The sequence below is a fragment of the Aeromonas sp. s1(2024) genome, assembly GCF_040908005.1.
Taxonomy (GTDB): domain Bacteria; phylum Pseudomonadota; class Gammaproteobacteria; order Enterobacterales; family Aeromonadaceae; genus Aeromonas; species Aeromonas caviae.
Window position 1 is genome coordinate 91,856 of record NZ_JBFOCW010000047.1, and the last position, 44,321, is coordinate 136,176.

Here is a 44,321-nt window from a genome sequence, read left to right on the forward strand (position 1 = left end):
GTGGCCTGCCCATCGGCGCAGGCCACCCCATGTGCGTGAGGCAGTGCGCCTGCCAGGGGGCACCGATTTGTCGGCGACAACGGGGCTTCTCGATGGTAGATTAATCAAATCAAATAGATAGCATCGATCGGGTTTCTCCTATGCAACGTTGGCCCAGCCTGAAGCAGCTCCAGTATCTGGTCGCTCTGGACGAGCACAAGAATTTCAACCGCGCCGCCAAGGCCTGCCATGTCAGCCAGTCGACCCTGAGTACCGGGATCCAGACCCTGGAGGACATGATGAACCTGCAACTGGTAGAGCGGGATCACAAGAGCTTCATCATGACGCCGGTCGGCATGGAAATCGTGGCGCGGGCGCGCAACCTGCTCTCCGACGCCCGGGATCTGATGGAACTGGGGCAGCAGCAGGGGGGCGTCATGCACGGCACGGTGCGCCTGGGCTGCATCCCCACCATCGCCCCCTTCCTGCTGAGCAAGCTGCTGCAGGTGTGCGGCAAGGCCTATCCGGATCTGGAGCTGCTGCTGCGGGAAGACACCACCACCAATCTGCTCAAGCAGCTGGAGCAGGGGCAGCTCGATCTGCTGATCCTGGCGCTGCCGGTGGAGATCGGCGGCTTCCACAGCAAGACCGTCGGCCAGGATCCCTTCCACATGGTGATGCCCTCCCACATGGCGGCGGGCCTGCACATGCCGTTCGACTACAAGGAGCTGCCCAACCAGAGCATCTTCCTGCTGGAGCGGGAGCACTGCCTGACGGAGCACGCGGTGAGCGCCTGCCGGCTGCGGGACAAGAGCAAGATCAACCCATTCGCCGCCACCAGCCTGCACACCCTGGTGCAGATGGTGGGGGCCGGTCTTGGCACCACCTTCCTGCCCCAGATGGCCATAGATGCGGGCATCCTCGACAACACGGACCTGGTGGCCATTCCCCTGCCCGGGGAGAAACCCTATCGGGAGATAGGCCTGGTGTGGCGTCCCAGCACCACCCGGGTGCAGACCTTCTACAAGATTGCCGAGCTGCTGACGCCGCTCATTACCCCCAAACCGGCGGGGTGATCCGGTGGCAGCCCCCACAGGCGGCCACTCCTCAATGCCGTTGTCATTCAGGTTCCAGGCAGGATCATCGTCTATGATGAACCCCGTGCCCTATCAAGGAGTTGAGATGTTTCGCACCTTGCTGCTGCCCCTGCTGGCCCTGCTTCTCGCCGCCTGCTCCAGCACGCCGGAGCCTCCCCCTCCCGTGCGCCAGAGCGGCGCATTCGACAACTTCTATCAGCAGTGGCGCGGCGTGCCCTATCGCATGGGCGGTACCAGCCGCGCCGGTCTCGACTGCTCCGCCTTCACACAGCTCGCCTACAGCCAGGTGCTGGGCTTCACCCTGCCCCGCACCACGGAATCCCAGGCGAGCCTCGGCCGCCCGGTGGACAGATACCGTCTCCAGCACGGGGACCTGGTCTTCTTCAAGACCGGCTGGCAGCAGTACCACGTCGGGGTCTACACCGGGGCAGGTGAGTTCATCCACGCCTCCACCAGCAAAGGCGTGATCCGCTCGCGCCTCGACAACGTCTACTGGAACAGCCGCTACTGGCAGGCCCGCAGGCTGGTCCAGTAGGTGCGACCCCAAACATGAAAAGGCCCCGAGGGGCCTTTTCATGTTGTTGCCGGGTCAGTGCTTGCGGTGCCAGCGGGGCGAGGTGGCGCGCTCTCCCCAGGGGGTCATGCAGGGCAGCAGGGCCCCCTCGATGACGTCCTCATGGCTCGCCAGCGCCAGGGCAATCTTCTCGTGGAGCAGGCGCAGCAGGTTCTTCTCCTGGCCCGCCAGGGAGTGGCCCGCGGCGAAATACTCCTGCTGATGTTGCAGCGCCAGCTTCTGGGCAAACTCATAGGTGTTGAAACTGTCCGGCATGCGCGCGATCACGTCATCCAGCCGGGCCAGCAGGCTATGCAATTCCCTGGTCATGTGCGGTTCTCCCTCCGAGTTGGTGACCCACAATTACCCCTTATTGGATAGAAGACCAATCCGAATGCCTCAAAAATGGGAGCCCGGACACAGTTCCGGACAACGCTCCCCACTGGCAGCCACCCTCTGCCCTCGCCCGGTTTACAAGTCGGCAACGAATCGCTAGATTTGGACCGACTAATCAGTCGGTCACTTTTCGTGCGGAGCATGCCATGGACACCACCGTCACCCCCGCCTCACCGGACAAGTTCTCCCTCCCCGAGCAACTGCATCGGCTCAGGCAGGCCTGCCAGGCCACCCCCATGCCGGATCTGGCGTCCCGCCGCGCCAGACTTGACGCCCTCAAGCAGGGGCTGCTGCGCCACAAGCAGGCACTGTGTCAGGCCCTGGCCCGGGACTACGGCCAGCGCAGCGACTACGACAGCCTGATCGCCGATGTGCTCCCCTGCGTCATGCAGATCAACTACACCCTGAAACGGCTCAAGGGGTGGATGAAACCGGAGCGCCGTCATTCCGGCCTGCTGCTGGCCCCCGCCAGGGTCGAGGTGCACTATCAGCCCCTCGGCGTGGTCGGCATCATGGTGCCCTGGAATTTCCCGGTGATGCTGAGCCTCGGGCCCCTCATCGGCGCCCTCGCCGCCGGCAACCGCGCCATGATCAAGCTCTCCGAGTTCACCCCTCACACCAACGCCGTGCTGCGCACCCTGCTCGATGAGGCCCTCGGCGGTGACGAGGTGGTGGTCATCGAGGGGGATGCGGGGATCGCGGCCGCTTTCAGCGCCCTCCCCTTCGACCATCTCATCTTCACCGGCTCCACGGCGGTGGGTCGGCTGGTGATGGCCGCCGCCGCCCCCCAGCTCACCCCCCTCACCCTGGAGCTCGGCGGCAAGAGCCCCTGTCTCATCGCCCCCGACATGCCCCTGGCCCTGGCGGTGGAGCGGATGATCTTCGGCAAGAGCCTCAACGCCGGCCAGATCTGCGTGGCCCCCGACTACGTGCTGCTGCCGAGGGGGCAGGAGCAGGCCTTTATCGAGGCCTATCAGGCCCATTTTCGCCGCCTCTACCCCAAAGGGCTCGAGAGCCCGGATTATGGCGCCATCATCAACCCCCCCCAGTACGAGCGGCTCACCGCCTGGCTGGAGGAGGCGAGGCAGGCAGGCGCCCAGATCCACCCCTGCGTCACGCCCGCCCGTGATGACGCCACCCGCAAACTGGTGCCCCACCTGCTGACCGAGGTGCCCGGCCACTGCCAGGTGATGCAGCAGGAGATCTTCGGCCCCCTGCTGCCCCTGGTGCCCTATGACGACATCGAGGAGGCCCTGGCCTATGTGGCGGCCCGGCCCCGCCCCCTGGCGCTCTATCTGATGAGCCTGGACGAGACGTTGCAGCGCCGACTCATCCGGGAGACCCACGCCGGAGGCATGGCCATCAACGAGAGTCTGTTCCAGGTGGCGGCGGACGATGCCCCCTTCGGCGGCATCGGTCCCTCCGGCATGGGCCACTATCACGGCCGCGAGGGGTTTCTCACCTTCTCCAAAGCGAAAACCGTGCTGCGTCGCGGACGCTTCAGCACAGGCTCCCTCATTCATCCCCCCTATCGGCGCTGGTACCAGCGGCTGATGATGGCCCTGTTCCTGCGCTAGGAGGCGAGATGCGAGAAACCATGACCGACAAACGCCGCCAGATCCTGGATGCCGCCCTGGCCCTGTGCGCGGAGGATGGCCTGCAGGGCGCCGCCACCGCCCGCATCGCCAAGGCGGCCGGGGTGGCCAATGGCACCCTGTTTCATCACTTTCCCAGCAAGGAGGTGCTGATCCAGAGCCTCTACCAGGACATCAAGCTGCGCCTTGGCGCCGCCATCACCGAGGCCGATGCCGCCCTGCCGCTCCAGGAGCAGGCCCGCCACTACTGGCACCAGGCCATGGGCTGGATGCAGGCCCACCCCCGTGAGCTCAGGTTCGTGCTGGGCTTTTTCCACTCCCCCCTGCTGGCCCGCCCCCTGCGCAGCCAGATCCTGGCGGAGACCCTGCATTTTCTGCCGAGCCTGCTCGCCCGGGGCCAGGCCAGCGGCGAGCTGATGTCGGCCCCGCCGGCACTGATGCTGGAGGTGTGCCAGGGCCAGTTTCTGGCCTGCGCCTCCCTCTTTGTCGATCAGCCTGAACTGGGAGAAGACCCCCACTGGCAGGAGAGCGCCTTCGCCCTCTTCTGGTCCGCCATCAGCGGAGGTTCCCATGCGCCCTGACGCCCTGCTTGCCACCGGCAGACGCCTCTGGATTGGCAGCCTGCTCTGGATCATCGGCCGCACTCTGTGCCGCGCCGCCCGGGTCGACGAGGCGGTGCGCCGCGAGCTTGCCCCCCTGCCGGACGGCCTCACCATCAGGCTCGAGGTAAACGGCATGACCCGGGGGCTGAGTCTCTACAAGTTCGCGGGGCGCTGGCACTGCGGTGAGGAGGCTGGCAGGGCGCATTCGACCTGTGCCCATGACGGCCCCCACCCCCTGCGGGTGCGCTTCAAGCACCCCGCCGTCGCCTTTCGCGCCCTCAGTTTTCGCCTCGGCATCAACCAGGCCTTTTGCGAAAACCGGCTGCTGGTGGAGGGGGATCTCGACGCGGCCATGCACCTGGTGCGAGCGCTTGAGCAGTTGCAGAGCCTGATCCTGCCCGCCTTCATCGCGCGGCCCCTGCTTCGCCACTACCCGGACCCGCATCGCAAGCTCGCGCGGGCCTGCCACATCTATCTGGGTCTTCTGACCGGTTGAACACGAGGAGAACGGGATGAGCCGTTATTACGATTTTTTCTGCCCGGTCAAGCTGATGGCGGGGGAACAGGCACTGGAACAGTTGCCGGATGCCCTGAGGGGATTGGGAGCTGGCCGCCCCTTGCTTCTCACCGACAAGGGGGTCAGCGGCAGCGGGCTCGCCACCCTGCTGGCCGATGTGATGGCCGAAGGGGCGTTGCCGGTCGCCGCCATCTGGGACGAGATCCCGGCGGACTCCTCCACCGCCGTGGTGGAGCGGATCGCCCGCCACTACCGGGAGCTGGGCTGTGACAGCCTGCTCGCCCTTGGCGGCGGCTCCGTCATCGACACCGCCAAGGCGGTGAACATACTGGCGACCCTGGGGGGCGAGCGGCTGCTCGACTATGCCGGAGCGGATTGCCTGACCCGTCCCCTCAACCCCCTGGCGGTGGTCCCCACCACGGCGGGGACCGGCTCCGAAGTGACCCTGGTGGCGGTGATCAAGGACGAAGGGAGCGGGCGCAAGGTGCCCTTCACCTCCCCCTTCCTGCTGCCCCGGCTGGCGGTGCTGGATCCCCGCTTCACCCTGGGGCTGCCGCTGCCCATCACCGCCGCCACCGCCATGGATGCCATGACCCACGCCATCGAGGCCTTCATCGGCAACGGCAAGAACCCGGTCAGTGACGCCCTGGCCCTGATGGCGGTGGAGAAGATTGCCACCGCCCTGCCCAGGGTGCTGGCCCACCCGACGGACAAGGGCCTGCGGCTGCAACTGGCAGAGGGCTCCACCCTGGCGGGCATGGCGTTTTCCAACTCCATGGTGGGGCTGGTGCACGCCCTCGGCCACAGTCTGGGGGCGCGCTGCCACCTGCCCCATGGCCTCTGTATGAACCTCTTCCTGCCCACCGTGCTCGACTACAACCGGCCCGGCATCGACCCCGAGCTCGCCCGCCTGCTGCTGCCCCTGGTGGGGCCGGAGCGCTTTGCCGCGACCCCGGCCGAGGGGCGACCCCAGGCCACCATCGAGGCGTTGCAGGCACTGCGCGATACCCTGTGGCAGACGGTCAAGCTGCCCCGCACCCTGCGGGAGGCGGGCCTCACCGACAAGGCGCTGCTGCCCGGGATCCGGGATCTCGCCATCAACGACGGCGCCCTGCTCTACAACCGCAAGGATGCGGACAGGGAACAGTTGCTGGCCCTGCTGGAGCGGGCCTGGGAGTAACGGGCCCCTTGCCCGTCAGACATCGGGGGTGAAGACCCCGGTGGAGAGATAGCGATCCCCCCGATCGCAGATGATCGCCACCACCACCCCCTGCCCGATCTCTGCCGCCACCCGCAAGGCCCCGGCCACGGCGCCACCCGAGCTGACACCGCAGCAGATCCCCTCCTCCCGCGCCAGGCGGCGCATCATGACGAGGGACTCTTCCAGTGTCACATCCAGCACCCCATCGACCCGCGCAGGCTCGAAGATGGCGGGCCGGTAGGCCTCGGGCCAGCGGCGAATGCCGGGGATCTGGCTCCCCTCGGCCGGTTGCAGGCCGATCACCGCCACCGCCGGGTTCTGCTCCTTGAGGTAGCGGGAGACCCCCATGATGGTGCCCGTGGTGCCCATGGCCGAGACGAAGTGAGTGACAGCCCCGCCGCTCTGGCGCCAGATCTCGGGGCCGGTGGAGCGGTAGTGGGCATCCGGGTTGGCGGGGTTGTTGAACTGATCGAGCACCAGCCCCTCCCCCCGCGCCTGCATGGCCAGGGCGAGGTCTCGCGCCGCTTCCATGCCCTCTTCCACCAGCACCAGCTCGGCGCCGTAGGCCTGCATGGCGTCGCGCCGCTCCTGGCTCATGTTGCTCGGCATGATGAGTCGCATCCGGTAACCCCGGGACGCCGCCACCATGGCCAGCGCGATGCCGGTATTGCCGGAGGTGGCCTCGATGAGCCGGGCTCCTGGCGCTAAGTGACCACTCGCCTCTGCCTGCCTGATGAGGTTCAGCGCCGCCCTGTCCTTGACGGAGCCGGCGGGGTTGTTGCCCTCCAGCTTCACCAGCAGGGTGACGCCGGGGTGCGGATTGATGCGGCGCAGCGCCAGCAGCGGGGTGTTGCCTATCAGATCGTCCAGGGTGGCGAAGGCCATGACGGATCCATCCTCTCTCAATGTTCTATACCTTGCCTTGCGACCATTCGCAGGCCGGCCAGTGTAAGCGAGCCCGCCATGGGCGCAAAGAATGGCGTTGGCAAACCCTGTCCGCCATGTTCTGATCTTCCCATTCACCCAGAGAGGACTCCCGATGAGCGACATCCTTCACCAGGCCGATCAGCAGCAGTTTGTCTGCACCGTGGACGGCAAGCTCTCCCGCCTTGCCTATCGCCGGCTGGACGCCACCACGGTGGACGCCTACAGCACCCAGGTTCCCCCCGAGCTGCGCGGACAGGGGATTGCCGACAAGCTGGCCCGCCGCTTCTACGACTGGACCCTCTCTGAGGGGCTCACCATAGTGCCGAGCTGCAGCTACATCGACGTCTGGTTGCGCCGCAATGCCGGTTGAAGCCGGGGCGCTGCGGGAGGCGCACTTGCGGGCCTGCACCGAGGCCCTGCTGCGGGCTGATCACCCGCGCATGGATTGCCTCCGGGCTGCGCGGGAGCTGGCCCTGCCCGACTGGGCCCTGGGGGCGGGGTTTGTGCGCAGCCTCATCTGGGATCACCTCCATCACAAGGCCGAACCCACCCCGCTCAACGACATCGATCTTATCTATCTGGACAGCGCTGATCCGACTGGATTGAAGGAGGCCGATCACGAAGCCTGGCTCGCCGCCAGGATGCCGGGCCAGTTGTGGGAGGTGCGCAACCAGGCCCGCATGCATCTGCGCCAGCAGGTGCCTCCTTTTGCCAGCTCCCTCTCGGCCCTCAGCCACTGGGTGGAGATACCCACCTGCATCGGGGTCCGCCTGCTGGCAGATGATACGTTCGAGTGGCTGGCCCCCTACGGCTTTGCCCCCAACTGGTCCCTGGTGGTGAGCCCCAATCCGCGCTGTCGCCAGGAGAGCCGTATCTTTAGCGAACGGGTCAGGGCCAAGGGGTGGCAACGCATCTGGCCTGACCTTGTGGTGAACTGGCCATGAGCGGATTGCAAAGGGTCGACAACCTTGGGCACACTAAGAAAAAGATGTTTGTAACTCAATGGGTTAAATAATGCGCGACTTCTTCTCTCTCGAGCGCTGGCTGCCGGGGCTCGCCGCCTTGCTGCAATACCAGCGGGCCTGGCTGATGCCGGATCTTCGCGCTGGCCTCTCGGTCGCGGCCGTGGCCCTGCCCGTGGCCATCGCCTATTCGGAGCTCGCCGGGGTAGGCGCCATCGTCGGCCTCTACTCCTGCATCCTGCCCATGGTGGTGTACGCCCTCTTTGGCACCTCCCGTCAGCTCATCGTCGGTCCGGATGCCGCCACCTGCGCGGTGATCGCCGCCGTGGTAACGCCGCTCGCCGCCGGGGATCCCACCCGTCACTGGCAACTGGTGATGACCATGACCGCCATGACCGGCTTCTGGTGCCTCATCGCCAGCCGCTTCAAACTGGGGGTGCTGGCAGACTTTCTCTCCCGCCCCATCCTGATGGGGCTGCTCAACGGGGTGGCCATCACCATCATGGTGGGCCAGCTCTCCAAGATCTTCGGCTTCACCTTCAGCGAGCGCTACCTGATAGAGCGGATCCTGAACGGCACCAGCTACATTACCCAGACCCATCTGCCCACCCTGGCCATGAGCCTGACGGCCCTGCTCACCCTGCTGCTGGCCAAGCGCTACAGACCGGCTTGGCCCTCTTCCATGGTGGCCATGGTGGTGACGGCGGCCCTGGTGTGGCTGTTCAATCTCGGCCGCGTCGACATCGCCACCCTGGGGACCATCGGCTCGGGGCTGCCCGCCTTCCAGATGCCGGACTTTCCCCCCGGGCTTATCCGTGAGCTGGTGCTGCCCGCCCTCAACCTCGCCATGGTGAGCTTCGTCTCCATGATGCTCACCGCCCGCAGCTTCGCCGCCAAGAACGGCTACGAGATTGATGCGGACAAGGAGTTTAGGGCCCTCGGCATGGCCAACCTGGCGGCGGCCGCCTCCCAGGGGTTTGCCATCAGCGGGGCGGATTCGCGCACCGCGGTCAACGACGCCAACGGCGGCAAAAGCCAGCTGGTCTCCATCATCGCCGCCGCCGTCATCGCCCTGGTCACCTTCTACCTGACGGCGCCGCTGCAATACATTCCCACCGCCGCCCTCGGGGTGGTGCTGGTGATGGCCTCCCTGTCGCTGACAGATTTTCGCGGCCTCTGGGCTCTGCGCGACTCGGACCGCGCCGCCTTCTGGCTCGCCCTGGTGACCTTTGTCAGCGTGCTCACCATGGGGGTCATTCCGGGCATCACCCTCGCGGTCCTGCTGGGGCTGTTCCAGTTCCTGCGCAACGTGATGCGCCCCACCGACCAGCTGCTCGGCATGGACGACGAGGGCGTGGTGCGCACCCTGGGAGACAACGAGCAGGCCAAGGCGATTCCCGGCATCCTGGTCTACCGCTTCAACTCCCCGCTCACCTACTTCAACGCCCCCTACTTCAAGCGGCGGGTGCTGGCACTGCTGGTGCAGGATCCCCACAATCCCAGGTGCCTGGTGGTGGATGCGGTGGCCTGCTTCACCCATCAGGACATCAGCGTCATGAGCATGGTGGGAGAGCTGCACAAGGAGCTCAAGCGGCGCGGCATCCACATGGTGATGGCCGGTCGGCACGGCCAGATGAGCCAGTGGTTCAAACAGGCGGGGATCCGGGTCGGCGAGGATGGCATCATCCTCTGCCCCGACATGTACCAGGCCCTGCGCATGACCCGCTGCTACCGGGAGCCGGTGTTCCGGGACGACGAGGGGGTGGAGAGCACCACGGATGCCCTGCTCACCCGCTGGCCGCACGATGACGACCTGCCCGACTCGGCGCGCCTCACCCGCCCCAGCGAGCAGGAGGCCGGCGCCACGCCGGTCTGAGAGACATCCCCTGGTCACAGGCCCCCTCCTCCTGCGACCAGGATTGCACCCCGCCCCCGCTTGGTGTTAAATGCCCCTCCAGTTGGCCCTGACGAGGGCCATCGCCAGCACCTGGATATCCCATGCAGACTCAATCCCACGCGGGCCCGGGCTCCCTCTTCGCCCTGACCTGGCCACTGTTCATCGATCTGGCCCTCCACTTTCTGACCGGGGCCCTCAACACCTTCATGGTGGGCCATGTCTCCTATCAGGGGGTGGCGGCCCTCGCGGTGGGCAACCAGGTCTTCGATCTCGCCATCACCCTGTTCAGCTTCGTCAGCATCGGCACCAGCGTGGTGATCACCCAGTATCTGGGGGCGGGAGACAAGGAAAAAGCCCGCGTCGTCATCCACACCGCCATCGGCTTCAACCTGCTGGTGGGACTGGTGGCCGCGGTCGGCGTCATGGCGGGGGCCGGCACTATGCTGGCGCTGATGAACCTGCCTGCCCACCTGATGAGCGACGGCAGCCTCTACCTGCAGATCATCGGGCTTTGCCTGCTGCCGGAGGCGGCGGCCCTCTGTCTGGCCGCCACCCTGCGTGCCCACGGCCACACCCGCCAGGCCATGTACGTGACCCTCATCGTCAACCTCATCACCTTCGTCGGCAACCTGCTGCTGCTCTACGGCTGGTTCGGCCTGCCCCAGCTCGGGGTCGCCGGGGTCGCCATCAGCACGGTGGCGGGGCGCATCGTCGGGGTGGTGCTGCTGGTGTGGCTGGTGGCGCGCAAGACCGGCATCCGGCTGCGTCTGCCCGAGATCGTCCGCCCAAGCCGCGCCATGCTGGACAAGGTACTGCACATCGGTCTGCCGGCGGCGGGGGAGAACCTCTCCTGGATGCTGCAGTTCATGGTGGTGACCGCCTTCGTCGGCCTGCTCGGCGACAAGGCGCTGGCGACCCAGTCCTACTTCTTCCAGATCTGCCTGTTCATCCTGTTGTTCGGCCTCTCCATCGGCCTTGGCAACGAGATCATCATCGGCCACCTGGCGGGGGCCCGACGCTTCGATCAGGCCTATCGCCAACTGATGAAGAGCCTGAAACTCGGCCTCATCGTCACCGCCGCCATCGCCATCGCCGCCGCCCTCAACGGTCGCGCCATCATCAGCCTGTTCACCGACGACGCCGACATCATCACCCAGGTGGCGCAGCTCTTCCTCATCAGCCTCATCCTCGAACCCGGTCGCACCTTCAATCTGGTGGTGATCAACGCCCTGCGCGCCACCGGGGATGCCCGTTTCCCGCTCTACATGGCGCTCGTCTCCATGTGGGGCATTGCCGTTCCCCTGGCCTATTTCCTTGGTATCATGCAGGGCTATGGCCTGGTAGGCATCTGGCTGGCCCTCGCCTGCGACGAGTGGGTGCGCGGTCTGGCCATGTTCTGGCGCTGGCGCAGTCGTCGCTGGCAAAACAAAATTCTTGTCGAAACATAAGCGGAATCACCATGAAGAAAATCGGACTCTTGTTGACGGCCATCCTGCTCAGCCCGCTCGCCATGGCGCAAACCGCCCCGGCGACCCCCAAGGCGCAGGCTCCCCAGACCTGGTATGTGGCCCCCATCGTCATCGACGAGACCAGCGAAGCCCAGAAGGCCCTGACCAAGGAGTTCACGGCCCAGATGATCAAGACCATCAAGATCAACGAGTACCAGACCGGCAAGGCGGTGGGCAAGACCAAATCGCCCAAGTGGCTGATCCGCACCAAGCTGATGCCCGCAAGCCAAGAGCCCCTGGTCGGCAAGAAGCACCCGCAGGGCCTCACCTACGGCAAGGGCATCCCCACCCAGGAGATCGTCGGCGAGCTCATCATGAACGGCACCCTGGTGGCCCACATCGGTCAGGGCTGGCGCGAACCCATCGTCCCGGGCACACCGGTGGCGGAGAAGATCTCCATCGCCAACTACCAGTACGCCATCGGCAACGAGGCCAAGGCGCCGGATCTGGAAGAGCTGGCGGCGCAGATCGGTTTCGAGGCAGGCAAGGTGATTGCCAGAGACGGCAAGCCCCTGCCCGAGAAGAAAAAGAAAAAAGAGTAAACGGCTCACCCGTTTCCAGTCAGGGGCCTCGCGCCCCTTTCTGTTGCCCGCCCCGTTGCAGACCCCCTCTCCCGAATGTGAAGCGGATCCCGCTTCTTTCCTCTGCTGCCCCTGGGTCAGCAGGCAATCATCATGTAATTCAAACAGTTAAAAATCACCCTTCCCATGCAGCAATTCCGTGGCCCCGAATTGGATCGGGATCACGTTTCTCCCCGGCAGTAAGGGGTACTTTGGTCTTGCAGGCACAATCAAACGACAACAAGGAGGCTTCATTACATGTTTCCGGAGTACAGAGATCTCATCTCGAAACTGAAGAGCAGTGATGTCCATTTCCAGAAGAAGTTTGACTTGCACAACGACCTGGATGCGGAGATCAGGAAGCTGGAGAAACACCACGCCAGCGACTACAGCTCCGAGGTGAAGGATCTGAAAAAACAGAAACTTAAACTGAAAGAGGAGATATACGACATCCTCAAACAACATCCACACTAGACGCCTCGACGAATACCTGGATAAGCAACTTATCCTGCCAGCCCGGCCCGACGCCGGGCTTTTTGTTGGCTGCTCACGAGGCGCGGCAACGGCCACTTCCCTTGGCACCGGAAAACGAAGCGGGCCAATGGCCCGCTTTGTCATACCTGTTTCACCCCATGATCACACCGGCGGATGGAACTGGCTGGCTTCGCGGGTGGCCATCTCCTCGTAGGTGGCCCACTTCTGCCACGCCACTTGTTGCGCCACCTGCATCAGCCGCTCGGCCTCCTGTGGATGGCTCTGGGCCAGCACCCGATAACGGGTCTCCTGCTGCCGATATTCGGCAAGGGGGATGGAGGGGCGCAGGCTGTCGAGGCTGAAGGGGTTCTGCCCGGCGCTGCGCAGTACCGGGTTGTAGCGCATCAGCGGCCAGTGGCCCGAATCGACCGCACGCTTCTGTTGGGCCAATCCCTGCTCCATGTCGATGCCGTGGGCGATGCAGTGGCTGTAGGCGATGATCAGCGACGGGCCCGGATAGGCTTCCGCTTCCCGCAAGGCCTGTAGCGCCTGCTGCGGGTTGGCACCAAAGGCGATGCGGGCAACATAGACGTTGCCGTAGGAGATGGCCTGCAACGCCACATCCTTCTTGGCCAGCGTCTTGCCTCCCGCCGCGAACTTGGCGACAGCGCCGAGCGGGGTCGATTTCGACATCTGACCGCCGGTGTTGGAGTAGACCTCGGTATCCATCACCAGCACGTTCACATCGCGCCCAGAGGCGAGCACATGGTCGAGCCCCGATGAGCCGATGTCATAGGCCCAGCCATCGCCGCCGATGATCCAGACCGCACGGCGCACCAGCTGATCGATGAGTGACAGCAGCTCGCGGGCCTTGCCGGATTTCACCTCTTCCAGCCGCTCCCGCACTTGCGCGACCCGGGTGCGCTGGGCGCGGATCTCCGACTCCAGCCGCTGCGGGGCGCTAATCAGGGTATCGACCAGCTCGGCGCCCAGCTCCCCCTTCATCGCTTCAAGGGCCGCCACCGCCTGACCGTGATGCTGATCGGCGGTGAGACGGAAGCCAAAGCCAAACTCGGCGTTGTCCTCAAACAGGGAGTTCGACCAGGCCGGCCCCTTCCCTTCGCCGTTCTTGGCCCACGGCGTAGTCGGCAGGTTGCCGCCGTAGATGGAGGAGCAACCGGTGGCGTTGGCCACCAACATGCGGTCGCCAAACAGCTGGGTCAGCAGCTTGAGATAGGGGGTCTCGCCACAGCCGGCGCAGGCACCGGAGAACTCGAACAGGGGTTCGAGGAACTGGGTGCCGCGCACCGTGGAGAAGTCCACCCGCTCGCGAGCAGGCCAGGGCAAACTCTCGAACCAGCGCAGCGCCTGTTTCTGGCCAGCAAGGTGCGGCGCCTTGTCCATCATGGCGATGGCGCGCTCGCCCTCGTGTTCCTCATCAGCCCCGGCCCGTACCGGACAAGCCTGCACACACTGGCCACAACCGGTGCAATCCTCCGGATAGAGCTGCAAGGTGTAGCGGCTGTCGGGGAAACCCCTGGCGGTGACGGGTACCGATTGGGCTGCCTCGGGGGCAGTCGCCAGCCAGTCCTGATGGTAGAACTTGGCCCGCAGCGCCGCGTGGGGGCAGACAAAGACGCAGTTGCCGCACTGGATGCAGATATCCGAATGCCAAATCGGGATCTCGCGGGCGATATCCCGCTTCTCGAAGCGGCTGGTGGCGGTGGGGTAAGTGCCGTCCACCGGCAGCATGGAGACCGGGATGCGATCGCCGCGCCCCGCCAGCATCTCGCCGGTGACACGCTGGACAAACTCGCTGCCGCCGGGAGCCAATGGCAGCGGATAGTCGCTGATCTGCTCCTCACCGGCGGGGATGGCCACCTGATGGAGATGAGCCAGAGTGTCGTCCACTGCCGCGAAGTTGCGCTCGACCACCTCGGGTCCCTTGCGGGCATAACTCTTCTCGATGCTCTCCTTGATCAGCGCAATCGCCTCATCCCGCGGCAAGATGCCAGCCAGCGCAAAGAAACAGGTCTGCATGATGGTGTTGATGCGATTGCCCATGCCGTTGCGCTCGGCCACCCGATCCCCATCGATGCAATAGAGCTGGATATTGAGGGCTCGAATGCGGGCGCGCAGCCGCTCGGGCAGCTGGTCCCACACTTTGTCCGCCTCATAGGGGGCATTGAGCAGCAGGGTCGCCCCTTCTGCGGCGTGCTCCAGCAGATCGACCGATTCGGCAAAGCCCCACTGGTGGCAGCCGATAAAGCTCGCCTGCTCGATAAGCCAGGGGGCGTCGATGGGCTCGGGGCCAAAGCGCAGGTGGGAGACGGTGCGCGAACCCGACTTCTTGGAGTCGTAGACGAAGTAGCCCTGGGCGTGGAACCCCTCCAGCTCGCCGATGATCTTGATGCTGTTCTTGTTGGCGCCGACGGTGCCATCGGCACCGAGACCGAAGAAGAGCGCCCGCACCCGGCTGGCGGGCTCCAGATCGCCGATGGGGTGCCAGGCCAGACTGAGGCCCGACACATCATCCACGATCCCTACGGTAAAGCGCGGGCGCGGCGCGTCGGAGGCCAGCTCCTCGAATACCGCCGCGCACATGGCGGGGGTGAACTCTTTGGAAGAGAGGCCGTAGCGACCGCCACTGAGCCAGGGCAGCCGCTTGATAAGGCCGCGCTGCAAGCCATCGATCAGCGCGCTCTGCACATCCAGCAGCAGCGGCTCGCCCCCTGCCCCCGGCTCCTTGGTGCGATCCAGCACCGCCATGCGGCGAACGCTCGCGGGCAGGGCATCGAGCAGCGCCTGCACCGGGAAGGGGCGATAGAGGCGCACCACCAAGACCCCGGTCTTGCGATCCTGCCGGTTGAGCCAATCCACCGTCGTGCGGGCGGTGGCCGCCCCCGAGCCCATCAGCACGATGACATCGGTGGCATCGGTTGCGCCGTGGTACTCCACCAGCCGGTAGTGGCGGCCGGTCAGCTCGCCGAGGCTCTCCATGCACTGCTGCACCCGCGCCGGCACCGCCTCGTAGAAGGGGTTGACGCTCTCGCGGGACTGGAAATAGGTGTCCGGGTTCTGGGCGGTGCCACGCATCACCGGATGATCCGGGTTGAGCGCCCGCGCACGGTGGGCGCGCACCCAGTCGTTGTCGATAAGGGCCCGGATCTCATCCCGATGCAGCGCGGTGATCTTGTTCACCTCGTGGGAGGTGCGAAAGCCGTCGAAGAAGTGGATAAAGGGCACCCGGCATTGCAGGGTGACGCTGTGGGCGACCAAAGCCAGGTCCTGCGCCTCCTGCACCGAGCCGGAGGCGAGCATGGCAAAGCCGGTGCTGCGCGCCGCCATCACGTCCTGATGGTCGCCAAAAATCGAGAGCCCCTGCGCCGCCAAGGATCGGGCCGCCACATGGAACACCGCCGAGGTCAATTCGCCTGCGATCTTGTACATGTTGGGCAGCATCAGCATCAGCCCCTGACTGGCGGTGAAGGTGGTGGCGAGCGCCCCCGCCTGCAGGGCGCCGTGCACCGTGCCAGCCGCTCCCCCTTCGCTCTGCATCTCCACCACCGTGGGGATGTTGCCCCAGAGGTTGGTCTGCCCCTGTGCCGCCCAGGCGTCGGCCAGTTCGGCCATGGTCGAGCTCGGGGTGATGGGATAGATGGCACACACTTCGCTCAGCTGGTACGCCACCCGGGCCGCGGCTTCGTTGCCGTCAACCATGATCAGTTCATGTTTCATTGGGACTCCTCCGGTTGGCGCAACTCGATGGCGTGGCAGGGGCACTGGTCATGGCAGGCACCACAGCCGGTGCAGCGTTCGGCATCCACCTGATACCCCAGACCCGGCCCCAGCTTGGCGATGGCCTGCTCTGGGCAGCTGCCATAGCAGCCGTCGCACTCGAAGCAGTTGCCGCAGGAGTAGCAGCGCGCCGCCTCGTAGCGGGCCGCCGTCTCGTCCAGTCCGCCGATGATCTCGCCAAAGTCATCCCGCGCCGAGGGAGGTTTGACCGGCTGGCTGCTGGCCGGGGCGTGGGTCTGGAACCAGAGCTGCAACTGCTCTGGCCCCACCAGCGGGTAAGAGAGCGGCTTGTGGTAATGGCGACCGCGCAGCCAGGCATCCATATGGCGTGCCGCCTTCTTGCCGTGGCCGGTGGCGATGGTGACGGTGCGCTCGGAGGGCACCATGTCGCCACCGGCAAACAGACCCGGCACATCCGTCATCAGGTTCTCGCCAACCTGCACTACTCCCTCCTTGTTGACCCGCACGCCGGGGATGCTCTCCAGCACCGAAAGGTCGACCTCCTGACCCAGCGCCAGAATGAGGGAGTCCGCTTCGAGGGTTTCAAACTGGCCGGTGGGCACCGGCTTACCCTCGGCATCCAGCGCCATCACCTCCACTTCGATATTGGTGCTATCGAGCTGGCGGATGGTGCGCAGCCAGTTGATCTTGATCCCCTCCTCCTCGGCCTCATCGGCTTCGAAGGCGTGGGCTGGCATATGGTCCCGGTCGCGGCGGTAGATGATCATCGCCTCCTCGACCCCGAGGCGACGAGCGGTACGGGCCGCATCCATGGCGGTGTTGCCGCCGCCGTAGATGGCCACCCGCCGTCCCAGTTTTGGCGGTGGCAGTCCTTTCTCTTCGGCCAGACTCGCCTGTTCTAGGAAGCTCACCGCATCGAGGATCTTGCCCGCCTCCCGGGCCGGAATATCGACCCGCTTTGCCAGATGGGCACCGATGGCCATGAAGACGGCGTCAAAGCCCCCCTCGTCACGCGCCTTGAGCACATCCTCCACCTTGTGGTTGAGGGTCAGCGTCACCCCGGCCGCGACGATGCGGGCCACCTCCCGATCCAGCACATCGCGAGGCAGGCGGTAGGCGGGAATGCCGAAACGCAGCATGCCGCCCGCCAGCGGCCCTGCCTCGCGGATCTCCACCTGATGGCCGAGCCGATTGAGGTGCCAGGCGCAGGAGAGGCCGGAGGGACCGGCACCAATGACCAGCACCTTCTTGCCGCTGGCAGGGGCAGGTGGCACAGGCAGCCAGCCCCGGGCCAGCGCCTCGTCGCCAAGGAAGCGCTCGATGGCGTGGATGGAGACGGCATCATCCACCTGGGCACGGTTGCAGGCCGTTTCGCAGGGGTGATAGCAGACCCGCCCGTGGACCGCAGGCAGGGGATTTTCTTCGATGAGGCGTTGCCAGGCCGCCTTAAAGCGGCCTGCTTCGGCCAGGGCGAGCCAGGCCTGGATGTTCTCGCCAGCCGGGCAGGCGTGGTTGCAAGGTGGCAGGGCCGGCCGCCAGACGGGCAGCCGGGTGCGGACCGGGCCTGTTCCCGTTTTCTGGGAGAGATCCGGCTGTGGGGTCATATCCAGTTGTTTGCTCATACATTGCTTTCTTCTTTTTGTGTGACAGGCCCCATCCGATGGCGCTTGATACCGTTTTGCCTGGGCAGACGGTGGCCGGAGAGGGAAGAAGCGAAAGCGTCAGAAACTGGAAGCTGGCCCGATGATGGGCCGTTTTTTGTACGACATGGTGGATCAGGATCAATAAATGTTGCGCTTTATGGGTCGCCCCCTTCACAACCGGATCCCCGTCACACCCCGCAGCCATTCGGGCCTGTCGCCCGAGCCCCCTCGCCGCCCTCGACATGGGCAGCAGGAGAAGATTGCCGCCCGGGGCAGGAATCGTTATCTTCCCCTCTTCACAGGAATCCCCACAGCACAAGGACCAGGACATGCCGACCCTCGCCAGCATACATCTCTACCCCATCAAATCGACGGCAGGCATGCCGCTGGAGCGCGCCCGGGTAACCCAGGAGGGACTTGCCGGGGATCGCCGCTACATGGTGGTCAAACCGGATGGCACCTTTATCACCGCCCGCACCCATCCCCAGTTGCAGCAGGTGGTGGCCACCCCCGTCGAGGGGGGGCTGCAACTGCGCTATCCGGGTCTGCCCCCCCTTGCCCTCATGGAGGCGGCGTTCAGTCGCGCCCCTCAGCACACCGGTGTCTGGGGGGATCGCTTTACCGCCCTGCACACCGGGCCCGACGCCGATGAGTGGCTGAGCCGGGTGGCGAGGGAGCCGGTGCGCCTGCTCTGGCTCGGGGAGGCATCCGATCGTTTTCGGGAGAAGACCGGCACCCGGGTGAGCTTTGCGGACGGCTACCCCTTGCTGCTCATCAGCCAGGCTTCCCTTGAGGATCTCAACCTGAGATCCGATGCCTTGCACCAGATGAGCCAGTTTCGTACCAACCTGGTGGCGAGCGGCACCCGCCCCTTCGAAGAAGATGGCTGGAAGCGGATCCGCATCGGCGAGGTGGAGTTTCGGGTGGACAAGCCGTGCAGCCGCTGCATCATGACCACGGTGGAGGCAGGCACGGAGCGCTTCAATGCCCTGAAAGAGCCGCTGGCCACCCTCACCCGCTACCGCCGTGGCGAAGATGGTGAGGTCTATTTCGGCCAGAATCTGGTGGCCCTGAACGAGGGGTGGATTGAGGCGGGCAGCGAGATCGAGGTGCTGGAGCGGGCCCGGGCGCCGGTCTACCCCAACGCGGCCCCGAAAAAGCGGGAGCTGGTGTGCGTCGCCCGGGAACCCCTGGCCCGGGATCTGGAAACCTTCTGGTTCGAGGCCGCCGACGGCGAGCCCCTGCCCGACTACCTGCCTGGCCAGCACCTGCCCATCAGCCTCGATATCAAAAACACACGGGTTCAACGCCGCTACACCCTGAGCTCCACGCCGGAGCGGCCCGAGCGTTACAGCATCAGCGTCAAGAAGCTGGCCGATGGCCACCTCTCCCCCTGGCTGCACCATGAGCTGCGCGTGGGCGATCACCTGCTGGCCGCCCCCCCGGCCGGCGAGTTTCACTTAGGGTCCGAGCGCAGGCTGCTGCTGCTCTCGGCAGGATCCGGTGTCACCCCCATGCTCTCCATTGCCCGCACTCTGGCACTACGGGGAGAGCTCGGTGACGTCCACTTCATGCACCTGTGTCGCAGCGAGGCGGATATTCCTGCCGCCAGCGAGCTGCACGCCATGGCGCAGCAGGGAATGACCCTCACCCTGATCCTGAGCCAGCCTGACAAACACTGGCAGGGACTCAGCGGCCGTCTGAATGACGATCATCTGGGCCGGATCCGGGGTTTGCAGGAGCGGGAGGTGTTCATCTGCGGCCCCCACGGCTTTATGGCCGATTCAGCCAACCGGTTGAGCGCCCTCGGCGTACCGGCCGGGCGCATCCGCCAGGAGAGCTTTGGCGGGGCCCTGCTCTCGGTGGCCCGCCCCCATCAGGCGGTGCAACTGCGTATCGGCGAGCGGGAGTTTGCTGGCAACAACCAGGGCACCGTGCTGGATCAGGCCAACAAGCAGGGGGTAGAGCTGCCCTGGAGCTGCCGTGCCGGCATCTGCGGCAGTTGCAAGCAGACCCTGGTCTCGGGCGAGGTGGATCACCCCGATGCCCCCGCCATCAGCGCCGCCGAGCGTGCCGAGGGCAAGATCCTCACCTGCTGCGCCGTGCCCCTGACGGATCTGGTGATCAAATAGGGTGATCGGGGGGCAAAACCCCGTCCCCGGAATGCAAAACGGCTGCCCGAGGGCAGCCGTTTTCTTTAGATGACTGGCTATCAGCCACGCAGGGCGGCGATGCGCTGCTCGATGGGCGGGTGGCTCATGAACAGCTCGCTCATGGAGCGCTTGCCGTTGATGCCGAACGCCATCATGGAACCCTCCATCTGCGGCTCGGCACCGCGGGCAAGACGCTGGAGCGCGGCAATCATCTTGTCGCGGCCGGCCAGCTTGGCAGCACCGGCGTCGGCACGGAACTCGCGCTGACGGCTGAACCACATGACGATGATGGAGGCGAGCACGCCGAACACCATCTCCAGCACGAACACGGTGATCATGTAGGCGAAACCGCCGGTGCTGCTGCTCTCTTCCTCGTTGTTGGAGCTGAAGAAGTTGCTGATGACGCCGGCCACGATGCGGGCGAAGAACATCACGAAGGTGTTCACCACCCCCTGGATCAGGGTCAGGGTCACCATGTCGCCGTTGGCCACGTGGCTCACCTCGTGGGCCAGCACGGCTTCCGCCTCGTCGCGGCTCATGCTGTAGAGCAGACCGGAGGAGACGGCGACGAGGGAGTCGTCACGGCGGGCACCGGTGGCAAAGGCGTTCATCTCGGGGGAGTCGTAGATCCCCACTTCCGGCATCTTGATGCCAGCCTCACGGGCCTGACGGGCAACAGTGCTCACCAGCCAGTGCTCGGTCTCGTTGCGGGGCTGCTCGATGACCTGGACGCCATAGCTGCGCTTGGCCATCCACTTGGACATCAGCAAGGAGATAAAGGAACCCCCAAAACCGAACACGGCACAGAACACCAACAGACCGGAAATGCTGGACTTGTTGATCCCCAGAACCGAGAACAGGATATTGAGTACCACCCCCAGCACCAGCATGACGGCCAGGTTGGTCACCAGGAATAGCATAATTCGCTTCATATTGACTCCTTGTGAGATATGGATGCATGGTTCTGGGCGCCCCAGGGGCGACCGATGCCACACTTGCCCCAGATAATAGACAGACTCGATGAATGTTTGCTGAATGTCTGGCCTCAGAGCAAGGGCGACACATCGAGACAGTGGTGCAAATCCACCTCATTCACCGCGTCCACGAAGGGGAGCTCCCCCAGAAATGGGGCCGGCAACATGGCTTTCAAGGTGTCCAGGTTCTCCTCGTAGCGGCTCATGTGCGGATCCACCCGGTTGATGACCCAGCCCGCCAGGGTCAACCCCTGCTGGCGAATGGCGCTGACGGTGAGCAGGGCATGGTTGAGGCAGCCCAGCCTGGCCCCCACCACCAGGATCACCGGCAGCCGCTCCTGGGCGACCCACTCCGAGAGCAGACGCTGATGATCCAGCGGCAGGAACCAGCCCCCCGCCCCTTCGACAATGACGAGATCGGCCCCAGCTCCCTCAATCTCCCGCAAGCCGGCGGACAGCCCCTCGAAGGGGATGCTCACCCCCCGCTCACGGGCGGCGATATGGGGGGCGATGGGCGGCTCGAAGGCATAGGGATTGACCTGCTCGTAGGGCAGCGCAACCGTGGCCGCCTGCTGCAACAGCAAGGCATCCAGATTGCGAAGCCCCTCCGGGGTGCGGGTGCAGCCCGCCGACACCGGTTTGTACCCGGCGCAGCGAATGCCTCTGGCGGCAAGCGCCAGCAACAGGGTGCGGGCCACCAGGGTCTTGCCCACGTCGGTGTCCGTACCCGTGATGAAATAGGATGTCCCCATGATGATTCCTCGATGCAGTGCAGGGGCGCAGAGGCGCCCCGATATCCATGGTGAAAGGCAGGCGCGCGTCCTGCCGCTGAAGGGGTGGGTGCGCCGGGTCTTTTTGTGTCAGCGCCGCACCAGGCGCCCGAGGCAGACCTCGTAGCTGGCGGCCAGCAGGCCGTCCGGTTGACGGTGGCGCTCGTAGGCCTCCCCCAGTCGCACCAGGCGCTGGCGATGACCCAGGCCCGCAGACCGCTCGTCGTTGACCTGGCTCGCACCTATCCCCTTGAGGTCGCGCAGCAGTCCACTGAGCGCCGGGTAGGCGAGGGACCAGGTCAGCGGGCAGAGTGCCGGGGCCTCGAAGCCCCCGTCACGGGCCGCCTGCTGCAACTGGGGCAACGTCAGGAAGCGATTGACATGGTCACGACCATCCACGGCCCGCCAGGCCTCCCGCAGTTGCCACAGTGACCCCGAAAGCAGGGTCGAGAAGAAGACCTGGCCACCGGGTTTGAGCACCCGGTTGAGCTCGGCAAAGGCCTGGGCCGGCCGCTCGCACCACTGCAGGGCCAGGCTGGAGAAGACCCAGTCCAGGCTCTGGTCGGCAAAGGGCAGCCCCTCCGCATCGCCGCACACCAGGCGGGCTCCGCTGCCGCGAAGGGCCGCCTGGGCCAGCATGCCGGGTGCGAGATCCAGCCCGGTCAGCGTCTCGCAGCGCGGCGCCAGGGCAGGCAGGAAGAAACCGGTACCGCAACCCAGATCCAGCCCGGCCCCTGAGCGCACCTCTTTCACGCCCCCCTCGTCCATGCGCGCCAGCAGCGACTGCCCCACCTCCTGCTGGAAGCGGGCGTGGGCGTCGTAGTGGCGGGCCGCCGCTCCGAAGCGGCGGGCGAGCTGTGCCTTGTCCACCGACTGGAAACGCTCATGCACCATGGGCGCCCCCTCTCTCTTCAGTGGATGGACGGGGCCCCAGGGCCTCGAGCAGGCGATCCACGTCATCTTCGCCATGGGCGGCGCACAGGGTGATGCGAAGGCGCGCCGTGCCGACCGGCACCGTGGGCGGGCGGATGGCGCCAGCCCAGACACCGCACTCCCGCAGCCGCTCGGCCAGTTGCAGGGCAGCGACGCTCTCCCCCACCAGCAACGGCTGGATGGGGGTATCACTTGCCCCAAGCCGCCAGCCGAGCGCCTGCGCCCCCTGCCGGAACCGGGCGACAAGGCGAGCCAGGTGGGCACGGGCCTCGTCGGCTACGCGTACCAGTTCGATGCTCTGGCGCACGGCGCACGCCTGGGCGGGGGGCATATGGGTGCTGTAGACATAGTGGCGGGAAAAATTGACCAGGTACTCCACCAGCTCGCGACTGCCCCCCACAAAGGCGCCGGCCACCCCGAGCGCCTTGCCGAAGGTCCCCATCTGGATGTGTACGCTGGCCGGGTTCACCCCCTGGGCCGCCAGGGTGCCGCGCCCCTCGGCACCCAGCACGCCGAGGCCGTGAGCATCGTCAATCATCAGCCAGTTGCCGCTTCGGGATGCGAGTGTTGCCAGCTCAGCCCAGGGGGCCTGATCCCCGTCCATGCTGAAGACCCCTTCCGAGACGATCAGGCCCCGGTTTGGCTCAAGCAGCCGCTCAAGGGCCGCCATGTCGTTGTGGCCGAAGCGCTTCATCTTGCAGGGGAGCTGGCTCCCCATCTCCTGCAGGGAGGCGTGGTTGAGCTTGTCCTGCCACAGCAGGTGATCCTTGCCGAGCAGGGCCTTGAGCACCGCCTGATTGGCGGAGAAGCCACAGTTGAACAGCAGCACCGCCTCCACGCCGAGCCAGTCGGCAAGCGTCTCTTCCAGCTGCTGGTGAGCGCGGCTGTAACCCGTCACCAGGGGCGAGGCGCCTGCCCCTGCGCCATATTGCGCCACCCCCGCCGTGAAGGCGGCCTTGATGGCGGGGTGACCCGCAAGGCCCAGGTAGTCGTTGCCAGAGACGTTGAGGTAATCACGCCCCCCGACCCGGATCCGCCCACCGCTCGCCACATCCACCGGGGTGCGTCGGCGCAGCAGGGTGGCCTGTTCACGCTCGGCCAGCGCCTCCCCCAGGGCAAAGGGGCCGGTAACAACGGGCGTCATCATGGACGGAGGACATCTGCGCGGGAACGGGTGGCATCGTAGAAGAGTTCGCTCGGCTCGCTCTGGCGGTTCACCTCGGCCAGCAGCTCCTCCTCTTGAACCTGATCCGGCTTCTGGGCCCGCTGGGCGGGGCGAATGCCAAGGCGCTTGAAGAGCTGCATGTCGCTGTTCTCGTCCGGATTGGGGGTGGTCAGCAGCTTGCAGCCGTAGAAGATGGAGTTGGCCCCGGCCATAAAGCACATGGCCTGCATCTGCTCGTTCATCTTCTCCCGCCCGGCGGAGAGGCGCACGTGGGAGGCCGGCATCATGATGCGCGCCACGGCGATGGTGCGGATAAATTCGAACGGGTCCAGGTTCTCCTGGTTCTCCAGGGGCGTCCCCTTCACCTTGACCAGCATGTTGATGGGCACGCTCTCCGGGTGGCGCGGCAGATTGGCCAGCGCCATCAAGAGGCCCGCACGGTCTTTCGCCTGCTCCCCCATGCCGACGATGCCGCCGGAGCAGACCTTCATGCCGGCGCCGCGCACATGCTCCAGGGTGTCGAGCCTGTCCTGATAGGTGCGGGTGGTGATGATGTCGCCGTAGAACTCCGGCGAGGTGTCGAGGTTGTGGTTGTAGTAATCGAGCCCCGCCGCCCCGAGACGCGCCGCCTGATCGGCGGTCAGCATCCCGAGCGTCATGCAGGTCTCCATGCCGAGCCCGCGCACCTCTTCAATCATGCGCAGGATGTAGGGCATGTCCTTCTCTTTCGGGTTGCGCCAGGCCGCCCCCATGCAGAAGCGGGACGAGCCGTTGGCCTTGGCCTCCCGGGCCCGCTCCAGCACTTTTTCCACCTCCATCAGCCGCTCGGTCTCGAGCCCGGTGTGGTAGCGAGCGCTCTGGGGACAATATTTGCAATCTTCCGGGCAGGCCCCGGTCTTGATGGAGAGCAGGGTGCTTACCTGCACCTCGTTCGGGTCGAAATGGGCACGGTGCACCGTCTGGGCCTGGAACAGCAGATCGTTGAATGGCAGGGCAAAGAGATCCTGAACCTCGGACAGGGTCCAGTCGTGACGAAGGGCGTGGGCACCCGCGGTGAGAGCATTCATACATGGCTTCCGGTTGTTATTGGTGGGATCCTGCGCCGCGCTCAAGAGAGCGTTCGCCGCAAGACCCGCCAGCTGGACAGCGCGACGCCAGGGCGTGCGCGAAGCCAAGTGGCTGAAATTGTTGGCTAGTGTAGAGAGCACGCGTAGACTGTCAACACCGACCAGATCAAATCAATTGACAATAGAACGCAAAATGACCAACCAAGAATTCGACCTGCACCACGTCTGGCACCCCTATACCTCCCTCACCCATCCCCTGCCCTGCTATGAAGTGGCCAGCGCCAAAGGGGTGACCCTCACCCTGACGGACGGGCGCGAGCTGGTGGATGGCATGAGCTCCTGGTGGGCCTGCGTTCACGGCTATCAGGTGCCGGAACTGGACGCGGCCGCCACCGCCCAGCTCGGCAAGATGTCCCACGTGATGTTTGGCGGCCTGACCCATGCCCCGGCGGTCGAGCTCTGCCGCAAACTGGTGGAGATCACCCCGAAGGGGCTGGATCGGGTCTTTCTGGCGGATTCCGGCTCGGTGGCGGTGGAGGTGGCCCTCAAGATGGCCCAGCAGTACTGGCATGCCAAAGGGACGCCCCGCGCCAAATTCGTTGCCCTTCGGGGCGGCTATCACGGCGACACCTTCGGCGCCATGAGCGTGTGCGACCCGGATGGCGGCATGCACGAGCTCTACCAGGGCTTCCTGCCCGAACACCATTTCGTCGAAGCGCCAAGCTGCCGCTTCCACGCTCAGTGGGACGAGCAGAGCGTGGTGGAGCTGGCCACCCTGGTGGCGGATCATCACGAGGAAATCGCCGCCATCGTGCTCGAACCCATCGTCCAGGGGGCGGGCGGCATGCGCTTCTACCACCCCCGCTACCTGCAGTGGGTGCGCGCCCTGTGCGACGAATTCGGCCTGCTGCTGATTGCCGACGAGATAGCCACCGGCTTTGGCCGCACCGGCCAGCTCTTTGCCTGCGACTGGGCCGGCATCAGCCCCGACATCATGTGCCTGGGCAAGGCGCTCACCGGCGGCTATCTGACGCTGTCGGCCACGCTCACGACCGAACATGTGGCTCGCACCGTGTGTGACGGCAAGGCAGGCGTCTTCATGCACGGCCCCACCTTCATGGGCAACCCGCTTGCCTGCGCGGTAGCCAACGCCTCCATCGAGTTGCTGCTCGCCTCCCCGTGGCAGGCGCGGGTGCAAGCCATCGAACACCAACTCAAAACCGAACTGGTGGAACTGACCCTGCACCCGGCGGTGGCGGATGTGCGGGTGCTCGGCGCCATCGGGGTGGTGGAGATGAAGGAGCGGGTGGACGTGGCGCGCATCCAGCGCAAGTTCGTGGAGCTGGGCGCCTGGATCCGTCCCTTTGGCAAGCTCATCTACCTAATGCCCCCCTTCGTCATCACCCCCGAGGAGCTGCGGGTATTGACCGGCGCCATCCACGAGGCCATCACCATCGGCGAATATTGAGTCCGGATGAACGGGCCCTGCATGAGAACGCAGGGCCTTTCGGCGCTTTTTCATCAGAATGTGAGCAAGACACCAAAACCCGTCCGGCGAGGAGAGTAGACTGCGCGGGTTTTACCCAACAGATGTACCAGCCCCATGCGCCTCTCCATTGCTGCCAAGATCAACTTCTTCCTGCTCTTCATCTTCTCCATGGTGTTGGTGTTTTCCGCGGCCTATCAGGCGGTGCGCGAGCGTGACCTCATCCTGACCCTCATCAAGGAGCAGAGCCGCGAGCAGACCGAGGCCTACTTCGACGGCCTCAACATGCTGATGCTGACCGGCAAGATGGACGCCCGCGACACCCTGCGCGCCAAGTTTCTCCATCACGCCCACGTGGAAGATGCCCGCATCGTGCGCGGGGCGGCGGTCAACAAGCAGTACGGGCCGGGCCGTGACGTCGAGGCCCCGAAGGACAGGTACGATGCCCTGGCGCTGGCGGGCAAGGGGAGCCTGGAGGTAGAGCATGACGGCATGCACAGCCGGCTGGTGGTGACCCGCCCGCTGCTGGCCAGAAAGGATTTTCGCGGTACCGACTGCACCAGCTGCCACCAGGTGCCGGAAAACACCGTGCTGGGGGCGGTGCGTTTTGACTACTCCCTCGACACCCTGTTTACCCGGGTGGAGCAGAACATCCTCACCTCGGCCCTGAGCCTCACCCTCATCTTCGGGCTGGGACTCCTGCTCACCCTCTGGGTCATCCGCACCTGGATAGTCCGCCCCCTCAACCAGCTGACCCGCTCCATGGAGGAGGCCACCGATCGCAACGACTTCGGCCACAGGCTGGAGGGGGATGAAGGGGACGAGATTGGCCGGGTGGCGCTCGCCTACAACCAGATGCTCGACAGCGTGGAGCGCCAGATAGGCAAGCGCCCCGCCTCTCAGGGGCTGGATGACGGCGACGGCCCTCAGCCCCGGTAGTAAAGCAGCAGGCAGGCCACCAGGATCAGCAGCAGGATGAAGAGATTGACGTGGCGGGCATCTTCCTGCCGACGGCTGCGGCCACGGGCCAGCACCAGCACCACCAGGGTCAGCAGGCAGCAACCCCAGAGCCCGCGCTCCAGCCAGGGGGTAAGCAGGGGGTCCCAGCTCTGGCGCACCTTGACGCCCCCATAGACCAGAAAGCCGTAAGCCACCTCTGGCCGGGCGAAGTGATAGAGGGAGAGCAGGGCGACAAAGCCGCCCCAGCAGAGGATCACCAGCCCCTGCAACACCCGTATCCAGCCATCCGGCCCCCGCCTGCGCTCCTTCACCCTCACCCCCGTCCAGCCGCCATGATCCATGCACTATGCATGGGGAAATCCCCGCAAGGGTCCGACATTTTTGCTTGTTTATCAAACCTGCGCGGGTAAGATGAACGGCTTAGTCTGCCATGGTGGGCCAACTGCGCCCGGGCCAGACCCCTAGTGTTGCAAATAGCGCTGCAAGAACAAGCTGGAGACAATATTTCGATGACGCACGCATCCGTAGTTGATGTGCTGGCCGGTAAGTATTCGGTCGGCACCACCCTGACTGTGAAAGGGTGGATCCGGACCCGCCGCGATTCCAAGGCGGGGATCTCATTTTTGGCCGTTTCCGATGGCTCCTGCTTCCATCCGGTGCAGGCCGTCGCCCCCAATACCCTGGCCAATTACGAGAATGAAGTGCAACGTCTGACCACAGCTTGCTCCGTCGAAGTGACCGGCACCGTGGTCGAGTCCCAGGGCAGCGGCCAAGCGTTCGAACTGCAGGCCACCGAGGTCAAGGTGGTGGGCTGGGTCGAAGATCCGGACACCTACCCCATGTCTGCCAAGCGCCACAGCATCGAGTACCTGCGCGAGCAGGGCCACCTGCGTGCCCGCACCAACATCGTCGGTGCCGTGACCCGGGTGCGCAACTGCCTCTCCCAGGCCATTCACCGCTTCTTCCACGAACAGGGCTACCTCTGGATCGCGGCGCCCCTCATCACCGCCTCCGACACTGAAGGGGCCGGCGAGATGTTCCGCGTCTCCACCCTGGACATGGAAAACCTGCCGCGCACCCCCGAAGGCAAGGTGGACTACGACAAGGACTTCTTCGGCAAGGAGACCTTCCTGACCGTGTCCGGCCAGCTGAACGTCGAAACCTACGCCTGCGCCCTGTCCAAGGTCTACACCTTCGGCCCGACCTTCCGCGCCGAAAACTCCAACACCAGCCGCCACCTGGCCGAGTTCTGGATGGTGGAGCCGGAAGTGGCCTTCGCCGATCTGGAAGACAACGCCGCCCTGGCCGAAGCCATGCTGAAGTACGTCTTCAACGCCGTGCTGACCGAGCGCCGCGACGATCTGGAGTTCTTCGCCCAGCACGTGGACAAGGACGCCATCGGCCGTCTGGAGCGCTTCGTCGCCTCCGACTTCGCCCAGATTGACTACACCGACGCCATCGACGTGCTCCAAAACTGCGGCAAGAGCTTCGAGTTCCCGGTCTCCTGGGGCATCGACCTCTCCTCCGAGCACGAGCGCTACCTGGCCGAGGAGCACTTCAAGTCCCCGGTGGTGGTGAAGAACTACCCGAAGGACATCAAGGCCTTCTACATGCGCCTCAACGACGACGGCAAGACCGTTGCCGCCATGGACGTACTGGCCCCGGGGATCGGCGAGATCATCGGCGGCTCCCAGCGTGAAGAGCGCCTCGAGGTGCTGGATGCCCGTCTGGCCGAGATGGGCCTGAACAAGGAAGACTACTGGTGGTACCGCGATCTGCGTCGCTATGGCACCGTGCCCCACTCCGGCTTCGGTCTGGGCTTCGAGCGCCTGGTGGTCTACGTGACCGGCATGGGCAACGTGCGCGACGTGATCCCCTTCCCCCGTACTCCCCGCACCGCCGAGTTCTAAGGCGACCCGCCTACTCGCACCGTGCAAAAGCCGACCCCCAGGGTCGGCTTTTTTTATGCCCGCCTCGCTCTTCCCGCACCTGTCATTTCCGCCTTTTGCATTCCAAACCCTGTGCTCTCCCCCATCTTTCCCGTCATTTATCTGGTGTGCGCCAGGAGGCGGTCCCCTGTTCAAGGGCTGAACCGTAGTTTTTATGCACTTAAATCGGAAAAAAGCCGGTTGTTGAAGCAACGCAATTTTTTACCCCTTTAGGGGTGACAAAATGTCCATTAACCCTTCAGGGGTAATTGATGACAGCGGATCCCGGGCAGCTGGCCGATGGGGACATGGATAAATACACGAGGTAATGGAATGATCTTGATGGAATTTTTGGTGGTACTCGGCTGCTTGCTGCTGGGTACCCGCTTCGGGGGCATGGGGCTGGGTCTTATCAGCGGTATCGGTCTGTTCCTGCTGACCTTCGTCTTCGGCCTGGTGCCGGGCGAGCCGCCGGTGCAGGTGATGCTGACCATACTGGCGGTCATTGGCTGCGCCGCCACCCTGCAGACCGCCGGCGGTCTCAACCTGATGATGCAGGTGGCCGAGCGTCTGCTGCGCCGCCACCCCCAGTACATCACCCTGCTGGCGCCGCTCACGACCTGGACCCTCACCTTCCTGTGCGGCACCGGCCACGTGGTCTACACCATGTTCCCCATCATCGCCGACATCGCGCTGCAAAAGAACATCCGTCCGGAGCGCCCCATGGCAGTGGCGTCCGTTGCCTCCCAGATGGCCATCTGCGCCTCGCCGGTCTCGGTGGCCGTGGTCTCCATGGTCTCCATCCTGGCGGCGGCTCACGGCGTGGGTCAGGCTTACGGTCTGCTCGACATCCTGATGGTGGCCATCCCCTCCTCGCTCACGGGTGTCATGATGGCGGCCCTGTGGAGCCTGCGCCGCGGCAAGGATCTGGACAAGGACGAGGAGTTCCAGGCCAAGATCAAGGAACCTGCCCAGCGCGACTTCATCTACGGCGGTGGTGAAACCCTGCTCAACACCAAGTTCCCGAAAGAGGCCTACTGGTCCACCTGGATCTTCTTCGCCGCCATCGCTGCCGTGGTGCTGCTGGGGGCCGATGAGGCGCTGCGCCCCGTCTTCACCATCAAGGAGAAGACGGGCCCCCTCTCCATGAACCTGGTGATCCAGATGATGATGCTGATCGCCGGCGCCATCATCCTGATGCGCTGCAAGGTCAAGCCGGGGGAGATCGCCAACGGCGCCGTCTTCAAGGCGGGCATGGTCGCCATCTTCTCCGTGTTCGGGGTCGCCTGGATGAGTGAAACCTTCTTCCAGGCCCACATGCCGCTGCTCAAGGAGACCCTGGCCCACGTGGTACAGGCCCAGCCCTGGACCTACGCCCTGGTGCTCTTCCTCATCTCCAAGCTGGTGAACAGCCAGGCCGCGGCGCTCACCGCCATCGCCCCCATGGGGCTGGCGCTGGGGGTCGAACCCAAACTGCTCATCGCCTTCCTGCCGGCGAGCTACGGCTACTTCGTGCTGCCGACCTACCCGAGCGATCTCGCCTGCATCGGCTTCGACCGCTCCGGCACCACCCGCATCGGCAAGTTCATCATCAACCACAGCTTCATCATTCCGGGCCTCATCGGGGTGGTGACCTCCTGTACCCTGGGCTTCATCCTGACCAGCATCCTGCTGTAACAGGCATCCGGTGCGAGCGGCTCCCCCGTGGGAGCCGCTTTTTTATCCCCGCATCCCCGGCCCGCGCTTTGCCATCGCCCCCCACTCTGGGTAGCATGAGCCCTCTTTTTTTCAGCGGAAATCCCCCATGTCTCGCGTCATCCTGCTCTGGAGCGGCGGCAAAGATGCCATGCAGGCCCTCTGCCACGCCCGGGAGGCGGGCCATCAGGTGGTGGCCCTGGTCACCTTTGCCCCGCCAGCGCCCCGCTTTCTCGCCCATCCTCTGTCACAGGTTCGCCGTCAGGCGGCGGCCCTCGCACTGCCCCATCGGCTGGTCACCATCGAGGCGCCCTTCGATCTCGGTTATGAGCGGGCCCTGGCGGCATTGAAAGAGGAGTGGCAACTCGATGGGGTCGTCACCGGCGACATCGACAGCGTGGGGGGCGCACCGAACTGGATCCGCGAGCGCTGTCGCCCCCTGGGGCTCACCGTCCACACCCCGCTCTGGCAGCAACCCCGCGAGGCGTTGCTGGCGGACATGCTGGCCCGCGGCATCGTCTCCCACCTCTCCTGCGTCGATACCCGGGTACTGGCCCCCGAATGGGTGGGGCGCAGGCTCGATGCGACCACCCTGGCCGAATTGCAGCAACTGGCGGCAACCCGGGGCTTAGATGCCTGCGGCGAGCAGGGGGAGTACCACACCATGGTGACCGACGGCCCCGGGTTTGCGGCGCCGCTGACGCTCGGCCACTGGCAGGTGGCGCGCCAGGAGCACCTCGCCTATCTGCAGGAGGACGAGGAATGACCTCTCACGATGGCGACACATAAAAAACGGGAGGCACTGGCCTCCCGTTTTGCTTGTCTATGACGCCGGCCTATCTGGCCAGCTTGCCCAGCACCCGCTTAAGCAGGCGGATGCGCGGCTCGATGCTCTCCAGCAGCAGGAATTCCGCCTCCGAGTGGAAGCCGCCCCCCATGGGGCCGAAGCCATCGAGGGACGGCACGCCTGCGGCGGCGGTGAAGTTGGCATCCGAGCCGCCCCCCGCCTCCAGCCAGTTGAAGGGGACGCCCTCCTCCCTGCCTGCCGCCTCCACCAGTGCCATCAGGGCCTCGGTGTCGCCGCTCGGGCGCATCGCCGGCTTGAAGCTCTGGCGCGCCACCTCGACCCGGCAACCGGCGAGGAAGGGGTTGTTGGCCATGAAGGTGAGCCGGTCGTGCACCGCCTGCGCCTCTTCGTTGCACCAGAAGCGCAAATCCACGATCGCCTCGGCAAAGTCGGGCACCACGTTGACGCCGGTACCGCCCTGCACCACCCCCACGTTCATGGTGGTGCCGGTCTCCATGTTGACCTGCTGGTTGATGGCGAGCACCCAGTGGGCCAGCTCCGTGATGGCGGAGACCCCTTGTGCCAGGGCCGAGCCTGTATGGGAGGCTTTGCCGTGGAAGGTGATGCGGTACTTGGCATTGCCCTTGCGGGCGCTGATGAGATCCCCGCTCGGGCGGGCCGCCTCGGCCACCAGCACGCAGCCGCTCTGTTTGGCTTTTTTCACCAGCCATTCTTTGGACCAGGGGGAACCAATCTCCTCGTCGCAGTTGCAGCAAACCAGCACCTTGAGCCTGGCCAGCACGGCCGGGTCCAGCTCTTTCAAGGCATACCAGGTAGAGAGCAGGCCGCTCTTCATGTCCGAGACGCCGGGGCCAAAGGCCTGATTGCCTTCGATTTTCAGCGGTCGCTTGGCCGCCGTCCCCTCGGGGAAGACGGTGTCCATGTGGCCCACCAGCATGACGTCGTAGTGATCCGCCCCCGGGGCATTGGTTGCCTCGAGGCAGGGGCCGCACTCGGCGGCGAACTGGTGGCGGGTCACCTGCCAGCCGATGGCCTCATATTTCTCGGTCATGATATCGGCGACCCGGGCCACCCCGGCCGGGGTGCGGGTGCCGCAGTCGAGGTTGATGAGCGGGGCGAGATCCGCCAGATAGGTATCGAGGGAGAACGGGCGCGTGAGGTCGTTCATTGTCTTCTCCATGGAACAATCTGCGTAAAACACAGACTGTTTTTGCAACGATAAGAGTGGGCGGGCACTCGACGCCGCCTCGTCAACGGCGGTCGGCCAGCGTGGATCAACTGGCCGCCGCCTCTACTACACCAGAGCCTTTACATGAACAGCAGATAGTTGAGGAGCAGCGCCGTCACCAGGGCCCCCGCCATGGGCACGCTGGTGCGCTTGACCACCACGAAGGGAGAGACCTTGGCGATGCCCGCACAGGCGATGAGCACCGCCGCGATGGGGGAGACGGTGCGGCCGATGCTCGAGGCGAGCTGCATCGGCAGCAGCATGGTCACCGCCGGCACGCCAAACTTGGCTGCCACCGCGGGGGCCAGGGAGGAGAAACTGAGGAAGGCTGCGTTGCCCGAGCCCATGATGACCGCCGCCACCATGATGAGCCCCACCATCACCAGGGTCATCAGGCCGCTGCCGATGCCGGCATTGCTGGCCGAATGGAGCAGGGTGTCGATGGCGCCGATGGCCTTGAGGGATTCGGCGAAGAGCTCGGCACAGACGATGAGCGCCACCACGGGGCCGAACACCTTGCCCATGCCGTCGAGGAAGCTGGAGAGCCCCGCGAAGGCGGTGCGCACCGAGCGGGTGCGCAGCAGCTCGCACAGCATGCCGATAAAGACCGACAGCAGCATGGCCACCTCCACGCTGACGCTGATGCTGGTCACCAGGAGCTTGGAGAAGGTCATCATCAGTACGAAGGGGATGATGGGCAGCAGGCCGTACCAGGTCGGCGCGGCCACCTCGTCCGCCCCTTTTTCGTCAAGCTCGGCGTGCTCGCCGCGATGCAGGGCCGGATCCCAGCCCTCCTGGCGGTCACAGTGCCGCTGCCAGAAGAAGTGCAGCACCATGGTCACCAGCAGCATGGGGACCACCAGCCAGATCTGGTAGTCGACGAAGTAGCTGGTGGGATCCATGCCGGATTGACCGGCGGAGAAGATGGCGTTGGTCTGGGTCGGGCCGATTTCGAACGCCTGGGAGGTGGCGATGACGCCGCAGGCGGAAGCCGGGCTGATGCCGAGGTTGCGCATCACCGGGTACATGGTGACCATCAGCAGCAGGCCAAGGCCGGTGGCGGAGGTGACGAACAGGGAGACGAAGACCGCCACCAGGTAGCAGATGGCCAGCATCAGGTAGCTGGACTGGATGCCCGCCACCGGTTTGACCGCCACCCGCACCAGGGCCTGGGAGGCGCCGATATGGGACATGTAGGTGGCAAAGCCCGCCACCGCCATGATGGTGAGGCCGAGCCCCGCCGCCCGGTAGGAGAAGATCCCTTTGAACACCTCGAACAGGTCGAACAGGGCGAAGCCGGTGCTCTTGTCGGCGGGCAGAATGGGGTGCAGTCCCAGCCAGTAGGCGACGGTGAAGAGGGCCATGCCCGCCAGCGCCAGCACCGCCTGCGGGTTGTAATCCTTGATGATGCCGTAGACCACGGCGATCAGCACGAGCAAGACGAAGACGAGTTCCAAGGTGCACTCCTGACAAGATTATCGAGAAGCGCAATCTAGTGGTGGATCTCCCCTTTCCTCTTGATCACCATCAATAAAGATGGAAAAAGCAAACGATTGTAGATTTTTATTCCAAAAATAAAACTAAAAACGACATTTAACATCACAAAACTGGATCTAGAATGCTCCCCAGGGTATCCCTGACCGACAACCGCCACTTTGTTTGCGTTGGATCAACATCCCGCCGGGGTGAACTGGCCAAGATGCCCGTCGACACAGAGCGACCATTTCGCACCGGAGAGAGTTATGACAAACCAAGCCACCGCAGGCACCCCGACCTGCGACTGCAAGCTGTGGGACATCCTCGTCGAGTCTGCAAAGGAACGCACCACCATTCGTTACTCCAAACTGGCCAGGCAGGCCGGGCTGGAGCAGTGCCAGGATGAACTGCGTACCCTGCTGCAACGCATCCGCATGTATTGCACCGAAAATCACCTGCCCATTCTCTCCGCCATCGTGATGGATGACGTGGGCAAATACGCCGGCCTCTCCTCCAGCCTGCCGGATGCCCCCTGGGAGCGGGCACGGGTCTTCGATCACGAGTGGACCACCCTGCACTGAGTGCCGCCCCCTGAATCCGGAACGCGCCCATACCAGCAGGCGCGTTCTGGTTTTTGGCCCCCGCCGTCCCTTCCCCGACCCCAGCGGCCCCATCCGGCCAGGTGTGCAGCATAAGGGCCTCCCGCCCACGGTCTCCCCCTTTGATACCGCAGCGCATCCCGTCCCAGACCAGCGTGTGCTGGCGCGCGGCCCCCTCCCTTCTCCACTCGGCCTGACTGGTAAAACCAGCCCATCCGGCCATGAGCGTTGCCATGGGGAGACCACAATGCCAGAATCGGGCCCTTGCACGATTTCAGGGCCGCCGGCCCGCAGACAAAGGATCCCCCATGGCCACCACCCTCTATGGCATCAAGAACTGCGACACCATCAAGAAGGCCCGCAAGTGGCTGGAGGAGGCGGGTATCGATTACCGCTTTCATGATCACCGCGCCGACGGTCTGAGCCCGGAGCAGCTCGATCTCTGGCTCGCCAAGCTGGGCTGGGAAGCCCTGCTCAACACCCGTGGCACCACCTTCCGCGCCCTGCCGGAAGCAGAAAAACAGGGGCTCGACACCGCCAAGGCCCGTGACCTGCTGCTGGCCCACCCGGCCATGATCAAGCGCCCGCTGCTGGACCAGGACGGTACCCTGACCCTGGGCTTCAAGGCAGACCTCTATCAATCCCTCTTCTCCCGTTAACTTTTTCTGTTAAGGAACACCGATGTCGGACGTCATCACACTGGCCAAGGATCTGATCAGCCGCCCCTCCGTGACCCCCCTGGATGAAGGGTGCCAGACCCTGATGGCGGAGCGCCTCGCGCGCCTGGGGTTCGTCATCGAACCCATGGTCTTTGAGGACACCACCAACCTCTGGGCACGCCGTGGCAGCGAGGGTCCCCTCTTCTGCTTCGCCGGCCACACCGACGTGGTACCCGCCGGCCCCCTGGAGAAGTGGGACACCCCGCCATTCGAGCCGACCATCAAGGACGGCATGCTCCATGGCCGGGGCGCCGCCGACATGAAGGGGTCCCTGGCCGCCATGGTGGTGGCGACCGAGCGCTTCGTGGCCGAGCACCCGGACCACAAGGGCTCCATCGCGTTTCTCATCACCTCGGATGAAGAGGGGCCCTTCATCAACGGCACGGTACGCGTCATCGACACCCTGGAGGCACGCAACGAGAAGATCCGCTGGTGCATCGTCGGCGAACCCTCCTCCACCGCCCAGGTCGGGGACGTGGTGAAGAACGGCCGTCGCGGCTCCATCACCGGCGATCTGCTGGTGCGCGGGGTGCAGGGCCACGTCGCCTACCCCCATCTGGCGGACAACCCCATCCACAAGGCGGCCCCGGCGCTGGCGGAGCTCGCCGCCATCGAGTGGGACAAGGGCAACGCCTACTTCCCCCCCACCAGCTTCCAGATCGCCAACATCCAGGGCGGCACCGGCGCCTCCAACGTCATCCCGGGGGAGTTGCAGGTCCAGTTCAACTTCCGCTTCAGCACCGAGCTCACCGATGCGGCTATCCGCGAGCGGGTCGAGGCGCTGCTGACCCGTCACGGCCTGGACTTCGAGCTGAAGTGGACCCTCTCCGGCCAGCCCTTCCTGACGGACACCGGCGCCCTGCTGGACGCCACCGTCGCCGCCGTGGCGGCAGTGAACGGCCAGCAGCCGGCCCTGCTCACCACGGGGGGCACATCCGATGGGCGCTTCATCGCTCCCACCGGGGCGGAAGTCATCGAGCTCGGCCCGGTCAACGCCACCATCCACAAGGTGAACGAGTGCGTGAAGGCGGACGATCTGGATCTGCTGGCGGACATGTACCAAGGGGTGCTGGCACGACTGCTGGCATGAGCAGCGCTCCGGACAAGAGAGACCAGACCATGAATCAGGATCAACTGCTTGGGCTGGATGAGAGCCACCTCATCCTGGTGGGGCGCGGCCCCCATCGTCTGACCGCCGCCACCGCGGCGGCCTTCAACGACATGCAGGTGGCTGCCGCCCATGCCGGTTTCAACCTGCAGGCGGCCTCCAGCTGGCGCGGCTTCGAGCGCCAGCTCGCCATCTGGAACGGCAAGTGGCGCGGGGAGCGCCCTCTGCTGGATGCGCACAACCAGCCCCTCGATGCCCTGCAACTGGGCGAGACCGAGCGACTGCACGCCATCCTGCACTGGAGCGCCCTGCCCGGCACCAGCCGCCATCACTGGGGCACGGATCTCGACATCTACGATCCGGACTGCCTGCCCGCCGGCACCCGGCTCGCGCTGGAACCCTGGGAGTACGAGGCGGGCGGCTGGTTTGCCGATTTGCGCGAGTGGCTGGACGATCACATGAACGACTTCGGCTTCTTCCTGCCCTATGCAAAAGGGGAGCAACCGGATCAGGGGGTGGCCTACGAGCCCTGGCACCTGAGCTTCGCGCCCGAATCCGACGGGCTGGCCCTGGATCCGGTGGCGCTGGCGCTTTGTCTGGAACGGGCGGATATTGAAGGCAAGGAGTGCATCCTGGCTCATCTCGACGAGATCCTGGCCCGCTATGTCACCCCGGCACACCACGAAAGGAGATTCTGATGAGCTTGTGGTTATGGATAGGCTTGCCGCTGCTGTTTCTGCTCGGCCTGTTTCTCAACGCCATCAAGGACATGAAGCAGCTCGAGAAACAGCTGCCCAAGTACAAGGACAAGATCCGGGAGGTCAAGGACGACGAGGACGACTGACCCCCTCGCAGGAGCCCGTCGGCGCTCCTGCCCCCTTCCCGTCCACGGCATTTTTTCGCCCTCTGCCGCCCCCCTCTGCCTGCACTGAAAGCCCCATCCATTGCCCCCTTTCCCTGCGCTTTCCCGCGCGGGCACGCCACCCTCGCCCTGCTTGAAAACTGCGCAACAAACGTAAAAAACTGCAAAACAATGCACAATTAAGCCACACAAAGGGGGTCAATCTGCATATAATGTGCCTGTTTTGCAGCCCGCCATAAGGAGTTCGCCATTGGATGCCACCACCGTCAACAGTTTCTTCTTCATCGGTGCCCTGTTGGTGGGTGCCAGTGTCCTGTTGAGCGCACTCTCCTCCAGAGTCGGCATCCCCATCCTGGTCATCTTCCTCGCCGTCGGCATGCTGGCGGGTGAGGATGGTCCCGGCGGCATCCACTTCGCCGACTACTCGGTCGCCTACCTGGTGGGCAACCTGGCACTGGCCATCATTCTGCTGGACGGCGGCATGCGCACCCGGGTCTCCTCCTTTCGGGTCGCGCTCTGGCCCGCGCTCTCGCTGGCCACGGTCGGGGTGGCCATCACCACCGGCCTCACGGGCCTCGCCGCCGCCTGGCTGTTCGACCTCAACCTGATGCAGGGGATGCTCATCGGTGCCATCGTCGGCTCCACCGATGCGGCGGCGGTCTTCTCCCTGCTCGGCGGGCGCAGCCTCAACGAGCGGGTCAGCGCCACCCTGGAGATAGAATCGGGCAGCAACGATCCCATGGCGGTCTTTCTCACCGTCACCCTGATCGAGGTGCTGGCCACCGCCCAGCAGGGGCTGGATGCCGGCTTCCTGCTACTGCAACTCGTCAAGCAGTTCGGGCTGGGCGCTGGCATCGGCCTTGCGGGGGGCTGGCTGCTGTGGAAGCTCATCAACAGTGCCAAGCTCGCCCCCGGTCTCTATCCCCTGCTCACGGTGAGCGGCGGCCTGCTCATCTTCGCCCTCACCACGGCGGTGGGGGGCAGCGGCATCCTCGCCATCTACCTCACCGGCCTGCTGCTCGGCAACCTCTCCCTGCGCAGCCGCAGCACCACCCTCTCCGTGCTGGACGGCCTGACCTGGCTCAGCCAGATCGGCATGTTCCTGGTGCTGGGGCTGCTCGCCTCGCCCCACAAGCTGCTGCCCATCGCCCTGCCGGCGCTGGCCCTGGCCATGTGGATGATCCTGTTTGCCCGTCCGGTGTCGGTCTGGATTGGACTGCTGCCGTTCAAGAACTTCGCGCCGCGCGAGCGCTGGTTCATCTCCTGGGTGGGGCTGCGCGGCGCCGTGCCCATCATCCTGGCGGTCTTCCCCATGATGGCGGGGCTGCCCAATGCCCAGCTCTACTTCAATGTCGCCTTCTTCGTGGTGCTGGTTTCGCTCATCCTGCAGGGCAGCTCGCTGCCGTTGGCATCAAAGCTGGCGCGAGTGGAGGTGCCCGCACCGCCCTCTCCCATCAACCGCTCTGGGCTGGAAATCGATCTCGACAGCCAGTGGGAGACCTTCGTCTATCGCCTGAGCGCCGAGAAGTGGTGCATCGGCTCCCCCTTGCGGGAGCTGCGCATGCCTCAGGGCACCCGCATCTGCGCCCTGTTCCGCGGCCAGGAGCTGCTCCACCCCTCGGGCAGTACCTGCCTGCAATCCGATGACATCCTCTGCGTCATCGGCCACGAGCACGACCTGCCCGCCCTCGGTCAGCTCTTCAGCCAGGCGCCGGAGCAGGATCTGGGCCCGCGCTTCTTCGGTGACTTCCTGCTGGAGGCCAACGCCAGGCTGGTGGATCTCGCCCCGCTCTACGGGCTGGATGTGAGCGAGGTGGCGGATCAGAGCCTCGGCGATTTTATTGCCCATCAGTTGGGCGATAATCTGGTGGTCGGTGACCATGTCGCCTGGCAGGGACTGCTCTGGACGGTGGCGGAAATGGAAGAGGGTGAACCCCGCAAGATAGGGGTGCGCTTCCTGGAAGAAGACCCCGTCTAGGCGCCGGCCATCGTAGCCCGCATTTGTGTGAGAAGGGAGTGAACCATGCCTTATCAAACCCTGTTGTCCGGTCTGTATCCTCCCTCGCCCAAGCTGGGCCTCATCGAGGGTTTCTTTGGCAAGGGCTGGAGCTGGGAAGCCCGTGCCCGCTACGCCCAGTGGCTGCCCCGCCACGGCTATGGCTTCTACCTCTACGCCCCCAAGGAAGACGGCTACCTGCGCAAGCACTGGGCCACCCCCTGGCCCGCCGACCAGCTTGAAGCCCTGTGCCAGCTCGCCCGCCAGTGCCGGGAGAACGGTCTGGCCTTCGGGGTGGGCCTGAGCCCCATGGGGGCCCATCACGACTATGCCCGCCAGCGACCCGCCCTGCTGGAGAAGGTGAGGCTCATCGAAGAGGTGCTCAAGCCCGATATCCTGGCGATCCTGTTTGACGACATGAAGGGGGACACCCCGGATCTCGCCCACTGGCAGCTCACCATCGCCCACGACATCGCGGCCCACACCGATGCAGGCCGCCTGCTGTTCTGCCCCAGCTACTACAGCACGGATCCGGTGCTGGAGAAGGTGTTCGGTGCCATGCCCCCCCACTATCTGCAGGATCTGGGTCAGGGGCTCGACAAGCGCATCGATGTCTTCTGGACCGGCCCCAAAGTCTGCTCCACCGAGTATCCGGCTGCCCACCTCAAACAGGCCGCCGACTGGCTCCATCGCAAGCCCTTCCTGTGGGACAACTATCCGGTCAATGACGGCAGCAAGGCGAGCAGCTTCCTGCACCTGCGCGCCTTCGAAAACCGTCCGGCAGAGCTGGCGGATCTCGTGAGCGGCCATGCGGTCAATCCCATGAAGCAGGCGGCCCTCTCGGCCCTGCCGCTCGCCACCCTGCCCATGAGCTACAAGCTCGGCAAGCAGTACGATCCTGACAAGGCGCTGCACGCCTCCCTCAACGCCACCTGCGGGCCGCAGATCTCCGCCATGATCCAGGCAGACCTGCCGCTCTTCCAGGACATCGGTCTGGCCCAGCTCACCCCCGAGCAGGTCATCCATCTCAAGAGCCGCTACCTGCCGTTCCAGGATCAGGCCTGCGTGAACGAGATCCTGCGCTGGCTGGCCGGGGAGTACGTGTTCGATCCGGACTGCCTGACCGACTGACCTCATGAGTCCATGAAAAGTGGGTTCATGAAAAAACGGGCCCATGTAAAAGGCCACCTCCCGGGCAGGGAGGTGGCCTTTTTGCATGATGTCTCTTCAGGTGCCCCATGGCGTCACATAGGGCGGCAGATTGAGCGGGTGTTTAGCCGAAGGCCAGCCAGACCCCGACAAACAGCATGAGAGAGCCCGCGATCCGGTTCATCAGAGTGACATTGCCGCTCTTGGCGAGGAAATGGCGCAAGGTGCGGCCACCGCTGGCATAGAGCATCAGGCAGGAGAACTCGATGACCAGGATGAGCGCGACCAGGGCCCCTATCTGGGGTGCCATCGGCTTGGCCGCATTGATGAAGGGGGGCAGCAGGGAGACCATGAAGGCCCACCCCTTGGGGTTGGCGATGGCGGTCACGAAACCCTGTACGGCCAGTCCCATGGGGCTGGTCTGCTGACCCGCCGAGAGATCCGCCGGGATGGCCATCTTGCCCTTGGCCTGCCACATCTGGATGCCGAGCCAGACCAGGTAGGCGCCACCGACATATTTGAATGCAGAGAACAGGGCCGGGTAGTTGAGCATGACTGCCGCCACCCCGACCACCGACAGCACGGAGACCAGGCCGACGCCGACAAGCTCCCCCCACATCATGTGCAGGGTACGGCGCACCCCCAGACTCATGCCCAGGGTCATCGCCAGGGTCATGCACATACCGGGTGTTACTGAGACAAAAAAGAACGTGGGAATAAAGAGCGCCAAGATGGCGGGATCAATCCAGTCGGACACACTACACCTCCAGGGTAACAAGCAGACGATCTTGCCTATCACACTCTTTTAACACAAGAAAAACCTTTTCATTCAGCAAGAATTCAGCATTAAAAACCCTGTGACAAGGATTGTCGCGCCTGTGTAAGATGCCGCCTCACTCCTCTTTCGGGTTAGGATCTTTCATGTCATTGAATAATCTGTCCATTCGTCTTCAAGTGCTTATCCCTCTCCTGCTCGCCAGCCTGTTGATGCTGCTGATGGCCGTGATCAGCAAACAGGAAATCGACGGTGCCATTCAGGACATGAATGAAACCACCGCCAGCGTCACCCGCCACAAGGACGACATCGCGGCCCTGATCCACGCCACCTACCGACTGCGCACCAACGCCATCTACGGCCTCTACGATGAGGCCCTCTTCGCCCAGTTGCCGGCTCAGCTCTCCGCCGCCGAACAGGAGATTGGCGCCATCCTGACCAGACTGGTTGTCACCGGTGCCGAGCAGGACAACCGTCAGGTCGCGGCCGCCCTGCAGGCCTACCTCGGCCATACCCGCAGCAGCATGCTGCCCCTGCTGACCGCCAAGTACCAAGGCAGTGGCGATCCCGCCGCCTATGAGCAGGCCCGCCTGCACTTTCGCGATCTGGGGGAGGCGCTCATCAAGCAGATCGATGCCATGTCCGTCCACATCAATCAGCTGACCCAGACTGAGATTGCCGAGGAGCAGGCCCACTACCGCGCGACCCTGCTGCGCACCCTGCTGCTGATGGGGAGCACCCTGATCGCGGCCCTGCTGGGCGGCTGGTGGATCTCCGGGCGCATCGTGCAGCCCATCGGCCAGTTGCAGGAGGTGATGCACGCCGTCGCCCTCGGCCGCTTCAACGTGCGTGCCAATGCCGAAGGCAACAACGAGCTGGGCCAGCTCGCCAGGGATATCAACCGGACCCTGAGCCAGCTTGCCAACACCATCCAGACCCTGACCGGCATCAGCGGCAATGTGGCCTCCGCCGCCACCGAGCTTGCCGCTGTGATGACCCAGGCAGAGGTCAACGCCCAGCAGCAGCGTGGTGAGACCGAACAGGTGGCCTCCGCCGTCACCGAGCTGGCCAGCACCGCCGACAACGTCAACCACAACGCCGCCCTGGCCGACGAGCTGGCCCGGGATGCCAACAGTCGGGTCGAACAGGGGCTGGCCCTGTTTGCCGAAAGCATTGAGGCCAACGGCCGCATGGCGGGCAGTCTGGAGAACGCCGCGACTGTGGTGGCCAGGCTCAAGTCCCAGTCCGAGCAGATCGGCAAGGTGATCGAAGTCATTCAGAGCATTTCGGAGCAGACCAACCTGCTGGCCCTCAACGCCGCCATCGAGGCGGCCCGCGCCGGTGAAAGCGGCCGCGGCTTTGCGGTGGTGGCCGACGAAGTGCGCCTGCTGGCTGCCCGTACCCAGGACTCCACCAAGGAGATCCAGGCCATCATCGAGCAGTTGCAGAGCCAGTCCCTCTCCGCCAACAGCGGCGTGCAGCAGACCCTGGAGATCCTCGGCCACAACCAGCAGCTCTCCGCCGAGGTACAGGCCTTGCTGGGGGGCATCACGGACGCGGTCAACCAGATCAACGGTGCCAACGCCCAGGTGGCGACCGCGGCAGAACAACAATCCTGCGTCACCGCCGACATCAGCCGCAACCTCACCAACATCCACGAGATCGTGAACCAGAACGCCGCCGGCATCAGCCAGAGTGCCGCCGCCAGTCACGAACTGTCACAGCTCGCCGAGCAGCAGCGCAGGCAGCTCGCCCAGTTCCAGCTCTGATCCCGAGAGGGTCTCTTCGATACCGCGGGGCCCGGCGCAGGCCCCGCACTTGCCCCTCCCCCTTCACGCCTCCTGTTTAAAATGGGTTTTTGCCATCAAGGTGTCATTGGGGGCTGGGCTGCATTCACAAATGTGGGTATGGTAGAGGCACGTCACTCCCCCTCATCGAGAGATCATCATGAGCCTGAAGTTCAAGAAACCCGCTTTTATCACGCTCGGCCTCATCGCCCTGCTCTCCGCACTCTGGCTCGATTTCTATCTGCCGGAACACACCATCGCCACCATCACCGGGGTGGAGGTGAAGCGCACCGACAAGGATGGCCCCATCAGCCAGAAGAACCCGGCTGACGGCCCCACCACCGACGTCTATTACATCTACACCGAGCGCCCCGGCGAGAAGATCCGGGTGTTTCGCAATGAAGACACCGAATGGGGCTGGCCCTTCTACTTCAAGTTCAACGCCGCCGACGTCCAGGCCAAGGCCAAGTCCATGGAGTTCGAAAAACGCCTGGCCATCATCACCTCCTACGGCTGGCGCGTGAACATGTTCTCCATGTTCCCCAACGTCACCAAGATCGCGAGCACCGAGCCCGATGCCTCCACCTGGAGCTTCTTCCGCTGGTTCTGGTTCGGTGTCTGGGCCCTGGTGATGGGCAAGGCGGCCATCGCCACCTGGCGCTACTTCGATCGCCTCGAGGACGAGATATGAGCGAGCCGAGCAAGACCCGCACCAGCTTCTATCGTCGGCTCTACGTGGCTCACCTCATCAGTCAGGGCACGGACACCGTGCCCGCCATCATGGAGGCGACCGGCATGCCGCGCCGCACCGCCCAGGACACCCTCAGCGCCCTGGCGGAGCTCGACATCCAGTGCGCCTTCGAGCAGACCGAGGGGGCTCGCCATCTGCAGGGGCACTACCGCATCAGCGACTGGGGGCCCATCAATCCGGCCTGGATTGCTGCGCAGCTTCCAGTTATCAGGCAGACCCTGGGGTATCCCTGACACCCCGGGCCCTGCTCTGCCTCCCATAG

The 44,321-nt window shown here is 64.9% G+C and carries 41 protein-coding genes; 28 read left to right on the forward strand and 13 right to left on the reverse strand.

Annotation, left to right across the window (positions count from 1 at the left end; translation table 11 throughout):
• The first annotated feature begins 140 nt into the window (after positions 1-140).
• Together AB5Y70_RS11460 and AB5Y70_RS11465 are read left to right on the forward strand one after the other, a co-directional pair.
• Positions 141-1,055 (forward strand): hydrogen peroxide-inducible genes activator, encoded by a 915-nt coding sequence (locus AB5Y70_RS11460; RefSeq protein WP_010674086.1) that lies wholly within the window; start codon positions 141-143, stop codon positions 1,053-1,055.
• Between the two features lie 106 nt (positions 1,056-1,161).
• Positions 1,162-1,611 (forward strand): C40 family peptidase, encoded by a 450-nt coding sequence (locus AB5Y70_RS11465; protein ID WP_029314241.1) that lies wholly within the window; start codon positions 1,162-1,164, stop codon positions 1,609-1,611.
• Positions 1,612-1,665: 54 nt separating this feature from the next.
• Here the strand turns inward: AB5Y70_RS11465 and AB5Y70_RS11470 are convergent, their stop codons facing one another.
• Entirely contained in the window at positions 1,666-1,959 is a 294-nt protein-coding gene (locus AB5Y70_RS11470; protein WP_041212706.1) for a hypothetical protein, read from the reverse strand.
• 212 nt (positions 1,960-2,171) lie between these two features.
• On the opposite strand from AB5Y70_RS11470, the gene AB5Y70_RS11475 reads away from it, so the two are divergent.
• The 4 genes from AB5Y70_RS11475 to AB5Y70_RS11490 are packed head-to-tail and all read left to right on the forward strand — an operon-like array spanning position 2,172 to position 5,919.
• Entirely contained in the window at positions 2,172-3,602 is a 1,431-nt protein-coding gene (locus AB5Y70_RS11475) for a coniferyl aldehyde dehydrogenase (protein ID WP_043155212.1), read from the forward strand.
• An 8-nt stretch (positions 3,603-3,610) separates the two neighbouring features.
• Positions 3,611-4,201, forward strand: coding sequence for a TetR/AcrR family transcriptional regulator (locus tag AB5Y70_RS11480; RefSeq protein WP_043155215.1), 591 nt, complete (start codon positions 3,611-3,613; stop codon positions 4,199-4,201).
• Positions 4,191-4,718, forward strand: a complete 528-nt coding sequence (locus tag AB5Y70_RS11485) for a hypothetical protein (protein WP_041212703.1) — start codon at positions 4,191-4,193, stop codon at positions 4,716-4,718. Before AB5Y70_RS11480 ends, AB5Y70_RS11485 begins: the two co-directional genes overlap by 11 nt.
• A gap of 16 nt (positions 4,719-4,734) precedes the next feature.
• Positions 4,735-5,919, forward strand: a complete 1,185-nt coding sequence (locus tag AB5Y70_RS11490; protein ID WP_111896656.1) for an iron-containing alcohol dehydrogenase — start codon at positions 4,735-4,737, stop codon at positions 5,917-5,919.
• Positions 5,920-5,934: 15 nt separating this feature from the next.
• Here the strand turns inward: AB5Y70_RS11490 and cysM are convergent, their stop codons facing one another.
• Positions 5,935-6,825 (reverse strand): cysteine synthase CysM, encoded by an 891-nt coding sequence (cysM, locus tag AB5Y70_RS11495; RefSeq protein ID WP_010674079.1) that lies wholly within the window; start codon positions 6,823-6,825, stop codon positions 5,935-5,937.
• A 154-nt stretch (positions 6,826-6,979) separates the two neighbouring features.
• Here cysM and AB5Y70_RS11500 point away from each other — a divergent pair, with 154 nt between their 5' ends.
• The 6 genes from AB5Y70_RS11500 to AB5Y70_RS11525 all read left to right on the forward strand — a co-directional run bounded on the left by AB5Y70_RS11500 (position 6,980) and on the right by AB5Y70_RS11525 (position 12,268).
• Positions 6,980-7,237, forward strand: coding sequence for a GNAT family N-acetyltransferase (locus AB5Y70_RS11500; protein ID WP_041212700.1), 258 nt, complete (start codon positions 6,980-6,982; stop codon positions 7,235-7,237).
• Positions 7,227-7,811: a nucleotidyltransferase family protein gene (locus AB5Y70_RS11505; protein WP_043155221.1), complete on the forward strand. Its 585-nt coding sequence runs from the start codon at positions 7,227-7,229 to the stop codon at positions 7,809-7,811. Before AB5Y70_RS11500 ends, AB5Y70_RS11505 begins: the two co-directional genes overlap by 11 nt.
• Before the next feature lie 70 nt (positions 7,812-7,881).
• Positions 7,882-9,705: a SulP family inorganic anion transporter gene (locus AB5Y70_RS11510; protein WP_039039857.1), complete on the forward strand. Its 1,824-nt coding sequence runs from the start codon at positions 7,882-7,884 to the stop codon at positions 9,703-9,705.
• Positions 9,706-9,827: 122 nt separating this feature from the next.
• The gene (locus AB5Y70_RS11515) at positions 9,828-11,174 is read left to right on the forward strand and encodes an MATE family efflux transporter (protein ID WP_010674075.1); all 1,347 of its coding nucleotides are present in this window, start codon (positions 9,828-9,830) and stop codon (positions 11,172-11,174) included.
• Between the two features lie 11 nt (positions 11,175-11,185).
• On the forward strand, positions 11,186-11,776 hold the full coding sequence (locus tag AB5Y70_RS11520; protein WP_039039859.1) for a hypothetical protein: 591 nt from the start codon (positions 11,186-11,188) through the stop codon (positions 11,774-11,776).
• Positions 11,777-12,052: 276 nt separating this feature from the next.
• Positions 12,053-12,268 carry a YdcH family protein gene (locus AB5Y70_RS11525; protein ID WP_005313020.1) on the forward strand — a complete coding sequence of 72 codons (216 nt, stop codon included), beginning with the start codon at positions 12,053-12,055 and terminating at the stop codon, positions 12,266-12,268.
• Positions 12,269-12,430: 162 nt separating this feature from the next.
• Here the strand turns inward: AB5Y70_RS11525 and nifJ are convergent, their stop codons facing one another.
• The gene (gene nifJ / locus AB5Y70_RS11530; RefSeq protein ID WP_043155224.1) at positions 12,431-16,006 is read right to left on the reverse strand and encodes a pyruvate:ferredoxin (flavodoxin) oxidoreductase; all 3,576 of its coding nucleotides are present in this window, start codon (positions 16,004-16,006) and stop codon (positions 12,431-12,433) included.
• On the reverse strand, positions 16,003-17,649 hold the full coding sequence (locus tag AB5Y70_RS11535; protein ID WP_043155227.1) for an NAD(P)-binding protein: 1,647 nt from the start codon (positions 17,647-17,649) through the stop codon (positions 16,003-16,005). Before AB5Y70_RS11535 ends, nifJ begins: the two co-directional genes overlap by 4 nt.
• A 350-nt stretch (positions 17,650-17,999) precedes the next feature.
• Between AB5Y70_RS11535 and AB5Y70_RS11540 the strand changes: the two genes are divergently transcribed.
• Complete coding sequence (locus tag AB5Y70_RS11540) at positions 18,000-19,802, forward strand: MOSC N-terminal beta barrel domain-containing protein (RefSeq protein WP_043155230.1); 1,803 nt, start codon at positions 18,000-18,002, stop codon at positions 19,800-19,802.
• 80 nt (positions 19,803-19,882) lie between these two features.
• Here the strand turns inward: AB5Y70_RS11540 and htpX are convergent, their stop codons facing one another.
• From htpX to bioB, 5 genes are all read right to left on the reverse strand, one after another.
• Entirely contained in the window at positions 19,883-20,755 is an 873-nt protein-coding gene (gene htpX, locus AB5Y70_RS11545) for a protease HtpX (protein ID WP_010674070.1), read from the reverse strand.
• 113 nt (positions 20,756-20,868) lie between these two features.
• Entirely contained in the window at positions 20,869-21,549 is a 681-nt protein-coding gene (bioD, locus tag AB5Y70_RS11550) for a dethiobiotin synthase (protein WP_041212695.1), read from the reverse strand.
• Between the two features lie 108 nt (positions 21,550-21,657).
• Entirely contained in the window at positions 21,658-22,461 is an 804-nt protein-coding gene (bioC, locus tag AB5Y70_RS11555; RefSeq protein WP_041212694.1) for a malonyl-ACP O-methyltransferase BioC, read from the reverse strand.
• The gene (bioF, locus tag AB5Y70_RS11560; RefSeq protein WP_043155233.1) at positions 22,451-23,647 is read right to left on the reverse strand and encodes an 8-amino-7-oxononanoate synthase; all 1,197 of its coding nucleotides are present in this window, start codon (positions 23,645-23,647) and stop codon (positions 22,451-22,453) included. The genes bioC and bioF overlap by 11 nt, the downstream gene beginning before the upstream one ends.
• Positions 23,644-24,732, reverse strand: a complete 1,089-nt coding sequence (gene bioB, locus AB5Y70_RS11565) for a biotin synthase BioB (RefSeq protein WP_043155235.1) — start codon at positions 24,730-24,732, stop codon at positions 23,644-23,646. Before bioB ends, bioF begins: the two co-directional genes overlap by 4 nt.
• A 193-nt stretch (positions 24,733-24,925) precedes the next feature.
• Here bioB and bioA point away from each other — a divergent pair, with 193 nt between their 5' ends.
• The gene (bioA, locus tag AB5Y70_RS11570; protein ID WP_043155237.1) at positions 24,926-26,200 is read left to right on the forward strand and encodes an adenosylmethionine--8-amino-7-oxononanoate transaminase; all 1,275 of its coding nucleotides are present in this window, start codon (positions 24,926-24,928) and stop codon (positions 26,198-26,200) included.
• Positions 26,201-26,335: 135 nt separating this feature from the next.
• On the forward strand, positions 26,336-27,157 hold the full coding sequence (locus tag AB5Y70_RS11575; protein WP_043155238.1) for a HAMP domain-containing protein: 822 nt from the start codon (positions 26,336-26,338) through the stop codon (positions 27,155-27,157).
• On the opposite strand, the gene AB5Y70_RS11580 is transcribed toward AB5Y70_RS11575, so the two are convergent.
• Complete coding sequence (locus AB5Y70_RS11580) at positions 27,145-27,519, reverse strand: hypothetical protein (RefSeq protein ID WP_223302528.1); 375 nt, start codon at positions 27,517-27,519, stop codon at positions 27,145-27,147. The genes AB5Y70_RS11575 and AB5Y70_RS11580 overlap by 13 nt on opposite strands.
• Before the next feature lie 168 nt (positions 27,520-27,687).
• On the opposite strand from AB5Y70_RS11580, the gene asnS reads away from it, so the two are divergent.
• From asnS to AB5Y70_RS11595, 3 genes are all read left to right on the forward strand, one after another.
• A complete protein-coding gene (gene asnS / locus AB5Y70_RS11585) occupies positions 27,688-29,088 on the forward strand; it encodes an asparagine--tRNA ligase (protein WP_039039869.1) in 1,401 nt (466 codons plus the stop codon).
• 351 nt (positions 29,089-29,439) lie between these two features.
• Positions 29,440-30,783, forward strand: coding sequence for an anaerobic C4-dicarboxylate transporter (locus tag AB5Y70_RS11590; RefSeq protein ID WP_043155239.1), 1,344 nt, complete (start codon positions 29,440-29,442; stop codon positions 30,781-30,783).
• A gap of 127 nt (positions 30,784-30,910) precedes the next feature.
• On the forward strand, positions 30,911-31,567 hold the full coding sequence (locus tag AB5Y70_RS11595; protein ID WP_043155241.1) for a hypothetical protein: 657 nt from the start codon (positions 30,911-30,913) through the stop codon (positions 31,565-31,567).
• A 70-nt stretch (positions 31,568-31,637) separates the two neighbouring features.
• On the opposite strand, the gene AB5Y70_RS11600 is transcribed toward AB5Y70_RS11595, so the two are convergent.
• Positions 31,638-32,777, reverse strand: a complete 1,140-nt coding sequence (locus AB5Y70_RS11600) for a M20 family metallopeptidase (RefSeq protein WP_043155242.1) — start codon at positions 32,775-32,777, stop codon at positions 31,638-31,640.
• Positions 32,778-32,917: 140 nt separating this feature from the next.
• Complete coding sequence (gene dcuC / locus AB5Y70_RS11605) at positions 32,918-34,294, reverse strand: C4-dicarboxylate transporter DcuC (RefSeq protein WP_049636352.1); 1,377 nt, start codon at positions 34,292-34,294, stop codon at positions 32,918-32,920.
• 285 nt (positions 34,295-34,579) lie between these two features.
• On the opposite strand from dcuC, the gene AB5Y70_RS11610 reads away from it, so the two are divergent.
• From AB5Y70_RS11610 to AB5Y70_RS11640, 7 genes are all read left to right on the forward strand, one after another.
• The gene (locus AB5Y70_RS11610) at positions 34,580-34,894 is read left to right on the forward strand and encodes a hypothetical protein (RefSeq protein ID WP_010674057.1); all 315 of its coding nucleotides are present in this window, start codon (positions 34,580-34,582) and stop codon (positions 34,892-34,894) included.
• A 326-nt stretch (positions 34,895-35,220) separates the two neighbouring features.
• Positions 35,221-35,571, forward strand: coding sequence for an ArsC family reductase (locus AB5Y70_RS11615; RefSeq protein WP_039039874.1), 351 nt, complete (start codon positions 35,221-35,223; stop codon positions 35,569-35,571).
• A 22-nt stretch (positions 35,572-35,593) separates the two neighbouring features.
• On the forward strand, positions 35,594-36,721 hold the full coding sequence (gene dapE / locus AB5Y70_RS11620) for a succinyl-diaminopimelate desuccinylase (RefSeq protein WP_010674050.1): 1,128 nt from the start codon (positions 35,594-35,596) through the stop codon (positions 36,719-36,721).
• Positions 36,722-36,750: 29 nt separating this feature from the next.
• Positions 36,751-37,437 carry a M15 family metallopeptidase gene (locus tag AB5Y70_RS11625; protein ID WP_043154557.1) on the forward strand — a complete coding sequence of 229 codons (687 nt, stop codon included), beginning with the start codon at positions 36,751-36,753 and terminating at the stop codon, positions 37,435-37,437.
• Positions 37,437-37,583: a hypothetical protein gene (locus tag AB5Y70_RS11630; RefSeq protein ID WP_010674048.1), complete on the forward strand. Its 147-nt coding sequence runs from the start codon at positions 37,437-37,439 to the stop codon at positions 37,581-37,583. Before AB5Y70_RS11625 ends, AB5Y70_RS11630 begins: the two co-directional genes overlap by 1 nt.
• Before the next feature lie 268 nt (positions 37,584-37,851).
• A complete protein-coding gene (locus AB5Y70_RS11635) occupies positions 37,852-39,579 on the forward strand; it encodes a potassium/proton antiporter (protein ID WP_010674047.1) in 1,728 nt (575 codons plus the stop codon).
• A gap of 45 nt (positions 39,580-39,624) precedes the next feature.
• The gene (locus AB5Y70_RS11640) at positions 39,625-40,728 is read left to right on the forward strand and encodes a beta-N-acetylglucosaminidase domain-containing protein (RefSeq protein WP_043154552.1); all 1,104 of its coding nucleotides are present in this window, start codon (positions 39,625-39,627) and stop codon (positions 40,726-40,728) included.
• Positions 40,729-40,870: 142 nt separating this feature from the next.
• Here AB5Y70_RS11640 and AB5Y70_RS11645 read toward each other — a convergent pair whose 3' ends face one another.
• Positions 40,871-41,503, reverse strand: a complete 633-nt coding sequence (locus AB5Y70_RS11645) for a LysE family translocator (RefSeq protein WP_039039878.1) — start codon at positions 41,501-41,503, stop codon at positions 40,871-40,873.
• A 164-nt stretch (positions 41,504-41,667) separates the two neighbouring features.
• Here AB5Y70_RS11645 and AB5Y70_RS11650 point away from each other — a divergent pair, with 164 nt between their 5' ends.
• From AB5Y70_RS11650 to AB5Y70_RS11660, 3 genes are all read left to right on the forward strand, one after another.
• Positions 41,668-43,290, forward strand: a complete 1,623-nt coding sequence (locus AB5Y70_RS11650) for a methyl-accepting chemotaxis protein (protein WP_043154550.1) — start codon at positions 41,668-41,670, stop codon at positions 43,288-43,290.
• Between the two features lie 178 nt (positions 43,291-43,468).
• Positions 43,469-43,999: a DUF1523 family protein gene (locus tag AB5Y70_RS11655; RefSeq protein ID WP_039039880.1), complete on the forward strand. Its 531-nt coding sequence runs from the start codon at positions 43,469-43,471 to the stop codon at positions 43,997-43,999.
• Positions 43,996-44,292 (forward strand): helix-turn-helix domain-containing protein, encoded by a 297-nt coding sequence (locus AB5Y70_RS11660; protein WP_039039881.1) that lies wholly within the window; start codon positions 43,996-43,998, stop codon positions 44,290-44,292. The genes AB5Y70_RS11655 and AB5Y70_RS11660 overlap by 4 nt, the downstream gene beginning before the upstream one ends.
• The last annotated feature ends 29 nt before the right edge of the window (positions 44,293-44,321 follow it).

What these genes read in the sequence shown, in the direction of transcription:
- AB5Y70_RS11460 (WP_010674086.1), top strand. Translation starts at nt 141, where the DNA reads ATGCAACGTTGGCCCAGCCTGAAGCAGCTCCAGTATCTGGTCGCTCTG.
- AB5Y70_RS11465 (WP_029314241.1), top strand. Translation starts at nt 1,162, where the DNA reads ATGTTTCGCACCTTGCTGCTGCCCCTGCTGGCCCTGCTTCTCGCCGCC.
- AB5Y70_RS11470 (WP_041212706.1), bottom strand. Translation starts at nt 1,959, where the DNA reads ATGACCAGGGAATTGCATAGCCTGCTGGCCCGGCTGGATGACGTGATC.
- AB5Y70_RS11475 (WP_043155212.1), top strand. Translation starts at nt 2,172, where the DNA reads ATGGACACCACCGTCACCCCCGCCTCACCGGACAAGTTCTCCCTCCCC.
- AB5Y70_RS11480 (WP_043155215.1), top strand. Translation starts at nt 3,611, where the DNA reads ATGCGAGAAACCATGACCGACAAACGCCGCCAGATCCTGGATGCCGCC.
- AB5Y70_RS11485 (WP_041212703.1), top strand. Translation starts at nt 4,191, where the DNA reads ATGCGCCCTGACGCCCTGCTTGCCACCGGCAGACGCCTCTGGATTGGC.
- AB5Y70_RS11490 (WP_111896656.1), top strand. Translation starts at nt 4,735, where the DNA reads ATGAGCCGTTATTACGATTTTTTCTGCCCGGTCAAGCTGATGGCGGGG.
- cysM (WP_010674079.1), bottom strand. Translation starts at nt 6,825, where the DNA reads ATGGCCTTCGCCACCCTGGACGATCTGATAGGCAACACCCCGCTGCTG.
- AB5Y70_RS11500 (WP_041212700.1), top strand. Translation starts at nt 6,980, where the DNA reads ATGAGCGACATCCTTCACCAGGCCGATCAGCAGCAGTTTGTCTGCACC.
- AB5Y70_RS11505 (WP_043155221.1), top strand. Translation starts at nt 7,227, where the DNA reads ATGCCGGTTGAAGCCGGGGCGCTGCGGGAGGCGCACTTGCGGGCCTGC.
- AB5Y70_RS11510 (WP_039039857.1), top strand. Translation starts at nt 7,882, where the DNA reads ATGCGCGACTTCTTCTCTCTCGAGCGCTGGCTGCCGGGGCTCGCCGCC.
- AB5Y70_RS11515 (WP_010674075.1), top strand. Translation starts at nt 9,828, where the DNA reads ATGCAGACTCAATCCCACGCGGGCCCGGGCTCCCTCTTCGCCCTGACC.
- AB5Y70_RS11520 (WP_039039859.1), top strand. Translation starts at nt 11,186, where the DNA reads ATGAAGAAAATCGGACTCTTGTTGACGGCCATCCTGCTCAGCCCGCTC.
- AB5Y70_RS11525 (WP_005313020.1), top strand. Translation starts at nt 12,053, where the DNA reads ATGTTTCCGGAGTACAGAGATCTCATCTCGAAACTGAAGAGCAGTGAT.
- nifJ (WP_043155224.1), bottom strand. Translation starts at nt 16,006, where the DNA reads ATGAAACATGAACTGATCATGGTTGACGGCAACGAAGCCGCGGCCCGG.
- AB5Y70_RS11535 (WP_043155227.1), bottom strand. Translation starts at nt 17,649, where the DNA reads ATGAGCAAACAACTGGATATGACCCCACAGCCGGATCTCTCCCAGAAA.
- AB5Y70_RS11540 (WP_043155230.1), top strand. Translation starts at nt 18,000, where the DNA reads ATGCCGACCCTCGCCAGCATACATCTCTACCCCATCAAATCGACGGCA.
- htpX (WP_010674070.1), bottom strand. Translation starts at nt 20,755, where the DNA reads ATGAAGCGAATTATGCTATTCCTGGTGACCAACCTGGCCGTCATGCTG.
- bioD (WP_041212695.1), bottom strand. Translation starts at nt 21,549, where the DNA reads ATGGGGACATCCTATTTCATCACGGGTACGGACACCGACGTGGGCAAG.
- bioC (WP_041212694.1), bottom strand. Translation starts at nt 22,461, where the DNA reads ATGGTGCATGAGCGTTTCCAGTCGGTGGACAAGGCACAGCTCGCCCGC.
- bioF (WP_043155233.1), bottom strand. Translation starts at nt 23,647, where the DNA reads ATGATGACGCCCGTTGTTACCGGCCCCTTTGCCCTGGGGGAGGCGCTG.
- bioB (WP_043155235.1), bottom strand. Translation starts at nt 24,732, where the DNA reads ATGAATGCTCTCACCGCGGGTGCCCACGCCCTTCGTCACGACTGGACC.
- bioA (WP_043155237.1), top strand. Translation starts at nt 24,926, where the DNA reads ATGACCAACCAAGAATTCGACCTGCACCACGTCTGGCACCCCTATACC.
- AB5Y70_RS11575 (WP_043155238.1), top strand. Translation starts at nt 26,336, where the DNA reads ATGCGCCTCTCCATTGCTGCCAAGATCAACTTCTTCCTGCTCTTCATC.
- AB5Y70_RS11580 (WP_223302528.1), bottom strand. Translation starts at nt 27,519, where the DNA reads ATGGATCATGGCGGCTGGACGGGGGTGAGGGTGAAGGAGCGCAGGCGG.
- asnS (WP_039039869.1), top strand. Translation starts at nt 27,688, where the DNA reads ATGACGCACGCATCCGTAGTTGATGTGCTGGCCGGTAAGTATTCGGTC.
- AB5Y70_RS11590 (WP_043155239.1), top strand. Translation starts at nt 29,440, where the DNA reads ATGATCTTGATGGAATTTTTGGTGGTACTCGGCTGCTTGCTGCTGGGT.
- AB5Y70_RS11595 (WP_043155241.1), top strand. Translation starts at nt 30,911, where the DNA reads ATGTCTCGCGTCATCCTGCTCTGGAGCGGCGGCAAAGATGCCATGCAG.
- AB5Y70_RS11600 (WP_043155242.1), bottom strand. Translation starts at nt 32,777, where the DNA reads ATGAACGACCTCACGCGCCCGTTCTCCCTCGATACCTATCTGGCGGAT.
- AB5Y70_RS11610 (WP_010674057.1), top strand. Translation starts at nt 34,580, where the DNA reads ATGACAAACCAAGCCACCGCAGGCACCCCGACCTGCGACTGCAAGCTG.
- AB5Y70_RS11615 (WP_039039874.1), top strand. Translation starts at nt 35,221, where the DNA reads ATGGCCACCACCCTCTATGGCATCAAGAACTGCGACACCATCAAGAAG.
- dapE (WP_010674050.1), top strand. Translation starts at nt 35,594, where the DNA reads ATGTCGGACGTCATCACACTGGCCAAGGATCTGATCAGCCGCCCCTCC.
- AB5Y70_RS11625 (WP_043154557.1), top strand. Translation starts at nt 36,751, where the DNA reads ATGAATCAGGATCAACTGCTTGGGCTGGATGAGAGCCACCTCATCCTG.
- AB5Y70_RS11630 (WP_010674048.1), top strand. Translation starts at nt 37,437, where the DNA reads ATGAGCTTGTGGTTATGGATAGGCTTGCCGCTGCTGTTTCTGCTCGGC.
- AB5Y70_RS11640 (WP_043154552.1), top strand. Translation starts at nt 39,625, where the DNA reads ATGCCTTATCAAACCCTGTTGTCCGGTCTGTATCCTCCCTCGCCCAAG.
- AB5Y70_RS11650 (WP_043154550.1), top strand. Translation starts at nt 41,668, where the DNA reads ATGTCATTGAATAATCTGTCCATTCGTCTTCAAGTGCTTATCCCTCTC.
- AB5Y70_RS11655 (WP_039039880.1), top strand. Translation starts at nt 43,469, where the DNA reads ATGAGCCTGAAGTTCAAGAAACCCGCTTTTATCACGCTCGGCCTCATC.
- AB5Y70_RS11660 (WP_039039881.1), top strand. Translation starts at nt 43,996, where the DNA reads ATGAGCGAGCCGAGCAAGACCCGCACCAGCTTCTATCGTCGGCTCTAC.